Raw genomic sequence first — 57,671 nt, forward strand, 5'->3', positions numbered from 1 at the left:
AATGAGCCGTAAAACTGAATATGTTCATAATCCCTGCTTTTTGAGCGCTAATATACTAAAAATATTAGGTGTGTTTGCGGAGAATCAGAATATCTTTCTCAGCAGATTGATCATCCAACATTTTTTTGTCAAGTTTAACAATTTTAAATCTAATATTAGAAATTCATATTTTTATATCATTCGTCCTATAAAATTGAAACATCTAGCCTATTTTTGTACCCTATAAAACAGAACCTTATAAAGATATAAAGCATGCAGCAACCTTTAGTCAGTATCAGCATCCCGGTATACAAATGTGAAGATTTTATTGTGCGATGTATGGAGTCGGTGAAAGCGCAGACCTACCCGAATATCGAAACCATTTTTGTAAACGACGCGACACCCGACAATAGCGTTGCCTTGATTGAAGAATTCATTCAAAAAAACCCTCAACTTTCGATGCGCGTGGTTCATCTTGAAAAAAACCAAGGGCTTTCGGTTGTTCGAAATCGAGGAATTGACGAGTCTTCTGGGAAATATATTTATATGTTGGATAGTGATGATTACATCACCCCTGATTGCATCGAGAAACTGGTGATCAACTCAGAAAAATACAATGTAGAAATATCGGTAGCCGAAACGGTTTGCGAATACGAAGATACTGGTGAACGCGCTTATCTTTTTCGTATCAACAGTATCAATTCTATCGTGATGGAAAACGAAAGAATCTTCAAACGATTTGTTTATGGTGATTGGCCAATCATTGCACCGAATAAATTATATCTAAAAAGCTTTATTACGAAGAACAATTTACGATTTGTCCCGAATCTCTATTCTCAAGATGAGCTTTGGGCTTTTCATTGTGCAGAAAAATTGAATTCGATCAGTTTTATACGTGACACCACTTACATTTACTATTTGCATAGCAAATCTACAATTGCCAATAAAAAGAAAGTAAATTTCGAAAATCATCAAACGATTTTAGAATGGTTTACCAAATCTTATCACGAGAGCAAAAATGCTGAACGCAAAAAGTGGATTCGCAAGAAAATTGTGAATTTCAAAGATTTGACGATGCGCATGCAATATAAATTTATGCGAGATGATGTCGACTATTGGAAACAGAATTACCGCAGAACGCAAAAAGCACCTGGGCTGAAATTATCGGATTATCTGACAAAAGATTTCACCAAAAAAGAAAAGAAAGTCAATATTTTTTATAACCTCCCGGCCGAATTAGGTTTCCGACTTTTCAAGAAAAGGTATGAAGGCTAATTGACCACTGAGTTTTTTAGGTATAATACTTTCTAATTAAATTTTCTAAATAATCGGTTTTGTTGTCGAAATCAAAACGGTAAGCCAACTCGCTGACATCGATGCTGTAATGTTCGCCTTTGGGCACAAGTTGTACATCGGCTTTTGCCTCGAAAACCTTTTCGAAACCTTTGATAATTTCTGGGATACAAAAATTAGCGGTATAGGCAACATTCACAATTTGGTTTTTCTTGTTCTGCTTTATATAAGACAGGGCTATATTTTTCACATCTTCTACGTCTATCAAATTTCGCGTCGCAAACTGATGAATGGTGAGGGGTTCTTGATTGCTGAATTGCCGATAGAGATAATTCATCAGAAGATTCGGATTTCCACCTTTTCCTACGGCATTGCTCACGCGCAAAATCAGGTAGTGGCTGGCTTTTTCTTTGATGATTTCTTCCATATGCAATTTATGCAACACATAAGGACTATTGTATTTAGAGGAATCGTAAATAGAACACGTGCTGAAATACACGAAAAGAAGTTTTGGAAACTTTTTTAAAGTTTCTTCTATCAAATTTTGCTCTCTCAAGAATTGTTTTGGATCGGCTTCGGAAGAATTCGAAACACCAGACGCAAAAAACAATATATCATCTGAATCGACCTCAATAAATTGACTTGCAATTAAACCTTTTCCTATGATCATTGTATATTGTCTAAAATGATTTTAGATGAATTCCCTTCTCCAAAAGGATTTATAAAAATGTTATGATCGTTTTTCATTTCTTTATAGAATTCTTCTCTTATTTTCTGTTTATTAGCCCCTACTAAGACGCCACATCCGCACTCTAAAACTTCTGGACGTTCTGTTTCATCTCTCAAAATAATAACTTTTTTATGTAAAGTAGGAGCTTCTTCTTGTATTCCGCCAGAATCGGAAATAATCAACAACGATCGAGCCATCAACTTTACAGCCTCTATATAATTCAAGGGTTCTATAAATTGTAAGTTGTCTGGAGAGGATTTAAAATTTTTGAAAATAAATTCTCTTGTCTTAGTTCTGGCTTTATTACAAGTATATAATCAAATGTCTCCGTATTACATTTTTTAAATTCTTTTAATTTTTTAAAATAAAATTTATTATAAAAGTCATTTTCCAGTTTATGAATGTATTGTTTGTTGTGGTTAACAACTCTATTATAGATATTTAAAATCTTGTCGGTAAGATTTTTTCCATAGCTGTATCTAGGTCTTTTAGTAAAATCAATATAAGAAACATGATAACCTAAATTATTCAGCCCATTAACTAAATATTCTAATAAACTACCTTCAATTTTTTTGGTATGTGGATAAAGTACAACTAAAATATTATTTTTATTCAATTTCTCCAGAATTTATAAATTTGCAAATCTACACTTCCTGCAATTCTACCATTTTTTTAAATCGTTCAGATTTCTCGGTTAGTTCCCTAAAACTACCAAAGTTGATAATCTCACCATGATCCATCAGGTAAACAGTGTCTACATTCTTTATGGTGGATAGCCTATGGGCGATAATGACCATCGTCACCTGACCGTGTAGCATATCGATGTTGTCTTTAATGTGCTGCTCCGTTTCAGAATCCAATGCAGATGTTGCCTCATCCATAATGAGGAGCTCCGCATCTTTATATAGTTCTCTCGCTATAGAGATTCTCTGCTTTTGCCCCCCAGATACCAAAATACCATTGTTTCCTAATTTAGCATCTTCGCCCTCTTCCAAAGATGCGAGAAACTTTTTCATAGATACCATTTCCATCGTTTTGTGGAATTTTTCTAAATTCTCTGGCGTTTTTTCCGCCCAGAAGGTCACATTGTTATAGATAGTATCGTCAAAAATTACAGGCTCTTGAGTAATATAACCAACACGCAAGCGAAAAACATCGAGATTGCTATTATATAAATCGGTGCCATCTACCTTCACCATCCCTTGATGGGGAGGTAAGAGTCCACAGATGATATTTGCAAGTGTGGTTTTACCAGCGCCACTTTCTCCGACTAAAGCGATAGATTTTTTTTCTGGAATATAAAGGTTGATATCTTTAAGAACTTGAGTATTGCCAAAGGTAACGCCTACATGATCAAGGTCTATATTGTGGATTTGAGGAATTATATCAGCACCCTGGAATTCTTTATAAGTCTTTAATTCACTTAGTAAGCCTTCTATAGATTCTAAACCAGCAGATGAACCTAAGAAGCTGTTCCAAGAATTTTGCATGGTAGCGAGATGAGCTAATGCTCTATAAAATAATAGTAAACTGACAAGGATAGAACCAAATTCACCCCCCATAATATTTACCTGAATCAAAATAACAATAGCAATAATGATAATAATTAAGGGTTCTCTCAAACTTTCTGAAATAGCACCAACCTTACCTATTTTAAAAGTGTATTCTTCATCTTTCTCAATATTTTTGCGGAGCTTATATTCAAAAGTGCGGAAATAATTAGTAGCTTTTAAGTATTTAAAATGAGAAATAGCCTGAATTAAGTTGCCATTAAAATCGTTCCCTATCAAGGTTTGTTTTCGAGAATACTCTTTGGTGATTTTATTAACATATTTATATATGAAATTGGTAATAGCGCCACCAATACCTACCATTATAGCAAATTGCCAGTTAGACATAAAAGCCAAAACTATATAAGTCAAGACCATTACAACATGTTGCATGGTATTAAAATAGGCTACCATCGAGCCAATCAATCTACTTGTTTCTCCAATCATATTGTTCTGGATTTTACCAACATCTAAGGCGGTAAACCCTGTATATGATAAGTTTCTCAGGCCGTCTACCAATTTTAGACGGATGGTTCGAATGGCTTTTAATCTTATTTTTGTAAAATAAAGAATCCGGATATAATAGAAAATACCTTTTAGTATAAAAAGGCTAATCATCATTATTAAAGCTGTAGTTAAATTTAGCTGTAAACCAATATTTTCAATAAAATCTACTACAAATTTTAATTTCCCCAGAGAGTTATCGCCCGAATCGCTACCAGTGGCTAAACTTAGTAGAGGGATAAACATCGCCAGTCCCAAGCCATCCATTAAACCAACTAAAAAGTTAAGAATAAGGTAACCGTAGATATGAAAGCCAATAATTTTTTTGAAATAATTAAAATAACCTTTTTTAAAAAAATTAAACTTATTCAACATTTATTAGTTGTTTATTATCTTTTTCAAATACGCTCCATAACCGCTTTTTCCATATTTTTCGGCAGCGGCTAAGAGTTGTTCTTTGTTAATATATCCTTTTCTATATGCGATTTCTTCTATGCACGAGACGCTTACGCCTTGGCGTTTTTCGATCACTCGTACAAACTCTGAGGCTTCGTGCAGCGACTCAAAAGTCCCGGTGTCCAACCAAGCAGTGCCTCGATCCATGATTCCAACTTCCAATTCGCCTTTTTCCAAATACACTTTATTGATATCGGTAATCTCGAGCTCGCCGCGAGCAGAAGGTTTTAAACTTTTAGCAATTTCTACGACTTGGTTATCGTAAAAATATAAGCCTGGCACTGCATAATTTGACTTCGGCTTGCTTGGTTTTTCTTCTATCGACAATGCTTTTTGATGTTCATCAAAATCAACAACACCATATCGCTCTGGGTCTGCTACTTGATAGGCAAATACACAACCGCCTTCGACCTGAGTTTTGCTCTCCAGCAACTTCGGTAATCCTGACCCATAAAAAATATTATCACCCAAAACAAGAGCAACTTTTTCATCGCCAATAAATTCTTCTCCAATGATAAATGCTTGCGCCAAGCCATCCGGGGTCGGTTGTACGGCATATTGTATCGTGCATCCAATCTGTGATCCATCTCCTAATAATCGCTGAAATGGCTCTGAATCTTGTGGTGTTGTGATGATTAATATTTCTCGAATACCCGCCAACAACAAGGTCGACAAAGGGTAATAAATCATGGGTTTGTCGTACACCGGCATCAGTTGTTTACTTACAGAAATCGTTAACGGATAAAGCCTTGTACCAGAACCTCCTGCGAGAATAATTCCTTTCATAGTCTATGTTAGTTGTAATCGTTTAGTTTAATGTTGATATTGTTTATCGTAATAGTTTTGATAATCACCCGAGGTCACATTTGCCAACCATTGTTCATTTGCCAAAAACCAATCAATCGTTTTCGACAAGCCTTCTTCAAAGGTTACCGAAGGCTTCCAACCCAAGGTTTTGTTTATTTTTGTCGCGTCTATCGCATAGCGCAAATCGTGTCCCGGACGGTCTTTTACAAAAGTGATGAGTTGTTCACTTTCTCCTTTTGCTCTCCCCAACTTTTCGTCCATTTGTCTGCACAATTCTTTCACCAAATCGATATTCGTCCACTCGTTGAAACCGCCTACATTGTAGGCTTCGCCTGTTTTTCCTTCGTGAAAAACCAAATCGATCGCCTTGGCATGATCGATCACATACAGCCAATCGCGCGTATATTTTCCGTCGCCGTAAATAGGCAAAGGTTTTTTGTGGATGATATTGTGAATGCAAAGCGGAATCAATTTTTCTGGAAAATGATTTGGTCCGTAATTATTCGAACAATTGGTGAGTACAATTGGCAAACCATAGGTGTCGTGATACGCTCGCACAAAATGATCTGAAGACGCTTTGGAAGCCGAATAAGGCGAATGCGGATCGTAAGCGGTTTCTTCGGTAAAAAAACCATCTTCACCTAAGGTTCCATACACCTCATCGGTGGAAACGTGATGAAAACGCTTTCCTTCAAAATCTCCATTCCAAATATGTTTGGCAGCATTGAGCAGATTTACGGTTCCGATAACATTGGTCATCACAAAATCCAACGGATTGCTGATCGAGCGGTCTACATGCGACTCTGCCGCCAAATGAATAACGCCATCGGGGCGATGTTGCTCGAAAATCGCGAATATGTGCGCAGCGTCGGTAATATCGGCTTTGATGAACTGATAGTTCGGCTCATTTTCTATATCGCGCAAGTTTTCTAGATTTCCGGCATAGGTAAGCGCATCTAAATTGATGATTTTATAGTCTTTGTATTTTTTTACAAACTCACGAACGACATGAGAACCTATAAAACCCGCTCCACCTGTTATGATAAGTGTTTTCATAGTTTTCTTTTGGTACAAGAATTCTTATAATTCTAATTTTTTTTGAACTGTTCTTATAACAAATACTAAACAATGGTCAAAAAAATAATTATCCGGATGCTGAACAAAAAGCTGTTCTTTTCAACATTCAAATCAATCTACAAATTTAAAAAAGTTTTATGATTAATAATTATATCAAGTAAATTAGCAAAAAATTAATAAAATGTCCATTTCAAAAGAAATAAAACGAGTTACAACCGAAACCTTACGCTCGATGAAAGAAAATGGTGAAAAAATCGCCATGCTCACTGCCTACGACTTTACCATAGCGACATTGGTGGATGCTGCAGGCGTCGAAGTCATTCTTGTGGGTGATTCGGCTTCCAATGTAATGGCGGGTCACGAGACCACTTTACCTATCACGCTCGATCAGATGATTTACCATGCGCAATGTGTGGTAAGAGCAGCCAAAAGAGCTTTGGTCGTAGTCGATTTGCCTTTCGGAACGTATCAATCGGATCCTCAAAAAGCCTTAGAATCTGCCGTGAGAGTCATGAAAGAATCGGGTGCCCACGCGATCAAAATAGAAGGTGGTAAAGAAATCGAAGAATCGATCAGAAGAATAGTCAACGCTGGTATTCCTGTGATGGGACACTTGGGTCTAACGCCGCAATCGATCTATCAATTTGGTTCGTACAAAGTGCGAGCGAAAGAAGAAGCCGAGGCTCAAAAATTGATGAACGATGCGAAGCTTTTAGAAGAATTAGGTTGTTTTTCTTTGGTGATGGAAAAAATTCCGACTGAATTGGCAACTCGAGTAACCCAATCTATTCAAATTCCGACCATAGGCATTGGCGCAGGTCATGGTACCGACGGACAAGTCTTGGTGGTACACGACATGTTGGGTCTGAACAACGAATTCAACCCAAAATTTGTTCGTAAATATTTGAATCTTGAAGATCAAATCAAAACGGCAATTTCACACTATGTTTCGGATGTAAAATCAGTCGATTTTCCGAATCAGAACGAACAATATTAATCGCAAGAAAAGATAATGACTCCTGAAATTTTATACGAAGACAACCATCTTCTCATCGTCAACAAAAAACCAGGAGAACTGGCGCAAGGCGACGACACGGGAGACGTGCCGCTTATCGACAGCCTGAAACAATACATCAAAATACGCGATCAAAAACCCGGAAACGTTTTTTTGGGCTTGGTTCATCGACTCGACCGCCCAACTTCTGGTATTTTGCTTTTTGCCAAAACTTCGAAAGCTTTGACACGCATGAATGATGCTTTCCAAAAACGTAACATAGACAAAGTTTACCGAGCTATTGTACAAGGCACTCCGCCAAAAGAATCGGAGCGATTGACGCATTATCTAAGAAAAAATTCTAAAAACAACAAAACCACCGTCTATCCCAAACCTACAGATGGCGCCAAAGAGGCCATACTCGATTATCGTTGGTTGGGAAGTCTCGACAATTTCAATGTGTTGGAAATCGAATTGTTTACGGGTCGTTCGCATCAGATTCGTGCTCAATTGAGCGCGATTGGTTGCCCAATAAAAGGTGATTTGAAATACGGTGCAAAACGCTCCAATCCAGATGGTAGCATTGCGTTGCATGCACACAAACTGAGTTTTACGCATCCTGTAACCAAAGAAAACATCACGGTTATCGCTCCTCCACCAAACGATGCGGTTTGGAATGCAAGCTTGGTGTTTGATTAAATTGTAAATTTGTATCGAATTTCATTTTCATGAATCAACTTCTTTTTTTTATCGTCAAATCGTGTTCACGTCTACCATTAAGCGTGCTCTATGGCTTTGCAGATCTTATCTACTTTGCGCTGCATTACCTCGTTGGTTACCGTAGAAAAGTGATTTTCGACAATCTGAAAAATTCGTTTCCAGATAAAACAAAGAAAAAACTGAAACAGATACAAAAAGAATTTTACAGAAACTTTGCCGATTATCTGGTAGAAACGCTGAAAGCATTTACCATCAGTCCAGAAGAACTCGCCAAACGGCATACGCATTCTGGCTTAGAAATCATGGAGCAAATACGTTCAGAAAACAAAAATGTATTGCTGATGGCTGGGCACGTTTTCAATTGGGAATGGTTTATCGGTACGGCTCTCATCCTACCAACACCACAAAACATCGCCGTTTATCACCGATTGCGAAATGCTTTTTGGGATAAAAAAATGTGTGAATTGCGCGCGCGTTACAGAACAACGACAGTAGAAATGCGCAGCGTCATCAGACATATGTTGAAGACACCAAACGACGGCAATACCACCTATCTTTTGATAGCAGACCAAAGTCCGAAAAAACACGAAATTCATTATGCTTTGCATTTTTTGCATCAACAAACTCCAGTTTTTTCTGGTTTCGATAAGCTGTTGACCAAGAAAGATTTTGCGGTTGTGTATGCCAAAACAACCAAGATAAAACGCGGTTATTACCACACAGAATTCATCAGAATCCCACCCAAAGCCGAACGTTTTATAGAACGAGAAGCGGTAGATAAATTCTACCAATTATTAGAACAAACCATACAAGAAAACCCCAGCAATTGGCTTTGGAGTCACAAACGTTGGAAACACGCATAAAAAACAAATCCCCATGGACAAGCTCGCAATTTGCATCCTCAATTGGAATGGTCGAAATCTTTTGGAAGAATTCCTCCCGTCGGTGGTGAAACACACTGCAGATCACCCTATTTATATCATAGACAATTTATCAACCGACGATTATTTGCGTTTTTTACAAGAAAAATATCCTCAAATTCGCATCATTCAGAACCAAGAAAATTATGGTTTTGCAAAAGGCTATAATGTCGGACTGCAATCGGTCGAAGCCGAATATTATTGTTTATTAAATTCGGATGTAGAAGTCACCGAAAATTGGGTCGAACCCATCCTTCAATTATTAGAACAAGATGCCGACATCGCTGCAGTACAACCCAAAATTTTATCGTACCGAACCAAAGACGAGTTCGAATACGCTGGCGCTGGCGGAGGGTTTATCGACAATCTGGGATTTCCGTTTTGTAGAGGTCGCGTCTTTTTTTCGTTAGAAAAAGATGAACATCAGTTCGATGATACCATCGAAGTTTCTTGGGCTTCTGGCGCTTGTTTGTTTGTAAGAGCAGCAGATTTTTGGGCAGAAAATGGTTTCGATGAAGATTTCGAGGCGCATATGGAAGAAATCGATTGGTGTTGGCGCCTGAAAAACAAGGGCAGAAAAATCATGTATTGCGGTTCTGCTACCGTTTATCATTTGGGCGCTGCCACGCTGAAAAAAGATTCGTACAAAAAACTCTACCTCAACTACCGAAACAGCTTGTGGATGAACGTGAAAAATCTACCCAAAAACCGTTTGTTCACGCATATTTTCGCTCGCCTATCCCTAGACGGACTAGCGGCTATTGCTTTTCTTCCTACCAAAGGTTTTCCGCATCTCAAGGCTGTTTTTTGGGCGCATATGCATTTCTACCGAGACCTAAAAAAAATGTATAACAAACGAGCTGTTCATCAAGCATCTTCCTATTATCACAAGAAACATGTGGCGTTTAAATATTTTGTTTTGGGTAGAAAAAAATACAAGGATTTGTAATTTTTAAACTAAGAGCTCCTCACACAACCGAAAATTGCATATCTTTATTAAAATAATCGTTAATATAGTTTATTATGAGAGCCCTGATAATTGTCGATATGCAGAACGATTTTGTCCCTGGAGGACGTTTGGCTGTTGCAGGAGGAGATCAAATCATCGAGCGCATCAACCAATTGCAACTTCGATTCGATCTTGTGGTTGCTACCCAAGATTGGCATCCTGCCGACCACAAAAGTTTTGCTTCGCAGCATCCAGCACACGCCCCATTCGACGTCATTACACTCGATGGTATATCGCAAACGCTTTGGCCAGACCACTGTGTACAAGGAACGGAAGGCGCTGCTTTTCATCCGGCATTGCACACCGATAACATTCAGGCAATATTCCGAAAAGGTATGAATCCCGAAATCGATTCGTACAGTGGTTTTTTCGATAATGCTCATCTGATTGCAACGGGACTTCACGGCTATTTGCAAGAAAAGAAGGTAAAAGAAATTTTTGTTTGCGGTTTGGCGGCAGATTTCTGTGTCTATTTTACGGCCATGGACGCTCTGAAATTAGGCTACAAAACGCACATTCTAGAGCGTGCAACCAAAGCCATTGATGAAGAAAGCTTCGATGAAAAAGTAAAGGAATTTATCGTGCGTGGCGGTTTTTTATCTTCGTATATCGATTAATTTGTAACATTTCCTTACCCCAGAATATTAACTAAAAAAACAAGTCATGAAAAATTTCATTTTCAGCTTAATGCTAAGCATTGGGAGCCTTACGGCAACGCATGCACAACAGCAAAACATAGAAGCCAGCTATGTGATGACCATCAATTTGAATGTTGAAGAGACCCTGAAAAACGTTCCGAAATCGTTTCAGGCAGAAGCCAGAAAAAATTTAGAGGCTATCAACAAAGAGGGGATTTATGTAGATTACACCCTGACGTCTGACGGAAAGCAATCGGTTTATAAATTGATAGAAAAAATCAGCAACGACAATTCTATTTCGGCACAGGTTGTACAAATGATGACGATGATGGATAAAGAGCCCATGTACAAATTCTTAGACAAAAACGAGTACACCAAACTCTACGATATTTTTGGTAAGCGCTACCAAATAAAGGACGAATTAACCAATTTTGATTGGAAAATAAGCCGAGAAAAATCGAAAATCAATGGCTACGATGTGACCAAAGCTACGGGCATCATCAACGACAGTATTCCTGTAACTGCCTGGTACGCAACACAAATAAATATCAAAGATGGACCAGAACGCTTTTGGGGTTTGCCAGGACTTATCGTAAAAGTTGAGTCTAAAAACGATAAAGCCGATTTTAGCATCCAACTGAAAGAGTTGAATATCACCGATAAGCCTGTAAAAATAAACCCTCCGACCGAAAAGAAAACTTATACCATGAAAGAATACGAGGATGAAATGCGCATTTGGGAGAAAAATTTTAGGGAACAAATGAATCAAGGAGTAGACAAAGATTGATATTCAACCAAAAACTATACATGAAAACTCAACTGATCTTTATTTTAGGGCTATTTGCCCAAATCACCATCTTCGCACAAGAGTGCACGCTGAAAGGTGCTTTGCAAAACGACTCGGGAATTCCCGTAACCGATGCCACAGTCTCCTTGTTCAACGCGCAAAACGAGGGCGTAGGCTTTACCTATTCTGACAAGGAAGGGCTGTTTCAGCTTTCGGCTCCATGTGCGGCAGATTACGAAATAGAGATCGAACACGCGAGTCACGAATTGCACATCGAAAAAGTTGATTTGCGCAGCAACCAAAACCTCAAAATCAGACTCAAACAAGGCGAATCAATCAACCTGAAAGAAGCCATTGTAAATGCAAAACAAGCTATAAAAATCAAAGGCGACACCATCGAATACGATGCAGACTCATTCAAGGTTGGAAACGAAGAGGTCTTGGAAGATATTTTGAAAAAACTTCCTGGCATTGTGGTCGAAAACGGTAAAGTTTACCACAACGGTAAAGAAATTACCACGATTACCGTGGGCGGACGAGAAGTTTTGGGCGGAAACACCAAACTCCTCAACAAAAATCTACCGTCTGATGCCGTAGACAAAATCCAGCTCAACAAGAAATTCAAAGCCAATCCGTTTGCATCTTCGCTTCAAGAAGACGAACAATTTTCGTTGAATATCGAGCTGAAAGAAGACAAGAAAAATCTGGCTTTCGGGAACTTCACCATTGGTGGCAACGCCGATGAACACGCCGATGCACAATCGAAAACCTTTTATTTTAGTAAAAAAACAGATGCCACCCTGATCGGAGATTTCAATACCTATGGCAAACAGGTATTCGACCAAGAAGATTATTTTAGCTTTTTTGGCGGTTTCTCCGAATTCAATTCGGAAGGTAGCATCTACTCATTACGATCGGCCAACAGCACATTCTTTTTTTTAGGTTCCCAAGAAAAAGCTCGTGAAATGAACACCTTCACAGCTGCTACTCATGCTGGCTTCGAAGTGAACCCACGACTGACCGTTACAGGATTTGGGATGCTTACCGGGAACAACATTCGGTACAAACAGCTCACCGAACGTTTTTATAATTTGAATAAAGAACAGTACGAACGCGACAACGAGACCAACACCCAAAATGTAACTTCGGTGATGGGGAGAGTTCGACTCGATTATTCGCCAACCCAAAAAGGACAATTGAAATATCGATTGAACTATAATCATACCGATAGCGATTTGGAACAAAGTTTAGAATCGTACAGAAACCATGATTTCTATTCGAATATAAAGGTGAAGAATTTGCGCAAGAATAGTTCGATTTCTCAGAATCTAAGCTATATTCAAAAAGTTGGAAGCGATCATAATATCGGATTTTATTTGCGTCATCAATACCAAGAAGAACAACCCGATTTGTGGATCAACGCAAGCAATCCTATTCTATCTACGGTCTATAACACCAATTTTACCGACCTGAAAAACATTAGAAAAACCCGCGTAAACACGTTGCAATTCTATACCGTTTACAACCATCTCTTGACCAATACTGCCAATCTGAAACTGAAAGGTGGAACTAATTTCAGTAAGCAAGGCATGGACATCACAACTTTTGGTAACGGAAACGTGGTCGAGGGCGATTACATCACTGGGAATACCGACTTCGATTATCAACAGTATTATTTAGACGCTACATTGACCAAAAAAATCGACAAACTGCAACTCGATTTGGGTGCTGGGCTGCATCATATTCGATATGCGATTGATTATCTGACCAATGAAAAACGCAACGACACCAAAATGTTAGTACATGCGCAAGCCACGTACAACATCTCGAATGCTCAAAACATAACTTTGGTGTACAATCAAGATTATAATTATCCCTCGATTATCGATCTGAATCCGATGTACCGATTGAATAATTATTATGCTATTTTTTACGGAAACACGGCACTCATGCCAAGCAAAACGCATCAATCTAATTTGAGTTATCAATACTTCAACTCGTTTTCGTTTTTCAGTTTGTATGCAAACCTGGGCTACACCGTGCGCGAAAACTCGATACAAACAGCTTCGGTGTTCGAAAATGGATTTTTGGATCAACAGACCACCTTGATCAATAGTCCAGAAAATGAGAAAACTTGGAATGCTAACTTATTTATTTCGAAACGTTTTTCTAAAACTTACAATCTGCGAGTCAACAGCAATATATCGCATGCAGATTATTTTACATTGATTCGATTGAGAGACAACCAAACGTTGCTTGATCAATTGACCAATACCACTATTTTTTCGCAATTCTATAATCTGAGAAATATTTTCACCATTCAAAAGAAAGTAGAAATTACAGCCGGATTGAAGCTGATGCTCAACGATTATGAATCGACCTCCAAACAAAGTTTCAAAACTTGGCAACCCCATTTAGAATTCGCTTGGAGTCTCTTGGACAAATGGTTGATTCTGTCTGATTTTAATTACCTTTTTCAGTACCGAAACGGCGATCTCATCAACGAGGCGAAACAATTAAATGCATCTGTGCGCTATAATATTGCCAAGAAAACGACCCTTACGCTCATCGGCGGAAACTTGTTGGGTAACGATATTTTGTACACCAACTCGTTCAATGATAATTATACCCAAACCACTCAAAAAGAAGTTATCGGGCGTTATTTGTTGCTCAATTTGAGGTATAAGTTTTAATCATAAAGTTGTTTTGGAGACTGTGAGGACTCGAAGCCCACGAAACCCATTTCCTAAAAGGTCACTTCGAGAGGCTTTGCATGATAAGTATGAATGTTTATCTTATTACTTTTTTGTTGATACAAAAGTAACCAAATACTTCGACAGGCTCAGCACAAGCAATCAAGGCTGTAAATCGTTTTGGCTAAAAATCCTTTTCACTTCGGGAATGAATTAAATCGCTTCCTTCGGTCGGTAATTCATTCTATTGCTCCATGAAAATGATTATCTTAACGCCAACGATTTAGATACCAGTTTTTCTTTCGAGAACCTCAGTGACCGATTTCGGGAATCATAGCCTGATAAAAAAGGTTAAACAACATCAACTTGCAAAAAATGCCAAGGCTGCCTCCATTGCTTGGACGAATACGGCTGGCATTTCATCAGATTCCCAAGGGTGCTGTGAACCGAAAGCATGATTACAATTGGGCAAAATTTTCAGAATGACATCGTCGTTCCATTGTTTTATCGCTTTGGCTTCGCTCACATTTACCGATTCATCTTCGTCACCGTGCAGGTTGAGATAGGGTTTGTCGAGACGTGCCAAATTCTTTTCGATACTCAAGCGGTCTTCATTTTCGATAAAATTCTCGTAAAACTGATAATGTAAAGGCATCATTTGTTTGGTTCTTAGATTCTCGAAACGATACACTCCACTTTCTTTCCAAGCTTCGAGAGCTTCTTTGGGATAGGTTCGGAAACGGTTGAGGTCCGAAATTGCACCCAAGGTAACGAATTTCTTTACTCGAGGATCTTCTATACCTTTGAGTATGGTAATTCCGCCGCCACGCGAATGCCCCATAAGAAAGAGCTGATTCGGGTCAATTTCATCCGACGGAATCAATTCGCCTGCCATCGCTTTACTGATGATGATGTCCAAATCGTCTAATTCTGTGGTGTAATTGTTCTCACCAAAGGTATCTAAATCTCCAAAATTCATCGGGTCGTCTAAGGTTGTACCGTTGTAAGAGAAATTGAATTTGATGAAAGCAAAATCATGCTCGCCCCAAAACTTCGCCATCAGATCGAAACATCCATGATCTTTGAATCCCTTGAAACCGTGACAGAAAATCAGAATTGGTTTCTTGATTCCATTTGCTTTGTAGCACACATCGTACAATGCTTGTCTTGCTCTACTTCCTTGGTAAATATTATTTTTCTTAAAAATCATTTTTTCGAAAATTCTTCTGGTTATATAATCTTTTTCTATCGACCAACCTCGCGCTGGCGAATATTCTCTTCCGTACATGATGATTTGGATGTGCAACTTGTTCCAATGCGATTTCGGAAAGATTGACTTTGCATCGCGTTCAGTTTCTGCTACATTTTTGCCTTTGGTCAATTTCCACAACTTCATCAAACGGTGAATATGGGTATCGACCGGAAAGGCTGGCTCACCAAACCATTGCGCCATCACCACCGAGGCCGTTTTGTGCCCAACTCCAGGTAATTGCTCGAGTTCTTCGAATGTAGAGGGCACTTCGCCATCGTATTTTTCTACCAAAATTTCGGACAATTGCTTGATGTGTTTTGCCTTGTTGTTCGACAAACCAATCTGCCTGATGTAGTGTTTGATTTCTTCTACCTCTAATTTTGCCATCGCCTTGGCATTTGCTGCTCGAGCAAAGAGTTCGGGAGTCACTTCGTTTACCTTTTTGTCGGTTGTCTGAGCCGAAAGCAAAACCGCAATAAGCAAGGTAAAAGCATCTTGATGATCCAACGGAATGGGAGGATTGGGGTATAACCTTTCCAACTCGTTGATGATGAATTGTATGCGTTGTTTTTTGAGCATCATAGTGTAAACTATTCTCTGCCAAATGTAAGAAAGACAATCGGCAAAAACGAAGAAATGCGTAGGTTTTAAAAATTTTTTAAGTTTCGTTTGTAACGAAAATCAATACTTTAGACTAACTAATTAGAACGAAAGTCATTCGCTTGAAAAAGCAAGAAGCTATATTTTTATAGCGAATCAACCAGCACATATGATAAGGGTATGAAGGTTTATTTTATTACTTTTTTCTTGATAAAAAAGTAACCAAAAAATTAAGGCTGTAAATCGTTTTGGCTAAAAATCCTTTTCACTTCGGGAATGAATTAAATCACTCCCCTACGGTCGGTAATTCATTCTATTACTCCATGAAAATGATTTTCTTAACGCCAGCGATTTAGATGCCGGAGTCTCTTTGCGAAGTTCGAGGGATGAGGCGGCTGAGGTTTTCGAAGTCCCGAAGCCTAGAAGTCTATAAGTCATTTCCTAAAAGGTCACTTCGAGAGCCTCAGGGAACGATTTGAGGGATCAGTGACCAGGATTTGATGCTTCATTCAGCTACCTCAATTCGGACGTTGAGTAAAACCGAAACATCATTTTTGCATTCAACAGGCTAGCAGATTAAGTTTATTTCAGGTAAATGGCTTACGCACGACGGGGAGTATTTCGCCTTTTTCTAAACAATAGCGTATGACTTCTTCGGCTTTTATTTGCTTGGTGTAGTCTACTTTATCGACTACGAATCCGGCATTTTCTAACCGCTGATAATAATCTAATCCGTAGACTCTTACATGGTCGTATTGCCCAAATTTTTCTTTTCGTTCTTCTTTGGATGTGATGGTCGGATCTTCGTAGGTTTCGGGTAGTTGATAACTAATCGGCACCTGAAAAATGCCCCAACCGCTTGGTTTCATCACCCGAAACAACTCGCGCATGGCTTGATGATCGTCTGGAATATGCTCTAATACATGGTTGCAAAAAATAACATCGAAAGTATCGTCACCAAAAGGCAAATCGCAAATATCGGCTTTTACATCGGCTAAGGGTGATTCTAAATCCGAAGTAATGTATTCGAGATTTCGCATTCTTCGAAACATTTTATAAAATGCCTGTTCGGGTGCGATATGCAAGACCTTGAGTTTGGCAGTTTGAAAATTGGTTTCGTTGATCAAATACAACCACATCAACCGATGGCGTTCTAAAGAAAAAGTTGCTGGCGCCAATACATTATCTCTTTGTTTTCCGTAGCCATAGGGTAACATCTTGTAATAGCCCTGCCCGTCTATGGGGTCGTAATAGCGGTTACCTTTAAGAAACCAAACCAATATTGGACGCACAACATAACTCAGTCGGATAAGTATCGGACGAGGAATGCTGTTGATCAATTGTTTGAAAAGTTTTTTCATTCCTATGCTTAGGATTTAAATAGATAGGGTTTTTCTTCGTCGCTCTCGATTCCCAATGCGTCGTAGATGTATTGAAAAGTTGACAACAATTTTGGTTGTCCGTTTACGATGCACACATCGTGCTCGAAATGCGCCGAATATTGGTTGTCTCGCGTAGTGACAGTCCAACCGTCTTTATGAAATTTTACCTTTTCGGTTCCCATGTTCACCATGGGCTCTATAGCAAGCGCAATTCCGTCTTCTAATCGTTTTCCTGTTCCTCTTCTTCCGTAGTTGGGCACTTGCGGATCTTCGTGCATGGTTCTACCCAAACCATGTCCGACCAATTCTCTCACAATTCCGTAACCATATTGCTCGCAGTGTTGTTGTATTGCGTGACTTATATCGCCTATGCGGTTGCCTTTACGCATTTGTTCTATGCCTTTGTACAACGATTCTTTGGTTACGCGTAGCAATTGTTCTGTCTTTTGGTCGATGTTGCCCACCGCAAAGGTATAGGCGTGGTCGCCATAAAACTCGTTCATGTACACGCCACAATCTACCGATACGATATCGCCGTCTTCTAATGGCACATCGTTTGGTATGCCATGCACCACCTGCTCGTTGGGTGAGATGCAAAGGTTTTTGGGAAAGTCATACATCCCGAGAAAGGCTGGATAGCCGCCATGGTCGCGGATAAACTCTCCGCCCAATTTATCGAGGTGATTGGTTGTAACGCCTGGTTTTATTTCTTTTGCCAACATGCCCAAGGTTTTAGAAACCAATTGAGCACTGAGGTACATGAGTTCTAATTCTTCTTGAGTTTTTAAAATGATCATAATCTAAAAAATCCTCTTTTTTTCTTTTTGGGTTTTTCTACCCCATTATGCAGATTGAATTCTATTTTTTTGGTAATAATCTGATAGACTTCGCCCCAACCAGGAAAACCGCCCAAATTTCGATCGTCTATGAAAAGGTCTGCGTTGATTTTTCTGCTTTGCGTTTCCAAATCGAACACCTCGCCTTCGAAGCTAGAATTTATGGCGTAAAATTCGATACCGTTTTCTTTACAGAATTGTACCGCTTCGTCCAATCTTTCTCCCCAACGATAGGTCCAAAGAACCAATCGATGCCCATCGTTTTGTAATTTTTTCAAAGTTTCGAACGCAAACAATTTTGGCTTTCCTATGCCAGGATATTTATCGTCTACAATGGTTCCGTCGAAATCTACTGCGATTATTTTTGAATTCATACTGTGTTTTGTGTTGTTTATGGTTTAGTTTTGGTTTTTAATTTTTCAAGTTACAATAATATTTCCAGTCATCTCGCTCGGAATTGAAATATTCATCACATGTAAAATAGAAGGTGCGATATCTCCCAATTTGCCATGCGATACGTGCCAATGTTTGTGACGATCGACCACTATTAAAGGCACCTGATTGGTAGAATGTTGCGTGTTGGGTGAACCGTCTGGGTTTTTCATGTAGTCTGAATTGCCATGATCGGCCAAAATGAATAAGGTATAATCGTGCTCCAACGCCGTTTGTACAATTCGCCCAACGCATTCATCCACAACTTCTGCAGCCTTTACAGCAGCTTCGAACACGCCGGTATGCCCGACCATATCGGTATTTGCAAAATTCATACAAATAAAATCTGCCGATTCTTGTTCTATTTCGGGGATGATTTCATTGGTGAGGTCATAAGCCGACATTTCGGGTTTCAGATCATAGGTTGCAACGTCACGAGGCGAAGGCTTTAATATTCTTTTTTCGCCTTGGAATTCTACTTCTCTTCCTCCAGAAAAGAAAAAGGTAACGTGCGGATATTTTTCGGTCTCGGCAATTCGTATTTGTTTTTTACCATTCGACTCGAGCACTTCGCCCAAGGTATTGGAAATCATCCCATCGTCGAAAATGATTTTCACTCCTTCGAATGTCTTGTCGTATTCGGTCATGGTAATATAATTCAAATTCAATTTAAACATCTGAAATTCAGGAAAATCACGCTGCGTCAACACTTCTGTAATCTCCCGACCACGATCTGTTCTGAAATTGAAACAAATCACCACATCGTCGTTTTCGATAATAGCAATCGGATTGCCCCCTTCATCGGTATGGATTATAGGTTTCAAAAACTCATCGGTTATTTGGGCATCATAAGCATTTTGTATTGCCGCCGTAACGTTCTGAGTTCGTTCGCCCAAACCGTGAACCATGGCATCGTACGCCAATTTTACCCGCTCCCAACGCTGGTCACGATCCATCGCATAATAGCGTCCTGTAACACTTGCCAACTCGCCAATTGTTTGTTGCATATGCTCTTGCAGCGCCGTAATAAAGCCGATTCCTGAGGTAGGATCACAATCACGACCATCTGTGAAAGCATGCACAAAAACATTTTGTTGCAAACCAAATTCATGAGCAGCACTGAGCAAACCTTTGAGATGATTGATATGCGAATGCACTCCGCCATCGGAAACTAATCCGATAAAATGTACTTTTTTTGAATGATCTAGAGCATATTGAAAGGCTTGTTTTAGAACGGGTTCTTGTAGAAGGGTATGCTGTTCTACCGCCATATTGATGCGTACCAAATTTTGAAAAACGACACGCCCTGCGCCCAAATTCATGTGTCCTACTTCTGAATTTCCCATCTGCCCTTCTGGCAAGCCAACGGCTAATCCGAAGGTGTCGAGCGTATTGTTGGGGTATTGGCTTATCAAACGGTCAATATTGGGTGTTTTAGCCTTTTCGATGGCCGAAACTTCTGGGTCTGGATAGATCCCCCAACCGTCTAAAATCAATAATATAGCTTTGTTTGTCATTCGATTTGAAAGAATATTGTTTAAAAAGAAAATCCAAAGTTAAGAAACTTTGGATTTATTTTGGTTTTTCTGTTGTCTAATTTGCAACTTCACTGATGAATTTGATTCGCATCAATCGCAATTCTTCTTCCTCATAATCCTCACCAAATTCTTTGAGTAAAACCGCCATTGAATCGCTGTCGGACTCCATCAAGAAGTCGTAAATCTCTTCTTGCTGATCTTCATCCAACACCTCATCTATATAGTAATTGATATTCAACTTTGTACCTTGATACACAATGCTTTCCATTTCAGAAAGCAAATCCTCCATACTCAAATTCTTGGCAACAGCCACATCGTTCAGGTCCATTTTGCGGTCGGTAGATTGGATGATGTAGACTTTGTGACTGGCTTTGTCGGCAACTTGCTTGATGACCATGTCATCTGGACGAGTAATGTTGTTTTCTTCGACATATCGGGCGATGAGTTCAACAAAATCTTTCCCGAATTTTTTAGCTTTTCCTTCGCCAACGCCAAATACATTTTGCAATTCTGCCAAGGTGGTTGGGTATTGCATCGTCATATCGTTGAGGCTGGCTTCTTGGAATACTGCAAACGGTGGTAATTGGTGTTTTTTGGCAATTTTCTTGCGTAAATCATCCAACAATTTAAAGAGTTTATCGTCGAAAACTGCTGGTGCTGCCACCGGATCTTCGTTCTTTTTGCCTTCGTCTAACAATTTTTTATAATCTACATCTTCTGCAATTTCGAATTTTACTGGATTTTGTAAAAACCGTTCGCCTTTTTCGGTCAGTTTAATGACTCCATAAGTTTCGATGTCTTTGCTTAGATAATCGTTCACGATCAATTGACGAAGGATGGATTTCCAGTAATAATCTTTCTGACTTTTACCGATGCCGAAGAATGGTTTGTTTTGCAGATCGAACGACTTGGTGATTGAACTTTCTTTACCTTCTAAAACGTTGATCAAATCATTTATTTTCAACTTTTGGTTGGTCAGTTTTACAATTTCTATGGCTTGCTTTGCATCATTTGTCACGTCGATCATCTCTTTTGGATTGCGTCGATTGTCGTCCATATCTGCTCCTGCACCATGATTTTCATCGAACTCTTCTCCAAAATAATGCAACAAAAATTTACGTCTCGACATCGAGGTTTCGGCATAGGCGGCAACTTCGTTAAGTAATTGCAAACCTACTTCTCGCTCTGCGACAGGTTTGCTTGCCAAAAATTTTTCTAGCTTTTCGATGTCTTTGTAATCGTAAAAAGCTATGCATTCGCCCTCGCCTCCATCGCGACCTGCACGTCCAGTTTCTTGGTAATAGCTTTCTAAAGATTTCGGGATGTCGTAATGGATTACAAAACGCACATCGGGCTTGTCGATTCCCATTCCGAAAGCGATGGTCGCCACCACTACATCTACCTCTTCCATGAGAAACATGTCTTGATGTTTGCTTCGGGTTTTGGCATCTAAGCCTGCGTGGTAAGGAATTGCTTTTATACCATTTACTTGTAACAATTGCGTCAATTCTTCTACCTTTTTACGACTCAAACAGTAGATTACACCCGATTTACCAGCATGCTGACGAATGTATTTTACAATTTGTTTGTCTTGATTGACTTTTGGTCGTACTTCGTAATACAAATTTGGTCGATTGAACGAGTCTTTGAAAACCTTTGCGTTTTGCATGCCCAAAGTTTTCTGTATATCTTCTTGTACTTTTGGCGTTGCTGTTGCCGTAAGTGCAATAATGGGTGCGCTGCCTATTTTTTGAATGATATTTTTCAGGTTTCTATATTCTGGACGGAAGTCATGCCCCCATTCCGAAATACAGTGTGCTTCGTCTATCGCAAAGAAAGAGATGGAAACCGATTTGAAAAAATCGATGTATTCTTCTTTGGTCAAAGATTCTGGCGCTACATACAGCATTTTGGTTGTCCCTGCTTTTATATCGTCCATCACCTTTTTGGTTTCAGACTTGTTGAGAGAAGAATTCAGCACATGCGCAACTTCGTTATTCGACAATCCTCTAATCGCATCTACTTGATTTTTCATCAGGGCGATAAGCGGCGATACAATGATGGCTACACCCTCAGACATCAGTGCCGGCAATTGATAACACAGCGATTTACCACCACCTGTTGGCATCAGTACAAAAACATCTTCACCATTCATTAAGGTTTGAATGATTTCATCTTGTTGACCTTTGAATTGGTCATAACCAAAAAATTTTTTGAGACTGGAAGTTAAATCCCTCATTTGAGTTTCCATTATAATAAGTTAATGCAAATTTCGTTTCCTTATCTTTTTAAAAATAAAAAATAAATTTTAAACCGTATATTTGGGCGATGAATATTTATTCATTCTACCCATTAAACCGAAACAAGAAAGGAGTATAAAGATACACATAATTAAGCTATTTACCATAAACTTTAGTTTTGAAAAATAAAAATTTAACATTAGTTGCTCAACAGGTTTTCCGAGAAGAAATTGAGGAACTAAATAGGATTGCAGACCGAATAAGTGATTCTTTTGAGAAAGCGGTTGAAACGATTTTTAACACTAAAGGAAAATTGGTCATCTGTGGGATAGGGAAAAGTGCACACATCGCACAGAAAATTGTAGCAACGCTGAATTCCACTGGCACTCCTACCCAATTTTTGCACGCGTCGGAGGCGATACATGGAGATTTAGGACTTTTACAATCTGAAGATGTTGCGCTATGCATCTCGAATAGTGGCAACACCCCCGAAATAAAATACATTGCACCCCTACTGAAGAATCGAGCCTCACAGCTGATTGCCATAACCGGGAACACCCAATCTGCACTCGCCAAAACCGCCGATATTGTGTTGGAAGTAGCCGTGGAGAAAGAGTCGGGGCGATTTAACCTTGCCCCCACCTCGAGCACCACAGCCCAATTGGTAATGGGCGATGCTTTGGCGGTAGCCTTGATGGAAATCCGAGATTTTCAACGCACTGAATACGCTACTTTTCATCCAGGAGGTGCGTTGGGAAAGCGTTTGCTTTGGAGGGTAGAAAACATTGTAGATCCTACCAAAAAGCCTAGCGTAAAAATAGATTCTAGCATAAAGGACGTCATCAATTCGATGACATCGGGCAAATTAGGCGTCACAGTAATAGAAGATGAAAATCAGCGCGTTTTGGGCGTGATTACCGATGGCGACTTGCGCCGTATGTTGATGAAAGAACAAAACCTGGATATGCTTATCGCAAAAGATATTGCAAGTTTGCATCCTAAAATCATCAACAAAAACGAATTGGCGACCAACGCACTCGAACTCATTAGAAAATACAGCATAGGCCAATTGATTGTGATTGACGACCAAGCAAAATATTATGGTATACTTGATGTACACTCGATTTTAGCGGAAGGAATTGAATGATGAAGACGAAAGATAAAAACAACACAGCCGACATGTCGTTTTTGGCACATGTAGGCGAACTCAGAGGACATTTGGTACGATCTGCAATTGCCATCCTCATCGCAGCCATTTTAGTGGCATTTTTTTGGCGATTTTTGGTAGATCACGTCATCATGGCGCCCTTAAAATCGGATTTTGCTACCTTTAAATTTTTCAACTTCTTGGGTAATTTATCGGGAATCGGCGATTTGTACACCGAAGAATTTGACATCTCAAAAGATCTGACCAACTTAGACCCATCGGGGCAAATCACCTCGCAGATCATGGCAATTTTGGTGAGCGGACTCATCATTGCAATACCTTATATTATCTACGAAATTTGGAAATTCGTTAAACCTGGACTCAACGAAAACGAACGCAAAAATGCTTCGGGAACTGTGCTAGCCATCACTTTTTTCTTTTTAGCCGGCGTTTTATTTAGCTATTATATGTTATTGCCATTATCTACCCAATTTCTATTCACCTACGACCCTTTTGGCGTTGGAAACACTTGGACTTTACCCAAATACATCAACCTTTTTGTGCAAACATTACTGTCGATGGGCGTTATTTTTCTGATGCCAGTTTTTGTTTATTTTTTCACTTCGATTGGTTTGCTCACACCACTTTTTTTACGCACCTACCGCAAACACGCATTTGTGGTCATTTTGGTTGCTGCAGCAGCACTTACACCCAACGATATCCTGAGCATGTTTGTCGCCACCATTCCGCTCACACTCTTGTACGAATTGAGCGTAATCGTATCGAATAGAGTATATAACAGACAATTATCTGCCGAGGAAAAAGGCTTAACAAAGAAATAAATTTATTATGCTTGCATAATAAAATCTTTTTTGTATTTTAGCGAAAGAAATAATATAAAACATATTAAAAATCATTAGAATGAAGATATTAGTTTGTATAAGTAGTGTACCAGATACTACAGCAAAAATCAACTTTACTTCGGACGGAAAAGAATTCGATAAAAACGGAGTACAATTTGTGATCAACCCACACGATGAATTCAGTTTGACACGCGCTGTTGAATTACAAGAAACACAAGGCGCTACGGTTACAATTCTCACCGTAGGAGATGCAAGCGTAGAACCTGTAATGCGCAAAGCGTTGGCTATTGGTGCCAACGACGGTATTCGTGTAGACGCCGATGCACGTGACGATTTCTTTGTTGCTACACAAATTGCAAAAGCAGCCAAAGAAGGAGGATACGATTTTATCTTAACCGGTAAAGAATCAATCGATTACAACGGTGGTGCAGTACCAGGATTGGTGGCAGGACTTTTGGATTATGCCTTTGTAAACGGTGCTATCGGAATCGATTTGGAGGGAAATACAGCAAAAGTAACCCGTGAAATCGATGGTGGAAAAGAAAAATCTACCGTTGCTCTACCTGCGGTAATCGCTGGGCAAAAAGGTTTGGTAGACGAAGCAAGCCTTAGAATTCCAAACATGCGCGGAATCATGCAAGCGCGTACAAAGCAAATCAACGTAGTTGCAGCAGAAGAAACGACTTCTAAAATTACGGTTGTAGGTTATCAAAAACCTGCATCGCGTGGTAATGTAACCTTGGTCGATAAAGACAACGTTGCAGAATTGGTAAGATTGTTACACGAAGAAGCGAAAGCAATCTAATTATTCACCCTAAAAAAATTAGAACAATGGCAATATTTGTATTTGCAGAAACCCATAACGGACACTATAAAAAAGCAGCTTTAGAAGCTGTTTCATACGGAAAAGCTATCGCTGATTTGGCTGGCGATACCGTAACGGCAATCGCTTTCAACCCAACAGAAAATTCAGAAAACTTATACCAACATGGTGCATCGAAAGTAGTTAAAGTAGACAACGCAGCACTGAAAAACTTTGACGCTTCTCTATATGCTAAAGCAATTGCAGAAGTTGTAAATGGTGCAGAAACCGTTGTTTTACCATCGACCAACGATTCATCATCAATAGCCCCTCTTTTGTCTTTGAAATTGAATGCTGCTTTGGTAACCAATGTAGAAAAAGCACCATCGTCGTTAGCGCCATTCACGGTAGACCGCAAAGCCTTTTCTGGTAAAGGTATCGAGACTGTATCCATAGAAGGAGCAAAAGTAATCACCGTATTACAAAATGCATTTGGTGTAAAAGAAAATGCAGTAAGCGGTACCGAAGAAAGCGTTTCGGTAGCTGTATCAGAGGCAGACGCAAAAGTAAAAGTAGAAGCCATAGAAGAAGCATCTACTGGTAAACTCGACTTGAAAGAAGCAGAAATCGTAGTCTCTGCAGGTCGCGGTTTGAAAGGTCCAGAAAACTGGGGTATGATAGAAGAGTTGGCCGATGTTTTAGGTGCAGCAACAGCCTCATCGAAACCTGTAGCCGATATCGGATGGAGACCTCACGCAGAACACGTAGGACAAACAGGAAAAGCCATCGCGCCAAACTTGTACATCGCAGTTGGAATCTCGGGTGCCATTCAGCATTTAGCGGGTGTAAATGGTTCCAAAACAATTGTTGTAATCAACAATGATCCAGAAGCGCCTTTCTTCAAAGCAGCAGACTATGGTATTGTTGGTGACGCTTTCGAAGTGGTTCCGAAACTAACCGAAGAAATCAAAAAACTGAAAGGTTTAGCATAATAATTTAATTTTAAAAGTGTTACAATCCGAATTACCTCGATGATTCGGATTTTTTTATTTTTTTTAAATTTCATAAGATTTTGATAATTTTACCATCTAATGAATCATGTAATAAAATTAATCATCAAAGGCATTTCTTACAGCCAGACACAGACTGGTGCCTACGCCTTGATTTTGGAAGAAGAAGTTGGTGGCCGCAAATTACCCATTATTATCGGGAGTTTCGAAGCTCAATCTATTGCTTTGGCTTTAGAGAAAGATATCACGCCGCCACGTCCGCTCACCCACGATTTATTTCTTTCGCTCGGAAAAGAATTTCAGTTCAATGTAAAAGCGGTATACATCTACAAACTAGAAGATGGCGTTTTCTATTCTAACATTGTTTTTGTAGACGACAAAGGACAGGTTGCCGAGATAGATTCTAGAACCTCGGATGCTATCGCTTTGGCAATTCGATTCTCTGCACCAATCTATGCGTATACAGAAGTGGTAGAAAAAGCTGGCATTCACTTAGAAGAAATACGAGAAGAGGAAGAAAGCATCAACCAAGCCATACAGCAAATAGAAGACGAAATCAGTACGATTACAGCAGATATAGACTATTCGGAATGGACCGATAGCGAATTGGAAGAGGCTATGAAAAAAGCTGTAATGGAAGAAGATTACGAGATGGCGGCACGCTATCGAGACGAATTAGACAAAAGGACAAATTAAATCTTACTCAGCACTATGTCTATAAAATTACGACTTACCGTCATGAACTTTTTAGAGTTCGCTGTTTGGGGAGCTTACCTTACCTCGATGGGAAATTATTTGGGTTCTATAGGGTTGGGCCCAAAAATTGGGCTATTCTATGCCATGCAAGGGATTGTTTCGATTTTTATGCCTGCAATTATGGGTATTGTTGCCGATCGATGGATTCCGGTCCAGCGCTTGTTGGGACTCAATCATCTGATTGCTGCCATCTTTATCATCGCAACCGGATATTATGGCTATACGGCGGGCGCAAATGTTGATTTTGCAAGCATGTTTACACTCTATTCTTTAAGCGTCGCATTTTTCATGCCGACCATTGCCTTGTCCAATTCTACGGCTTACAACATCTTGAAACAGAACAACCTCAATCCGATCAAAGCATTTCCTCCTATCCGAACCTTTGGTACGGTAGGTTTTATCTGTGCGATGTTGTTTGTAAATTTCTCTGGATTGGAAAATGGATCTTTTGGTTTTAATTTTTCTCATAATTCTGGTTTCGAAAGTTTCCAATCGAGTTACTATCAATTTTATGTGTCGGGCATTTTAGGAATAATTTTATTCTTGTATAGTTTTACCCTTCCGAATTGTCCGATCAGTAAAACTTCGGAGAAACAGAGCATTTCTGAAGCTTTTGGTCTGAAAGCTTTTTCACTTTTCAAAGATCGAAAAATGGCTATCTTTTTTATCTTTTCGATGTTGCTTGGGGTATCATTACAAATAACCAATGGCTATGCCAATCCTTTTATCACCTCCTTCAAGAACATACCAGAATACGCCAATACGTGGGGAGCAAATAACGCCAATGCCTTGATCTCGTTGTCACAAGTTTCTGAAACCTTGTGTATTTTATTGATTCCTTTCTTTTTAAGAAAATTCGGAATCAAAATTGTGATGCTCATGGCCATGATTGGTTGGGTATTGCGATTCGGGTTGTTTGGTATGGGTGACCCAGGGTCTGGCGTTTGGATGTTTGTATTGTCGATGATAGTGTATGGTATTGCCTTCGACTTCTTCAATGTTTCGGGTTCTTTATTTGTCGACAGTGAAACCGATCAGAAAATTCGATCTTCTGCTCAAGGCGTTTTCATGATGATGACCAACGGTTTCGGGGCTACAATCGGGATGTTGGTTGCCCAAGGCATTGTAAATCATTATGTATTTGCGCACGAAGATTTGGGCATGCAACTAGAAGGCTGGCGTACATCTTGGTACATTTTTGCTGCTTATGCGTTGGTAGTTACCGTTTTGTTTGCTATCATCTTCAAACATAAGCACAAGCCAGAAGAATTAGAAAGTATTTCGCATTAAAAGACAAAAAAGGCTCCAGATTTTGGAACCTTTTTTTAGCTTCTTTGGTAGGTTATAATATCGAAACTGTATTGATGCTTTTCATCCTTATCATGATGGGCTCTGCTTATTTCTTCCCAATTATTTTCATCCAACTCTGGAAAAAAAGTGTCGCCGTCGAACTCATGATGTATCTCGGTCAAATAAATTTTATCTGCCATATCGATTACCTGCCGATACAATTCGCCTCCACCAATTACAAACACCTCATCGTCTAACGCAAGGGCTTTTTCTAAGGCAGCCTTCAACGAAAACGCTACCACTATTCCATCTGCACAAAACTGCTGATCACGTGTAACGACTATATTGATACGATTTGGCAGAGGTCTTCCAATCGATTCATAGGTCTTTCTACCCATGATAATGGGATGCCCCGTGGTGATATTTTTGAAATGCTTGAAATCGTCTGGCAAATGCCACAACAATTGGTTGTTTTTACCAATTACATGATTACTGGAGACCGCTACTACAATGCTTATCATTACAACTCAATTATTTTTTGATCAGGATATAATTTACCTTTCCGTCTGATTTTTTCGGTTGGAATTTTTCATCAAGTTCTATCAACTGATTTCCCTCTATACGAAAAGTATTGGGACCCACCGCCACATTGTCCAACATCAACGTCCTGCCATCGTCTTGTATGGTATAAATACCTGTTGTAAACAATTCTTCTTTGGTCTTGTCGTCTATGGTTTTGTATACATAAGTATTATCCGGATTGAGGGTAATGCTATACGTCAACGGATCTTGATGATCGAACTTCCCATGAAAATCTTCTTGTTGTTCTACCACCACTGCTTCTGTTGTGGCAGAATCTATTTGGATGGAATCTGCTGGCGTAGGCAGGTCTACCTCTTGTATGCTGGACTCTTGCTTGCCACAAGACCAAAAGTTAATACCAAGTAAAACGATAAGTGCTAATGTGTTTTTTTTCATGATTCAGATTACTGCTTTTTATGCTACTTTGGCATAAAGATAATGAAAAGCCATAAAAAAATCCCTTTTTTCGACAAAAGGGATCAAAGTATTTTGTGTCTAATGAGCCGAAAGGCATGCATTAGAAAATTTCTCTTGCTGCAAAATGGAAAGCGGCTTCGATAGCTGCATTCTCATCACTATCCGACCCGTGTACTGCATTGGCATCAATCGATTCGGCATATTTATTACGGATTGTTCCTTCTGCTGCTTCTTTCGGATTGGTAGCACCGATCAGGGTACGGAAATCTTCAACCGCATTGTCTTTTTCTAAAACCGCTGCTACAATTGGTCCCGAAGTCATAAATGCAACCAACTCACCAAAGAAAGGTCGCTCTTTGTGAATCGCATAAAAAGCTTCTGCATCTTGCTTTGCCAATTGTGTCATCTTTGCTGCTTTTATTTTGAATCCAGCATCTGTAATGTCTTTCAAGATATCACCAATATGACCTTTTGCTACAGCATCGGGTTTGATCATTGTAAATGTAATGTTATTTGCCATGATAATTATTTTCTTGTTGTTTTTGGGAATGCAAAATTAGAGATAAAAGATTAGAATACAACAAAAAATATCGCTCAAATTGAGCGATATTAACATTATTAAAGATATATTAATAAAAGGAGAAATTATTGTAAGCTGATTCCACCACCTGATTGGGTCTGATTTTGTTGAACTTCTCTACGGGTTCTCACCTTTCCTCCAAAATTGTATTGGAAGCCTAAGTAGTATGTTCTCGATTCCCATTGGAAAAATCCAGTTGCATCGTACGGTCTTACCATATCGAAGCTCGCTTTCATGGTTTTGAATAAGTCGTTCATGCGAGCATTCACGCTAGCTTTTCCATCCATAAATGTATACCGAACTCCCAAATCCATACGCCACATTTCTTTCATTTTACCTTGAAAATTCTCGAACGGCCCTTGATAGAACGCAAAATTCTGAATACTGAAATTTGGTGAAACGGTGAACGTATTGCTCATGCGTCCTGTGAAACGATTGGTTCGCATTTCTTCGTTTTGCAGGGTTTGCATATTGGTATTGAAGAAGTTCATCGAGGTCCAATCGCCGGCCAAAAACATCGAGAACCATTTTGCCCAACGGTAATTGAAGCTCACCTCCAAGCCATATTCATCGGTCTTATCGTAGTTTTCCGAAGTCTGGATTATCTGTCCAGGTACGTCTGGGTTTTCTTGCGAACTGAACATGATATTGTCTGTGGTATGACGGTAAAAAGCGTTGAAGTTGAGACCGCCTTTTGCCAATTGTTGTTGTAGTCCAAATTCGTAAGCGTCTGTGTATTCTGGTAATAAATTCGGATTTCCTTGATTCGACATCATTGGCGAAGACCATTTCGGCACAGGCGTCAATTGATAAATTCCCGGCCTTGTGATACGACGACTATAATTCAACATCAATTGGGTTTTGGGCGTCATGTCGTAAGTAACATAAGCCGAAGGGAAGAAATCTAAATAATCTCGTTTGTAGGTACCAGCATCATCTGGCGTTATGGTATAATTTACGTCATCTTCGGTTTGCTCGGCACGCACCCCAACTTGAAAACCAAATTTATCGAATTTTTGCTTATAATTCACATATGCCGAATAGAAGTTGCGGGTAAAATCGAAGCTCGCACCTTGGTAAATCGGATTTCCGTTGGTGTCGACCATTACATTTCCATTCGCATCGTAGATGATTTTGTTCGAATCGAATACATTGTCTTTTTGTTCTTGTCTAAATTGAATTCCAGCCTCAATTTTTCCTCCATCGATGATTTGATTTACATAATCCAAATTCACTCGCGTATTGGAGGTTTCATCGAAACGATTTTCAAAATAACTATTCAAAACCGGATACTCGTCGGTCATCAATCGTTTGTCGGGTGTATCGGCTTTAGAATAGAAAGCATCGAGTGTCAGGCTGTGATCGTCTTTGTTGAAGTCACGCTTGAAATTCAAACTATAATCTTGCGCATCGAAATCAGAATTGATTTTCGAGGTGTTGATATATTTATTTCCCGCTCTCAGAATGTCGTAATCAAAACTACCGCTCCAATTGTTGTTGTATTGATTGGTATAAATGGTGAGCGCCGTTTTGTCGTTAATAAACCAGTCGAAACCTAATTTATAGCTGATGGTTTTCGCCTTGTTTTTGATTTCGAAATCCTGAACTTCGTTTCTAGTATAATTCACCATTTCACCATGATGAATAGTTGGTCGATGATTGTAATTGTAATTTCCAAATAAGTTGAAATCGCCAACATTGATATTGGCATTCACCGAATTGGTATAACGCAATTTTCGCCCATACTCTACGCCAGTATTCAATCCTACATTATAGCCTTTGTTGCGCTGTTTGATCAAGATAATATTGATGATACCCGATTTTCCATCTGCCTCATATTTTGCCGAAGGATTGGTAATAATCTCTACTCGTTGAATTTGGTTGGATGGAATTTGTTTCAATAATTGATCTGCCGACAACGAAGACGGTTTGCCATCTACATAAACCCGAACATTCTCGTTACCACGCAAAGACACTGCGCCCGTTTGTTGATCTACATTCACCGAAGGAATATTATTCAAAATTGCAGCAGCATCTGTCCCAGCACTTACCAAATCGTTTCCGACTTCTACCACGCGCTTGTCTAGATCTGTGCGATAGGTTGAAACTTGCGCACGTATGAAGGCTCCCTTCAATTCGATGGCCGGTGAATTCTCCGTTTTTAGGCGAATTTCACCCATGTTCAGCTGTCCGTCTTTCACCTCTACCAACTGCTCATAAGGTTGATACCCAAACTCGATGATTTGGATTTTGTAGGTTCCGTCTGCCACATCTTCTACCACAAAATACCCTTGTTCGTCAGAATTTACTTCTGCAACAAATTCATTGGTCGTCGGATGAAACAATACAACATTTACAAGTGCAAGATTTTCGTTTTGTTCATTCAAAACTCTACCAGAAATCTTAGCTGTTTCTTGGGCAAAGGTTGAATACGATAATAAACTAAACAAAACAACTAGCGATAACTTTCTGATTTTCATGTGTCTAAAATATATAATACCTTGTTATACAATATATAAACCCAAAGGATTTCATTGCGTTTTATCTATTAGACGCCAATTTTTATCATTTGTTACACGAATCGATTAAAAAATTTTCATAGTATTTTCTTTACAATAAAAGTCGAACAAGTTTCTTATTTTTGCTTAATCTTAAAATCTATGTATTTTGAAATCAATTGTAATTCTTGGTGCAGGCAATGTTGCTTTTCATTTGACCAGAGCGCTTATCGAAAATACTTTCAACGTAAGGCAAATATTCAACCGAACATTAGAAAACGCAAAGGAAATTGGTGAAGCTCATCGTATCCCCTATACCGATAAGATTTCTGAATTAGAAAAGGCCGATTTATACATCATTGCGGCAGCCGATTCTGGAATCGAAGAGTTTTCACATTACATCCCATTCGATGACACTTTGGTGGTGCATACTTCTGGTTCTAGCCCCATGGCTGTGCTGAAAGGTGATTATCGAAAAGGAGTATTGTATCCGCTGCAAACATTTTCAAAAAATCGTCGGTTACGTTACGATGAGATTCCTTTTTTCATTGAAGCAGAATGTAAAGAAGACGAACTTTCTTTGGTAAAATTGGCGGATAAAATCTCGAATGAAGTGCATGTCTTGCCCTACGAAAAACGAATGCAAATTCAGATGTGCGGCGTTTGGGCAAACAATTTTGTCAATCATCTTTACTACATCGCAGGCGATATATGCAAACAAAACAATATTCCGTTCGATGTTTTGAAACCGCTAATCGAAGAAACCGCCGACAAAATTGAAGACTTAGAACCATTCGAAGCTCAAACTGGACCTGCCAGAAGAAACGACCACATCATCATCAATCGTCACCTAGAAGTATTGCAAAACGATTCGCGATTATTAGAAATATACCAAGTATTAACAAAATCGATCAAACGCACTTACGGACATGATTAGCTATAAAGAAAAACTGAACCACATCAAAACCGTAATTTTAGATGTAGATGGCGTACTGACAGACAATTCGCTCTTATTATTGCCGACAGGCGAAATGGTTCGCAGCATGAATTGCCGTGATGGTTACGCCATAAAACTAGCACAAAAACAAGGTTTGAAAATTGCCGTAATCACAGGTGGAAACGACAAAGCCGTGGTCGATCGTTTGAAGTACTTGGGCATTAACGACATCTACACAAACGCCCAAGATAAATTGGATGCGTTCGAAGATTTGGTGTTCAGCTACGGATTGGATCCAGATGAAATTGCCTACATGGGAGACGACTATCCAGACATTGCTGTGATGCAGAAAGTCGGACTATCGGCTTGCCCCAACGATGCATGCATGGATGTAAGAAAAATGACAGAATACATCTCACCCGAAAATGGTGGAAAAGGTTGCGTAAGAGATTTGCTCGAGCAAATTCTCAAAGTTCAAAACAAATGGTACACCAACAATGAGCACATTTCCTCTACCTAATCTTGCCAATTACGAAATTATTTTAGCATCACAATCGCCTCGTCGCCGAGAATTGTTGTGGTTACTGGATATTCCCTTCCGAACCATTTCACTTGACATCAACGAAAGTTTCGATCGCCAACAATACAAAGCCGGCGAAATCACGGCTTTTTTGGCTACTAAAAAAGCTAATAGTTATCCCGATTTGAAGGAAAACCAAATCCTTATCACCGCCGACACTACTGTTTGGCTGGATGACGAATCGCTTGAAAAACCGTCGAACGAAGACCAAGCACGCAACATGCTGAAAAAACTTTCGGGCAAAGCTCATTCAGTCTTCACCTCGGTTACGCTAAAAAGCACAGAAAAAGAAATTAGCTTTACCGAAGAAACCAAAGTGTTTTTCAGAACGTTAAGCGAAGAAGAAATTGATTTTTACATCCAGCAATATCAACCTTTCGACAAAGCAGGCGCATACGGCATACAAGAATGGATCGGACTCATCGGTATCGAAAAAATAGAAGGTGACTATTTCACCGTGATGGGTTTACCCACCCAAGCAATGTATTTGCATTTAAAAGATTTTGTAAAATAAAAATGGAATCGAACGTACTCTTGGCTTTCTCGCTCACCCTCATAGCAGGACTTTGCACCGGAATCGGGAGCTTATTGAGTGTCGTGTACAAACGATTCAACCCAAAATTCCTCTGCGCAGCATTAGCATTTTCTGCAGGGGTGATGATCTACGTCTCGTTTGTCGAAATTTTGGCGACAGCTCGTCTGTCATTAGAAAATATCTACGATCAAAAAACTGCTTCCATTTATACCGTAACCGGATTTTTTGTCGGAATCTTCTTCATCGCTTTTCTCGATCGTTTCTTACCCGAAAATCAGATTCATACAGAAGACGAAAACGCTCCAAGTAATCAAAAATTGATGCGAATGGGGCTCTTAGCTGCATTGGCCTTGGGGTTACATAATTTTCCGGAAGGGCTGGCTACCTTTATGGGCGCCATGGCAGATCCTGCATACGGTGTTGGCATCACCATCGCTATTGCCATACACAATATCCCCGAAGGAATTGCGGTTGCCGTCCCAATATATTTCGCAACCAAAAGCAGAAAAAAGGCATTTATATATTCGTTTCTTTCTGGTTTGGCAGAGCCAATCGGGGCACTGGTAGGATATTTTATTTTTAAAAATTTAATGGACGAACACTTTTTCGGACTCATCTTCTCGAGTGTTGCAGGAATTATGGTTTACATTTCATTCAGCGAGCTCATCCCAACCGCCAACGAATACGGCAGCCAACGCCTCACGCTTTGGGGCATCATTGCTGGCATGGTACTCATGGCGATCAGTCTACTTTTGTTTTTGTAAGCACCCTAAAATTTTCCTCATCAAAAAGATTTTCTATCCTAAAAAAATTTCTTTTTGAATAAAAAATAGACATCAACAAAAAGAATAGATTAAAATATCTTCCTATTCTGTACCTTTGTCGTAGCTACAACAAAACAGTAGATTTCATCAACATACAAAACACAAATCAGCAATAACGATGACAAAAATCGGAATTTTAGGCGGTGGTCAATTAGGCTACATGTTCCTACAAAATGCCTTACAATACCCCGTAGAAATTAGCATTTTAGACCCTTCACCTCATGCGCCTTGTGCGCTACATGCTCATCACTTTGTGCAAGGTGATTTTGCAGATTATGATACCGTAATCGAGTTTGGAAAAAACTTAGACGCTATCGGAATCGAAATCGAGCATGTGAATACAGATGCGCTTCGCGAACTGAAAAAAATGGGAAAACACATTGTGCCAGATCCAGAAGCCTTAGCCATTATACAAGACAAAGGTGTGCAAAAGGAATTTTACGATCAGTATCAAATCCCGACGGCACCCTATTTTATTTTAGACCAATGGGAAGACTTAAAAAATAAAACCGTTGACTTCCCCCTATTTCAGAAAACTAGAAAGGGTGGATACGATGGGAAAGGTGTTCTATTTCTGAAAGATAACAACAATTTGGATCACATGCTTCAGGCAACTTCGGTATTCGAACAGCCTGCAAATGTGCAAAAAGAAATTGCCGTGATTGTGGTTGCCGATCATATGCACAACATTGTGACCTACCCTTGTGTTGAATTGGTTTTTAACGAAGAGTATAACTTATTAGACTATCTTTTGATGCCTTCTTCTTTACCAACTGAGGTCGCACAGAAAGCAGAAAACATTGCCAAAGACGTGGTGCGAAATCTAAAATCGGCTGGAGTTTTTGCGGTGGAAATGTTTTGGACCAAAGAAAATGAAATTTGGGTAAACGAAACTGCATGCCGCGTGCACAACTCGGGACACTCGACCATAGAGGCAGCAAAATCATCACAATTTGATCAGATGCTCAGAACTTTGTTGAAGCTGCCGTTGGGCTCTACCGAGCTTTTGACCACTTCTGCAATGGTCAATCTAATTGGAGCAGAAGGTGAATCGGGCGAAGCGCAGATCGAAAACATAGAAGAAGTTCTGAAATTATCCGGAACTTTTTTGCATTGGTATGCGAAATCCGAAACAAGACCTGGTCGAAAAATGGGACACATCACCTTACTACACGAAGATATCGATCAACTAAAGGAGAATATTGCATTGGTCAACAAAACAATTAAAATAATTGCTAAAAAATAATTTTATGGTAGGAATCATTATGGGCAGCGACAGCGATTTGCCAATCATGCAAGAGGCTGCAACAGTACTGGATGAACTTGGCGTAAATTATGAACTGACGGTGGTTTCGGCTCACCGAACTCCGATTCGAATGGTAGAATATGCACAAACCGCAAAAGAACGTGGGCTGAGCGTGATCATTGCTGGGGCGGGCGGCGCAGCTCATCTGCCAGGGATGGTAGCTTCTCTTACCACATTGCCAGTTGTAGGAGTTCCTATAAAATCGTCTAACTCTATTGATGGCTGGGATTCTATTTTGTCTATCTTACAAATGCCAAACGGAATTCCTGTTGCTACAGTGGCTTTGAATGCAGCAAAGAACGCCGGGATTTTAGCTGCACGCATTATTGGCTCACATGACGAAAAAGTTTCGGAGAGTTTAAAAAACTATCAAACCGAAATGGAAGAACAGGTCAATGAAAAGATCAATAAAATCAAATTTCAATTTCCGAATAGTTTCGACCACAAAACAGAGCAATAAAAAAAGCAGTTCGTAACGAACTGCTTTTTTGTACTCCCTAGGGGAATCGAACCCCTCTTTTCAGAATGAAAATCTGATGTCCTAACCGATAGACGAAGGGAGCATCTTTGTTTCAATTGCAGGGCAAAAATAATAGCTTTTTTTTAACATCCAAATTTTTTTTGAATGATTTATTGCGTTTTTTTATAAATTTTTCCGAACCTATTCATTATCAAACCTCAAAAGCATGAAGAAACGAAATGACTTGGGCTGAAAAAACTTAAAAAATGAAGCTTGGTCTAACGAAATTTCAACCAATAAAAAAATGCAGCTCCAAACGAACTGCATTTAAGTACTCCCTAGGGGAATCGAACCCCTCTTTTCAGAATGAAAATCTGATGTCCTAACCGATAGACGAAGGGAGCGCAAATATCTAATCCTTCTTTTCTATAATCGTCTTCCGAAGAAAGGCCGAAGTATAATTCTATAAAAGAACTATACAGCGACATTTCATTTCTCTTAGAACGACACCAAGGTCATTCTACAAACAAAACACAAAAAACAATCTTAATCAATTTCCTACTTTTATGAGGAAAAAAAATCGCAACGAACATTTGCTATCTGTTGCGAAACTTTGTACTCCCTAGGGGAATCGAACCCCTCTTTTCAGAATGAAAATCTGATGTCCTAACCGATAGACGAAGGGAGCACTATATAGTGTCTTCTTAGGTTCTTAACCCAAAGAATTTACGTGCTTACTCAACTTGCTTTTCAAGTTAGCCGCTTTGTTTTTATGAATGATATTGCGTTTAGCCAACTTATCAATCATAGAAGAAACTTTTGGCAAGTTTTCTTGTGCTACCGTTTTATCTTCCTCGTTTCTCAAATTTTTGATTGCTGTACGAGTAGATTTGTGGTAGTATTTATTTCTTTCGCGTCTAACTGCGATCTGTCTAATTCTCTTTAAAGCTGACTTATGATTTGCCATAGCGAATAATATTAATTATCTTCTTTTTTTGGTTCGGCAAAGATAAATATATTTTATTTATCTAAGCAAATTAATTTTTAAAAATATTGACTTCTTCAACCGCTTTCGTTCAGATGAGTTAAAAACCCAACCTCAAAAGCGGATGCAAAGTTAAACATTATTTACAAATACGCAACTATTTTTAAAAATAAATTTGAAAGACCTTGTATGTTAATAAATGTTAAAGTAGTTAAAATATTGTCAAATGCAGTATACGAGCAAGTCTATTAGAAACAACTTTTCTATTTTTGGCATGCTAAAACATCAGAGTAAGACTCAAAATAGTGAATATGAAATCGAAATTAATAGGAGCTATAGCAGGGATTTTTACCCTAATATTAACATCGTGTGGAACCACTGCCAATATTACCGATCATAACTCTTCTCACCTAGCTAACAGAAGTTTCGCACCTCAAGCTAAATTTTTCAATGCTCAAAACAAATTAATCAATAAGCGTGCCATAGAAGTTTCTCCAATAAAAATTAAACAAGAATTTCAGACGCTTGCCGTGTTGAATACCATTGTCGAGGAAACCAACACCATCTTTACCGATTTGCTTTTGAAAGAAGCAGAAACTTATTTGGGAACGCCGTACCGCTATGGAGGTACGACACGAAGAGGAATCGATTGCTCTGCATTTGTACGAAATGTATTCTCGATGTTCAACAAAGAATTACCAAGGGTTTCGGCAGACCAAGCAAAGGAAGGTTTTCGAGTTTCGACAGACGAATTGAAAGAAGGCGACTTGGTGTTTTTTGCAACCAAAGGTAGAGGTCGCGTAACGCACGTGGGCATTGTTCATGGTAAAAATGAAGACGGCGTGGTGCAATTCATTCACTCATCAACTTCGAAAGGCGTGGTGATCACCCCTATTACCGACTCTTATTGGGGTAAACGTTTTTTGTACGCAAAACGAATCCTTTAAATCAAACACTGATTTTAACATAAAAAGCATCATCTTTCAGCTTTGGGAGGTGATTTTTTTTGTGATCTAAAAAAGCTTTGCAAACTTTAAAAAAAATGATTAACCAAACTCAGTTTTATACAACAAAAGCAGACTTTCGCCCGCTTCATCTTTTATAAATTTTAGGATTTTTAATAATATGATTCTTAAAATTGAACCTCGAGATGAACACCACTTACGCTGGTCGCAGCTGATAAACAAAATGTTGCTCGAAATTAGACGAAAAGGAATTCTGCAAAAATACTTTTCATAGAACAAGCTGTAGGCGCTTAACTCAAAATCAATCTTTTTCTTTTTCATAGCATAACGGTACATAACAGTGCCAAATGTTGTATTCGGATTAAGGCGTTTGTCTTGGTTTTTGTAGGCATCCAAATTGAATTTGACGTCATGTTGATCTCCAGCATAAAAATGCAAAACAACCTGATGCAACTGATTGGTAATTCTTCTCGAAGTTGACATCGCAGAAAGTTTGTTTTTATAATTCGTCAGATTGTATTTGTACTCCACTCCTATCCATTTTAACAAGCGGAAATTGGTGTCGAAATTGCTCGTAAAATGGTGTTATCGACCTCGTTCAAATTATCGTTTAGCAATTGATCATAGATTGCAAACTGATACGATGAAACCAAATTGAAAGTCGTTTTAAGCTTCGAAACGTACTGACTGATTTTTCCGTTTAGCGAATGATTTTTTGATGATTTTTTTGTTCAAAGCTTTGCAAAACTATACTCTCATCGGCAAGGTATCGATAATTATACAACCTATTGTTTTCTAGCTAATTGTAAGAATACCCTATATTAACCAACAGCGATTTTATTGGATTTTTGTATTCTAAACGCAGCGAAGAATTCCATCTTTTAAGCTCATTAAAATCGCCATTATTTTTTTGTAGAGTATGAAATTCTGGTGCAAGGCAAAGGCATAATTCATGGCACGCACTTTTATTACATGAGACAACAAAAATTTAAAGCGTTTAAAGAAGATTTATTATACGGATGAAATCCCAAATAATTCGAAAGAAGCATGATTCAAAAACAGGTAGCGCCCATATTTTATGCTTTATTTTTATTAAATAGCATCATCAGCATCAAGGCAACAATGGGTAAGCACATCAAAATGATATAAAACCGATTGATTTGTAAAAGTTCTGGAAAATAGAGAATAGTGCCTAAAAGTCCAAAGATAGAACCGCCCAAATGTGCTGCATGTCCCAAATTTCCGAGATTATTTCGCATGCCGTAAACCGAAAATCCTAAATAGACAATGGCAAAAATCCATGCGGGCATCGGAATCACAAAAAAGATTCCCAACATCAAAGTCGGATACACAGCAATCGCAGAAAATAACACGCCCGAAACGCCACCCGATGCACCGACCGCCGAATAATTGGGCTGATTTCTATGCTCGAACAAAGCCAAAACATTCCCTGCAACAATGGATAAAAGGTATAATACTAAAAATAAAATACTGCCAAGATTCTGATTCATAAAGGAAGTATCGCCAAAAACAACCAGTGGATTCCCAAAAAAAGACACTACAATACCAGAGAAGAAGTACAGGGTCAACATATTGAAAATGAGATGCGTATAATTCACATGCAGAAAACCAGACGTGAGGAGTCGGTGATATTCTTTTTGGTTTTGGATGCGTGCAACATTGAATTTATACTTTTCGAAAAAAGCCAAATCAGAGAAACCTCTCATACTTACAACCGCATTTACAGCGATGATGACTAAGACGATCAGGGGAAAATTGTTCATATTTTATTCTTTAAATAAGGTTTGTTGCGACCCCTCGAGATCTGTTTTTTCTTGATCTTCTGGCGCTTCTTCTATAGTTTCTTCAAACGCAATTGGCTCTAACACTTTGATTTGTCGCAGCTTGTGTACGGTCAACTGATTGCCTTGCGCCTTAATTCCTTTCACGGCGATAAATTCTTCTAATTCTATTTTTTCTGGTTCTCGTTCTTGTCCTCTTTCTTTAGAAAAAACCAATTCGATTACGGGTTTATAAGCTGTAGAGACCAATTCTACAAAAGATTTTTCGTCTTCAGACGGAAAGAAGTTTTGCACATTCAGCGTGTCTTCTAATAAAAATCTTTTCACGAAATATCGGTTTTTTTCTGCATCGAAATAGACACAGGTCAGCGGTTTGTGAGGACGCCATTTTTCTATTACTTGAAATTCGTCGCTGAAATGATTTGTCAAATCGAAACTCATCAGTCGAGCTTCGCCTTGTTTGGCGTTGAGCGTAAGGATTTTGTCCTCGCCTTTGAAATGGCCCAAAAATCGTCCTCGCTCATCTGCATTCAAACGTTTCACGGCATCATCGAACCATATTTTTCTTGGTGCCAATGTAGAGACGCCTTCTTGTTTGAGTTCTACTTTTTTTATCGGATATTTGGTCACCAGATTTCCTTTAGAAGCTCTGCCTTTCACCGCCAAATCTGCAAAATCGATATCGAATTTTAATTTTTTGATGCGTTGATGCGTTTTTAGAATAATCGACACCACTTCTGCCTCTCCGTTCGGATTTGCCGAGAAATACAAAATTTCCGAGCCGATGTTTCCGTTGGTCAAATCGTATTCTTTGTCGCGCGTAATAGCCGTTACGGCAAAACGTTTTTGGTAAGCCGGACCGTTTTTCCCGTCGCGATAAATCATGTTGTAAATGGTTCGCTTATCGTTTCTACGCCAAACGCCAACATGCACAATTCCTTTTCCTACAAAGGTTTTCGAGTCGACTTTGGTCACAATCATGGAGCCGTCGTTACGAAAAACAATGATGTCATCGATATCGGAACATTCGAACAAAAATTCGTCTTTTCTGAGCGAAGTTCCAATAAAACCTTCGGCTCTATCGACATAGAAACGGGTATTGGCAATCGCCACTTTTGTAGCATCTATGGTATCAAACGCCCTGATTTCGGTCTTTCTTTCTTTTCCTTTTCCATATTTCTCTTTCAGCGATTTGAAATAGTCTACCGCATAATCCACCAAGTTTTCTAGGTTGTATTTGACTTGTGCTATTTTCTCTTCTAACGATTCTATGTACTCTTTGGCTTTGTCTAAATCGAATTTTGAGATACGTTTGATGCGTATTTCGGTAAGTTTTACAATATCTTCTTCTGTTACCGCACGTAGCAAATGTTGGGTAAATGGTTTCAAACCTTCATCTATGGTTTGGATCACGCCTTCCCAGGTTTCTTCTTCTTCTATTCTTCGGTAGATGCGATTCTCGATAAAAATTCGTTCCAAAGAAGAGAAATGCCATTGCTCTTGCAACTCGTCGAACTCAATTTCGAGTTCGCGTCTGAGCAACGCCAAGGTGTTATCGGTATTTCGACGCAGGATGTCTGAAACGGTCAGAAACTCTGGTCGATTCTCATCGATTACACAGGCATTGGGCGAGACCGAAATTTCGCAATCTGTGAATGCATAGAGCGCGTCTATGGTCTTGTCTGGACTGGTTCCGGCCTGCAAATGAATGAGGATTTCTACCGTTGCCGCCGTGTTGTCTTCTATTTTCTTAACTTTGATTTTGCCTTTATCATTGGCTTTCAGAATAGAATCGATCAGCGATCCGGTTGTTGTACTGAATGGTATTTCGCTGATACGAAGCGTCGATTTATCGACTTGAGCAATTTTTGCTCGAATACGAACTTTCCCACCCCGCAATCCATCATTATAATCTGCGACATCGATCAAACCTCCAGTCTGAAAATCTGGAAAAAGCTGAAATTTCCTTCCCCTTAGATGAGCGATAGACGCATCGATGAGTTCGATAAAATTATGTGGTAATATTTTGGTCGACAGACCAACGGCAATCCCTTCTACGCCTTGTGCCAACAGCAATGGAAATTTTACAGGCAAATCGATTGGTTCTCGATTTCGACCATCGTAAGACGGTTGCCAGTGTGTAGTTTTGGGGTTGTAAACGACTTCTAATGCAAACTTTGTGAGCCTAGCTTCTATATAACGAGCTGCTGCTGCACGATCGCCTGTCAAGATATTTCCCCAATTCCCTTGGGTATCGATCAACAGTTCTTTTTGCCCAATTTGCACCATGGCATCGGTGATGGACGCATCGCCATGTGGGTGATACTTCATCGTATTGCCGACCACATTGGCTACTTTATTGTAACGTCCATCTTCTAATTCTCGCATCGAATGGAGAATTCTGCGTTGTACGGGTTTCAACCCATCGAATATCGAAGGAATGGCACGTTCTAAAATAACATACGAAGCATAGTCTAAAAACCAGTCTTCGTACATTCCAGATATTTTTTTTATACTTTCGCCTTCTTGATTACTCATTTTACTAATAAACTACTTGACTGTTGAACCTATTCGACAAATTGAGACGTTGCGATTTGTTGTTTTGGGTGATAATATTTTCTAAATCTTCTTTTACTTGTTGTAATTCTTTTTTGGGCATATAGCTTAGGCTAAACTTGACTTTGGTAATGCCAGTTTTGCTTTTTTTGGTTCTTATGAACAACTGCAATTCTGTTTTCAGTGGCTTTTGTATTACCCGATAATCTGCAATTTTAGATTTAGGAATATCGATCTTCTTCTCATTATTCATCAATAATCTTGATATTTCATGATTTTTTGTTCGCAAATTGAAAACTTCACCAGCTGTATCGTATTCATAATACTGATTGCCTCGGTACAAAAGAATGGCAATCACGGCAATATAAGCTCCTAAACTCAGTGGTAACGGAATATGGTTGGCAATCACTCGTACGGGCAACGCATACACTAGGACGATCATAACAAGCACGATCAAAAGTGTCAGGTTCAGCCATTTCATGCGAGAAATAATATGAGGGTTCTTAATTTTCATTGATAAATAGATTTCACAGGTTTTTGAGGGTAAATGGTTTAATTCTGAATAATATCTAACGTTAGATTATTGATGATAAATTCTTGTCGTGTTGGGGTGTTTTTACCCATATAAAATTCGAGCAATTGCTCTATGGTAGTATCTTTCCCGATCATCACAGGCTCGAGGCGAATATCTTTCCCAATGAAATGTTTGAATTCGTCTGGCGAGATTTCTCCTAAACCTTTGAATCGCGTAATTTCTGGGTTTTTACCCAATTCGTTTATCGCCGCCAAGCGTTCTTCTTCGGTATAGCAATAGCGCGTTTCTTTTTTATTTCGCACTCTAAATAGCGGTGTTTGAAGAATATACAGATGTCCGTCTCTTATAAGTTCTGGAAAAAACTGAAGAAAAAATGTAATTATCAGCAAGCGAATGTGCATCCCATCTACGTCGGCATCTGTAGCGATCACCACATTGTTGTACCGCAAATCTTCTAAGCTGTCTTCGATATTGAGGGCGGCTTGTAAGAGGTTGAACTCTTCGTTTTCGTAAACAATTTTCTTGGTCAAACCATAAGTATTGAGCGGCTTACCTCTAAGGCTAAAAACAGCTTGTGTCTCTACATTTCTACTTTTTGTGATAGAACCACTCGCCGAATCGCCTTCGGTAATGAACAGAGTAGAATCTAAGCGCAATTCGTCTTTTGGGTTGTTGTAATGTTGGCGACAATCTCTCAGCTTTTTGTTGTGCAAGCTTACTTTTTTGGCGCGATCTCTTGCCAATTTTCGAATTCCAGACAGTTCTTTTCGTTCGGTTTCCGATTGTCTAATTTTTCGCTCTAAAGCTTGTGCAACTTCTGGATTTTTGTGCAAAAAGTTGTCCAGATTCGTTTTTATAAAATCGTTAATATACGTTCGCACAGTTGGCAAACCTGGTCCCATATCGGTTGAACCTAATTTGGTTTTGGTTTGCGATTCGAAAACAGGTTCGATCACTTTAATCGATACCGCTCCAATAATGGATTTTCGAATATCGGTAGGATCGTAATTTTTATTATAAAACTCGCGCAAAGTCTTGACTACAGCCTCTTTAAAAGCTGCAAGATGCGTCCCTCCTTGCGTGGTATTTTGTCCGTTTACAAACGAATAATAGGTTTCGGAATAGGATTTGGAACTGTGGGTCATCGCAATTTCGATGTCCTCTCCTTTCAGGTGGATGATATCGTAAATGGTTTCTTCTTCGATATTGTCTCGCAACAAATCTTTGAGTCCATCTTTAGAGAAAAACTCCTCTCCGTTGAAAATTATTTTGAGTCCTGGATTGAGGTAAACGTAATTACGTAACATCTTTTCGATGTACTCTTTTCGAAACTTGAAATGCGTGAAAATAGTACCGTCTGGAACAAAAGTAATTTTGGTTCCATGTCGCAACGAGCTATCTTTTTCTTCTTCTTGTTGCACGAGTTCGCCTTTAGAAAATTCTGCGATTCGCGTTCTTCCTTCGCGCACCGATTGGACCCTGAAATAACTCGAAAGGGCATTCACCGCCTTGGTTCCCACCCCATTGAGTCCGACAGATTTTTTAAATGCCTGAGAATCATATTTACCACCAGTATTCATTTTCGACACAGCGTCGACCATTTTACCAAGCGGAATTCCGCGGCCATAATCGCGAACGGTAACCTCATCATCACGCAAATTGATTTCTACCGTTTTACCTGCACCCATCACAAATTCGTCGATACAGTTGTCCACGATTTCTTTCAACAGAATATAAATTCCGTCGTCTTGCGAAGAGCCATCACCCAACTTACCGATATACATCCCCGGACGCATGCGGATATGCTCTCGCCAATCGAGCGTCTTGATGTTGTCTTCGGTATACTTTATGGATGAATTTTGTAATGCTGAGTCTGTTACATTATCTGCCATAGCACAAAAATATAAAAAAAATTTTTGATTTTAAAAGCAAATAAAATGCTTTCCGTCAAGAGGTAGCTTGAGGTTTGAAACAGAAAGAAAATGCTTTTGCTTATTTCTCGAAATTGAATGGAGCAAACGGAAGGATTTTAATGTGCGGCAATCATCCCGAAAAAACAATTTCAATTCCTCTTTCGGTTTTTGCCACGATTTTGGAATATGAAGTTTAGATTTTATTTCGATCGAAAACGAAAATCTTTAGCAATCGAACGATTGAAATGAAAAGAAGCTGTATCAAAAGAAGGCTATTACAAGCGCTCTACTCCATTGAAACAGCTTCTTTAGGGTTTATTTTACCATAGTTTTTCTAGAAACGACTACTTTATCGTTATAGAAATTCACAATGAAATCCCTTTTGACAATGCAGAAACGTCTACTGCTTGGTCTTTTACTTGTTTTACTTTTTTACCAGTTAAGTCAAAAACTCTGACCTCGTTTACATTCTCAAAACCTTTGATTTTAACTACCTCTTGATCTGGATTCACTACAACTTGATCTTTCGCAACGTCCAAAACTCCTAAGCTTGGTGAAGATTCTACTTTCACGTCGTCGAGCGCAATGAAAAATATATTGGTACTATCGTAATATCTGAATACGATTTGAACATTTTGCCCTGCAAATTCAGAAATATCCACGTTCACCGTTTTGGCTACAGTTGTGTAACCTGCGTCTAAAGTTTCTACGAAAACTAGCGTTCCGCTTCCGGTAAATGCAGCGCCTTCCGGAATGACATAAGCAGCATAATGCTCTTCTAAACCTGGGATATCAGTCAGTGCAGTCAATTTGAAAGATAAATTCAAAACACCATCTTCTGGTAAAGAAATCGACGGACTGGTTAAGGTGTTGTCTGGCGTTAGCGGGAAAAAAACAAGACCAAGACCAAGCAAAACCACCTTCGAAAGCTGGAACATCTTCATCAGGAGCCTCAGCATCATCTACAATTTCCCAAACATCGTTCACACCATCGCGATCGGCGATTGTCCACAAATCGGTTGTTACCGCACTACTAAAATTCTCGTATAATACGGTAGTTGTCTGAGCAAACATTGAGGTTGAAGAAAGGACAGATCCTAAAAGTAATAAATTTTAAATCACATTCGTTATTTTTAATATTGTAAGTAAATACAATAAAAAAAACCCAACATCTAAAGTTGGGCTTTGTATTGGATCGTGTTTTGATGCTGTTATACATTGAATAAGAAGTGCATAATATCGCCATCTTGTACGATATACGACTTGCCTTCTAAGTTCAATTTTCCAGCTTCGCGGCATTTGGCTTCTGAACCATACGTCAAGAAATCTTGGAATTTGATGACTTCGGCACGAATGAATCCTTTCTCGAAATCGGTGTGAATGACACCAGCGGCTTGCGGAGCTGTCGAACCTTTGTTTATCGTCCAGGCGCGAACTTCTTTTACACCTGCCGTGAAATATGTTTCTAAATCCAACAAACTATAAGCCGAACGGATAAGGCGATTGACACCTGGCTCTTCTAAACCTAATTCTTCTAAAAATATTTGACGCTCTTCGAAGGTTTCCAACTCGTTGATATCAGCTTCTATTTGCGCAGCAAGAATCAACACTTCTGCCTTTTCGTTTTTCACGGCTTCTTTTACGCGTTCGACCAACTCATTGCCGTCCTTAGCAGAAGATTCGTCTACATTGCACAGATACAATACAGGTTTTGCGGTAATCAATTGTAACGCCTCTACAATCTCTTTTCCTTTTTCGTCTAAGTCCATTTCTCGAACATTCTTCATCTCTTCGAGATGGGCAATTACAGCGGTAAGCACTTCTACTATTTTTTGCTCTTCTTTGTTACCTGCTTTGGCTGCTTTTCTAGATTTTTCGATGCGTTTGGTCACCGTTTCCAAATCTTTCAATTGCAACTCCAAATCGATTGTTTCTTTGTCTCTTATCGGATCTACAGTACCATCGACATGCGTAATGTTTTCATTTTCGAAACAACGCAATACGTGAATGATGGCGTGGCATTCTCTGATATTTCCTAAAAACTGATTTCCAAGCCCTTCGCCTTTGCTTGCGCCTTTTACCAAACCTGCGATATCTACTATCTCTACCACGGCAGGCACTACTCGTTCTGGTTTTACAATAGCTTCGAGCTCATTGAGCCGAGTATCGGGTACAGAAACTGTTCCTACATTGGGTTCTATAGTACAGAAAGGATAGTTTGCCGATTGTGCTTTGGCATTTGACAAACAATTGAATAAGGTTGATTTACCAACGTTTGGCAATCCAACAATTCCACATTTCATATGTTGTGATTCTTTTTATTAATACTGATTGATCAGAAAATCGTTCTGAAATTTTTGCAAAGATAATGATTTCCATCTAAGCGCAATATCCCTTCACTTCTAATCCAACTTACTTTTACGCATTCGACTCATCCGACCAAAACATAGAAAAAAATAATCGAACTAATAATTTTTTTTAGATTAATCTTAATGAGTTTTAAAAACCGTTATTATTGCGTTAAAATACGGTAGATTTAAAAGAATTTTTAACTCCATTTTTCTATTTTTCCTACATTTATCCCATTCAATTAGAAAAAAATTATGAACATCAAAACAATATTAGCTGGTCTATTTCTCGTTGTAGCGTCTTTTTTACAAGCACAAACCGCCGGCGAAATCATGAATAAAGCTTATAACCAAGCCAAAATTGAAAACAAAAATGTTATGCTGATTTTTCATGCCTCTTGGTGCAGATGGTGTAAAAAAATGGAGAAAAACATGGAAGACCCTTTGGTGAAGGATTATTTTGATGATAATTATATAAAAGTTTTTATCACCGTTGAGGAACGTGGCGAAAAAGCAAAATTGAACACGCCCGATGGAGACAAATTGGTAGAAAAACTAGGCGGTAAAAATCAAGGTTTGCCGTATTGGGTGATTTTGGACGAAAACGCCCAGGTATTGAAAGACTCGAAATTCGAGGGTGAAAACATTGGCAGCCCGGCTTCGGCAGAAGAGGTTGATTTGCTAATTTCGATTCTAGAATCTACCGCAAAAAACACCAAAATAAATGCCGAAAAAATAAAGCAAGTCTTTCTCTTGAAAAAGAGTAATTAACGCTTCGGCTCTGCGCAATTTGGCTCGTTACTTATTGGTCATCACCTGAAAAACCTCTTCCAGACTTTGGTATTGCCCTTTGAACTCTTCTATCGATTGGTCGGCAATAATTTCGCCTTTGTTCAACAGTATTACTCGAGAACACAGCGCTTCAACCTCTTGCATGATATGCGTCGATAGGATCACCGTTTTTTCACGACCAATTTCGCGAATCAATTCTCTGATTTCTATAATTTGATTAGGGTCCAGACCATTCGTGGGCTCGTCTAGTATGAGAATTTCTGGGCTAGACAATATCGCTTGAGCCAGACCAACTCTCTGTTTGTAGCCTTTCGATAATTGTTGTATTTTTTTATTTTTCTCTGGGGTCAATCCTACACGGTCGATAAGCGTATCGATGTTTTCTTTTTTCACGCCTCTCATATTTGCCACAAACTGCAAATATTCTTTTACATACATCTCCGTATACAAAGGATTGTTTTCTTGCAGGAAACCGATGAGTTTTTTGGTGTGCAAAGGATTGTTTTTTATCGAAAAATCATCAACCAAAACTTCGCCCGCATCTGGTTCTATAGCATTGGTAATACACTTCATAAGCGTCGATTTTCCTGCGCCATTCGGACCGAGAAGTCCAACAACCTCACCTTTTTTTATAGAAAAAGAAACATTTCGTAGCGCTTGTTGTTGACCGTAAGATTTAGATAAATCTTTAATGATGATTCCCATTGCATAATATTTGCGATAAAATTAAAAAACCTTTAGACCATTTAAAAATTATATTAATAATTGCTTGCAACTCTTGTAGAACATCTCGCATTCTACTAAAGAAAAACTGCCCAAAAAACCACCAAAAATTAGGCAAACGATTTTTTGATCAATGCCGTCGAAATAACAAGTTTTTTAAATGGTTTAATGCGCTATAACTCTTAAATTTGTCGGTATGATGAAAAACAACAACTGGATAAGCCAATTCGAAAAACCCCTCATCATTGCAGGTCCTTGCAGTGCAGAAAGCGAGCAACAAATGATGACCACAGCCGAGGAAATCGACAAAGATTATGTACAAGTTTTTCGGGCAGGAATTTGGAAGCCACGCACAAAACCAAACAGTTTCGAAGGTGTTGGCGCAATTGGATTGAACTGGTTGAAAAAGGTAAAAGACGAATTTGGGATGATGATCGCAACAGAAATTGCCAATGCCAATCATGCCAAATTAGCCTTAGAATACGACGTAGACGTACTGTGGATTGGCGCTCGCTCGAGTGTAAATCCGTTTACTGTACAAGAAATTGCCGAAGCTTTGCGCGATACCGATAAAATTGTTTTGGTAAAAAATCCGGTAAATCCAGATTTGGACTTGTGGATTGGCGCGCTCGAACGCCTCGAAGGTCAAGGAATCCGAAATTTGGGTGCTATACATCGAGGTTTTTCATCCTACAAAAAAACAAAATACCGCAACGATCCACAGTGGCAAATTGCATTGGATTTCAAAAACAAATTGCCAAACATCCCAATCATTTGCGACCCCTCGCACATTTGCGGTAATCGCGAAGGATTGTTCGACGTATCGCAACAAGCCTTCAACTTCGAATACAATGGCCTGATGATCGAAACGCACTGCAACCCAGACGAAGCTTGGTCCGATGCGGCACAACAGATTACACCAGCGAGATTAAAAGAAATTTTAGTAAATTTAGAGTTGCGACAGTCAGATGATCCAGATTCGATTTACAAAACTTGTTTACAGAGTTTACGTCATCAGATCGATGAATTGGACAGCGTAATTTTGGATGCAATTGCGCAACGAATGAAGATTGCAAATGCGATTGGCGAATTGAAAAAGGAGCATAATGTAGCGGTTTTTCAGCCAGAACGATGGAAACAAATCAAAGAAAGTTCGATAAAAACAGGAGCTTCTCTCGGTCTTTCAGAAGATTTTATAGACAAGTTATTACAAGCGCTACACCAAGAATCTGTGGCACAACAAAACAAAGTGATGACAAAAAAAGAAGAAAAAAATTAATTCGGTTTGAAGGGAATTGTAACAAAATCTACTGGTAGTTGGTATCACCTTCGCACAGAAGATGGCGCCGCTTACCAAGCCCGAATAAGAGGTAAATTCAGAATGGCAAACATCAAACACACCAATCCAGTTGCGGTTGGAGACGAGGTCGATTTCGAGATCGACAAAGATGGAATTGCCGTGATTACCAATATTCACGATCGTAAGAATTACATCATCCGCAAATCGGTGAATTTGTCCAAAAAAACTCATATCATCGCGTCTAATATCGATGTTGCTTTCTTGGTTGTTACCCTGGCAAACCCCAAAACATCTTTTGGTTTTATCGATCGTTTTCTGATTACTGCCGAAGCCTACCATATTCCCGTGGTTATTTTATTCAACAAAATAGACGCTTATACGCCAGAAGATTTAGACGATTTGGCTTTATACAAACACATTTACAATTCGATAGGTTACGAAAGTTTGGATATTTCGGCCGAAACCGGTCTGAATCTGGATTTGGTAAAAGATTTAATGAAAGACAAAACCAGTCTAGTTTCTGGACATTCCGGAGTTGGAAAATCGACCTTGATCAATGCTTTGCATCCAGGTTTGAACCTGAAAACGCATCAGGTATCAGATTTTAATAGTAAAGGACAACACACCACTACTTTTGCCCAAATGTTCAAATGGCCTTTTGGCGGCTTTATCATCGATACGCCAGGCATCAAAGAGTTTGGTTTGGTACATTTCGACAAAGCAGAGCTTCAACATTATTTCCCAGAAATATTCGAACGCAGAAGCGAATGTAAATTCGACAATTGTCTACACCTCAACGAACCCAAATGTGCTGTACGCGATGCGGTAGAAGCCATGGAAATTGCACCGTCGCGCTATGAAAATTATTTAACCTTTTTGGAAGAAGAAATATATAACGAAAAATAAAGATGCGAGCGATAATACAACGGGTAAGTCACGCTTCGGTAAAGGTAGACGGAAAAATCACTGGTGAAATACAAAACGGATTGTTGGTTTTGGTCGGATTTGAACCAGAAGACACACAGGTCGACTACGATTGGATAGCCAAAAAAATTCTGCAATTACGAATCTTCAATGATGAAGACGGTGTTATGAACCTCAACTTGGATCAGGTCGATGGTAATTTACTGGTCGTGAGCCAATTTACGCTTCATGCTTCTACGAAAAAAGGCAATCGCCCTTCGTATATTTTAGCATCAAAACCCGATTTGGCAAAGGCGCAATACGAGGATTTTTTAGACCGTATTCAAAGCGATTTTCATAAACCTATTCAAACCGGAATTTTTGGAGCAGATATGAAGGTCGAGCTGTTGAACGACGGACCGGTAACCATTCTGTTAGATTCGAAACTGAAATTCTAATCTGTTTTCGACCAATTTCTTTGCGAAGCATTCTACCATTACAACACTTCGTTTAGATGATACAATATTCTCGTAAAGTGGGGTTTTGATCCAGTTTTTTATTTTTAACTTTAAACCAAAAAAATTGACATGAGTTTGAAACAAGCCCAACAAGATGTAGACAATTGGATAAAAGAACATGGCGTTCGTTATTTCAACGAGTTGACCAACATGGCGCAATTGACCGAGGAAGTAGGCGAAGTTGCTCGTATTATTGCCCGTCGTTACGGTGAACAATCTGAAAAAGAATCTGACAAAAATAAAGACCTTGGCGAAGAGTTGGCAGACGTCATTTTCGTTGCCCTTTGCCTGGCAAATCAGACAGGCGTAGACCTTGAGTCGGCGTTTTATAAAAAATTGGAAATAAAAACCAAACGAGATCACGATCGCCATCAAAACAACGACAAGTTGAAATCATGATACAGCTTAGCAGCAGCGGATTGCCCGTACGAGGCTCGATACAAATCACAGGATCCAAAAGCGAGTCGAATCGCTTATTGTTACTCAATCAATTGTATCAAAACACCCTGAATATCGAGAATCTATCGAACGCTGAAGACACGCAATTGATGCAAAAAGCTTTAGTAACAAGCGACAGTCTTATCGATATTCATCATGCGGGGACTGCCATGCGATTTCTCACGGCATATTTTGCTATACAAGAAAACAAAACGGTTACCCTTACAGGCTCTGATCGCATGAAACAACGCCCAATACAAGTTTTGGTCGAAGCATTACGAGCCTTAGGAGCTGATATTTCGTATTTAGAAAAAGAAGGATTTCCGCCTTTGAGAATTTCGGGTAAAAAACTTCAGCAATTCTCCATTGTAATTCCGGCCGATGTGAGTTCGCAATATATTACGGCGCTCATGCTCATCGGCACGCAACTAGAGCAAGGTTTAACCATCGAATTGCAAGGCAAAATCATCTCGAAACCTTACCTCTTGATGAGCATAAAACTGATGAACAAACTTGGAATTGATGCGAATATACAAAACAACACCATCAGCATTAAACCTAAAAAAAATATCGAAAGCCGAACCATACAAGTCGAGTCAGATTGGAGTTCGGCATCATATTATTATAGCATCGTGGCGTTGAGTTTGAAAAGCGAAATTCAAATTTCGACCTATTATGCAGCTTCGCTTCAGGGCGATTCGGCTTTGCAAGCGTTGTATCGAAAACATTTTGGCGTAGATTCAACATTCGATAACGGCATATTACATTTAAAAAACAATCCAAATTTCGAATTATCAGAATACGTAGAATTGGATATGAATCACACGCCTGATATTGCCCAAACAATTGCTGTGACTTGCGTGGGAAAACAGTTGAAATGCCATCTCACTGGTTTGGAAACGTTAAAAATAAAAGAAACAGATCGTTTACAGGCTCTAAAAAACGAATTGGAAAAACTTGGAGCGATTGTACACATTACGGCAGATTCGCTCCGAATTACAGGATATCGAGAGAAGTTTGATGAAATTCCAACATTCGAAACTTACAACGATCATCGTATGGCAATGTGTGTAGCACCTTTGGCTGTCTTACATCCTATCGCCATCGAGCATCCGGAAGTGGTCGAAAAATCTTATCCCGATTTTTGGCGAGATTTGATGACTTTAGGGTTTCAACTGCATTAAAAAAATATCAAACCAATGCGCCTCTTTCCTAGAAACAACTTGGGGTATTAGGCAAAATTTTGCATGTTTACCAAATTCGAATAGACTCCTTTTTTTTCTAATAAACTCTGGTGCGTGCCTTGTTCAATGATCTTACCATCGTCCATCACCACAATTTTATCGGCGTTTTGTATAGTCGATAATCGATGAGCAATGACCAACGAAGTTCTGTTTTGCATCATGTTGTTGAGTGCGTTTTGCACCAATTTTTCTGACTTGGTATCCAACGCCGAAGTTGCCTCGTCTAACACCATGATCGGCGGATTTTTATAGACCGCTCTGGCAATAGACAAGCGTTGCTTTTGCCCTCCTGAAAGTTTATTGCCTCCTTCGCCAACCGATTCGTTGTACTGTTGAGGCAAATTGACGATAAATTCTTCGGCATTTGCAATACGAGCAGCATTTTTTATTTGTTCAAAATCGGGCGTATCGTCTCCCAACGCAATATTATTCGCAACGCTATCATTGAACAAAATCGAATCTTGTGTGACGAGTCCGAACAACGCTCGATAAGAATGCAAAGTGATGTCTTTGATGTTGATGCCATCGATCAGAATTTCACCAGAACTCACATCCCAAAAACGGGTGATGAGATTTGCTAAAGTAGATTTACCAGAACCCGATTGTCCGACCAAAGCAACCGTTTCACCCTTATTGATTGTCAGATTAAAATCCTTCACAACCAACTGATCTTGATAACCAAAATTTACATTTCTGAATTCTATTTGATGGTCAAAAGACTCCAAAACCTTGGCATTTGGTTGGTCTTTGATGGTAACATCAGAATCTAAAATATCGAAGATACGTTGAGCTGAAACTTCGCCTTTTTGTACATCGGATAAGGCTTTAGAAAATTTCTTTATCGGATCTAGTAAAGTATAAAAGGTTGCGATATAAAAAATAAATTCCGAACCAGATAAGCCCTTGCCTTCCAAACTCAGTTTCCCTCCAAAAAAGACAATTAGACCAATGGTGATTGCGCCCAAAAATTCGCTCATAGGCGAAGCCAATGCTCGCTTTCGCATCACTTTCTGAAGGTAATTTCGATAGTTGTTGATCGAAAAAGAAAACCGATTTTTGATCTGATATTCGGCGTTGAATATTTTGATAATCTTGAGCGAACTCAAAGTTTCGTCTACAAAAGTAATGATATTCGACAGCTCTTCTTGGGCATTTCGAGCGGCGCGTTTCAAACTTTTCCCAACCAGCGAAATCAATGCGCCCATAATCGGGAAAACCAAAATCGCAAACCAAGTGAGCTCTGCACTTGTATAAAACAACACCCCAATAAAAATGATGATCATAACAGGTGAACGCACAATTTCTACAATGGCATTGAGGATATTGGCTTCGATTTCATTCACATCATTCGATATTCTGGTAACCATATCTCCTTTTCGTTTTTCGGTAAAAAAAGAAACCGGCAATTCGATAATCTTGTTGTGCAAGTGCTCTCGCAAATCTCGGGTAACCCCTGAACGGAAGTCGATCAAACAGTATTCTGACAAGTAACTGAAAAGATTTCGAAAAAGAAAACTTACAATGAAAACGACGCATGAAACTGCCAACACATACAATTGTCCTTTGGTTTGGGTAAGTTCTTGCATCCAATATTTACTGTAATTCGTAAGGTAATCTACGATGCCCAACAATTCGCCCGAAAACTCGGGTTTGGTCACGATGGTTTGTTCGTCTTCGTTGAACAAAACCCGGAGTATTGGCATCATGAATGCCAAGGCAATCACATTGAAAATCGCATAGAGCAGGTTGAAAACGATGGCGGTAACAAACGATGAACGGTATGGTTTGGCGTATGATAAAGCCCTTTTGTACAAACTCATTGATTGGATATAATGGGGCAAATTTAGCTAAAAAAATGACCCAAAGCACGAAGACTTCAGGTCACGATTTGTTTTTTGATACAGAAGCGGTTACTTCACTCTTTCCCAAGTTTGGGTACGCCCTACAAGCGAGATTCCGATGTAACCTCTTACATCTAGCTTGTTTTTATCTTTGCTATTGAGCGACATTTTTGCTTTGTATTCTTTTCCACTGTTCGGATCCAATATCGTTCCGCCAGACCACTCGTTACCGTCTTTTTTCAGGTTGTTGAGGATTTGCATTCCCACGATTGGTTTGTTTTTCAAATCTCCTTTACAATCGGTGCATTTTGCGTTTTCTTTTCCAACTGTCAGAATTTTGATAACTTTACCGTACAATTTTCCGTTTTTCTCGAATATCTCAACATGTGATTTGGCTTTTCCTGTTTCGTCATCTATCGTTTTCCAAACACCTACGGGAGATTGCGCGTAAATCGCACCGGAAATCATTAGAAACAAACTGATGAATAAAGTCTTAACCATAATTTTAAATTTAAATAAAAACTAATTTACAATAAATTTTTTGTTTATAAAACAGTCTGTGTAACATTTTTCAATACTTGTGCCAATTTCTATAACAATTGACAACGAAATGATTTTTTTGGATGAAAAATGTTTTAAAAATAAATAAACAATTTAGGTTCTCGATTATCGCTTTTTCATCGCAACTTTAGGGGCGTAAAATGAATTTTTAGGAACAATTAAATAAAGCCGAACCTCAATCCATGACATTTTGACTTGACTCAAACCCTTAGTATTAAAGATATTATAAAACTAAAAAAAAAATAAAAATTAGACCGTGACATTTTGTCGTGATTCAATATTTGGAATTGGTTTTGCTTTTAATCCATCAAACAAAAAAAACAAATCAACATGGATTTCAATCAATTTACTATAAAATCGCGAGAAGCCATACAGCAAGCCCAACAACTTGCTGCTAGGCATCACAACCAAGCCATAGAACCTGCTCACCTATTGAGCGGAATTTTGGAAGTTGATGAAAATGTAATTTCGTACATCATCGAAAAACAAAACGGAAATATGGCTTACATCAAAGAGCAACTCGAAAACGAGATCAAAAAATTTCCGAGAGTAGAAGGTGTACAAGGTAATCATTTATCCAATCAGGCAAATCAGATCCTGATCAACGCTCAAAAAATGGCAAAAGAAATGCAAGATGACTTCATCAGCATCGAACATATTTTCTTCGCTATTTTGGAAGATACATCAACAACAAGCCAAATTTTAAAAAACCAAGGATTAACATTAACTAACAGTAAAAAAATCGCATTAGAATTGAGAAAAGGAGAACGCATCACATCAGAAAACGCAGAGAGTACTTACAATTCGCTCAGCAAATACGCAAAAAATTTAACCGAATTGGCGAGAGAAGGGAAACTGGACCCTGTCATTGGTCGAGACGAAGAGATACGCCGAGTGTTGCAAATCTTGTCGCGTAGAACCAAAAACAACCCCATCCTCATTGGTGAGCCAGGTGTTGGTAAAACGGCAATTGCAGAAGGTATTGCCCACCGAATCATCAGTGGCGATGTGCCAGAAAACCTGCTAGACAAATTGATTTTTTCGCTCGACATGGGAGCCTTGGTTGCTGGAGCCAAATACAAAGGCGAATTTGAAGAACGCTTGAAAGCCGTAGTGAAAGAAGTTACCTCATCTGACGGCGAAATCATTTTGTTCATCGACGAGATTCACACCCTTGTTGGCGCTGGCGGAGGTGAAGGCGCTATGGACGCCGCAAACATCTT

55 protein-coding genes, 3 tRNA genes and 1 pseudogene (2 of these 59 only partly in view) are annotated in these 57,671 nt (G+C 39.2%); 28 read left to right on the forward strand and 31 right to left on the reverse strand.

Going from position 1 to position 57,671, the window contains the following annotated elements; all coding sequences use genetic code 11:
• Positions 1-28, reverse strand: partial view of an IS1595-like element ISBbi1 family transposase gene (locus BN8061_RS02300; protein WP_005807145.1) — the start only. Its footprint begins 881 nt before the window's first position; 28 of the gene's 909 nt are visible here — the first part of the coding sequence; its start codon is at positions 26-28; its stop codon lies off the left edge, out of view.
• A gap of 224 nt (positions 29-252) precedes the next feature.
• Between BN8061_RS02300 and BN8061_RS02305 the strand changes: the two genes are divergently transcribed.
• Positions 253-1,254: a glycosyltransferase family 2 protein gene (locus BN8061_RS02305; RefSeq protein WP_068596131.1), complete on the forward strand. Its 1,002-nt coding sequence runs from the start codon at positions 253-255 to the stop codon at positions 1,252-1,254.
• A gap of 16 nt (positions 1,255-1,270) precedes the next feature.
• Here BN8061_RS02305 and BN8061_RS02310 read toward each other — a convergent pair whose 3' ends face one another.
• Genes BN8061_RS02310 through rfbB form a run of 6 tightly spaced genes read right to left on the reverse strand, consistent with a single transcriptional unit; the run spans position 1,271 to position 6,375 of the window.
• Positions 1,271-1,942 carry an NAD-dependent epimerase/dehydratase family protein gene (locus tag BN8061_RS02310; protein WP_068596132.1) on the reverse strand — a complete coding sequence of 224 codons (672 nt, stop codon included), beginning with the start codon at positions 1,940-1,942 and terminating at the stop codon, positions 1,271-1,273.
• Positions 1,939-2,277 (reverse strand): UDP-N-acetylglucosamine 2-epimerase, encoded by a 339-nt coding sequence (locus BN8061_RS02315; protein ID WP_094745827.1) that lies wholly within the window; start codon positions 2,275-2,277, stop codon positions 1,939-1,941. Before BN8061_RS02315 ends, BN8061_RS02310 begins: the two co-directional genes overlap by 4 nt.
• Positions 2,232-2,618, reverse strand: a complete 387-nt coding sequence (locus BN8061_RS02320) for a hypothetical protein (protein ID WP_068596136.1) — start codon at positions 2,616-2,618, stop codon at positions 2,232-2,234. Before BN8061_RS02320 ends, BN8061_RS02315 begins: the two co-directional genes overlap by 46 nt.
• Positions 2,619-2,646: 28 nt before the next feature.
• Positions 2,647-4,431, reverse strand: coding sequence for an ABC transporter ATP-binding protein (locus tag BN8061_RS02325; protein ID WP_068596138.1), 1,785 nt, complete (start codon positions 4,429-4,431; stop codon positions 2,647-2,649).
• A 3-nt stretch (positions 4,432-4,434) separates the two neighbouring features.
• Complete coding sequence (gene rfbA / locus BN8061_RS02330) at positions 4,435-5,298, reverse strand: glucose-1-phosphate thymidylyltransferase RfbA (RefSeq protein WP_068596140.1); 864 nt, start codon at positions 5,296-5,298, stop codon at positions 4,435-4,437.
• Between the two features lie 27 nt (positions 5,299-5,325).
• Positions 5,326-6,375, reverse strand: coding sequence for a dTDP-glucose 4,6-dehydratase (rfbB, locus tag BN8061_RS02335; RefSeq protein ID WP_068596141.1), 1,050 nt, complete (start codon positions 6,373-6,375; stop codon positions 5,326-5,328).
• 202 nt (positions 6,376-6,577) lie between these two features.
• Here rfbB and panB point away from each other — a divergent pair, with 202 nt between their 5' ends.
• The 7 genes from panB (at position 6,578) to BN8061_RS02370 (ending at position 14,157) form a co-directional block, all read left to right on the forward strand.
• The gene (gene panB, locus BN8061_RS02340) at positions 6,578-7,393 is read left to right on the forward strand and encodes a 3-methyl-2-oxobutanoate hydroxymethyltransferase (protein WP_068596142.1); all 816 of its coding nucleotides are present in this window, start codon (positions 6,578-6,580) and stop codon (positions 7,391-7,393) included.
• A 15-nt stretch (positions 7,394-7,408) separates the two neighbouring features.
• Positions 7,409-8,089: an RluA family pseudouridine synthase gene (locus tag BN8061_RS02345; RefSeq protein WP_204207188.1), complete on the forward strand. Its 681-nt coding sequence runs from the start codon at positions 7,409-7,411 to the stop codon at positions 8,087-8,089.
• A gap of 29 nt (positions 8,090-8,118) precedes the next feature.
• A complete protein-coding gene (locus BN8061_RS02350; protein ID WP_068596145.1) occupies positions 8,119-8,973 on the forward strand; it encodes a lysophospholipid acyltransferase family protein in 855 nt (284 codons plus the stop codon).
• Positions 8,974-8,986: 13 nt separating this feature from the next.
• Complete coding sequence (locus BN8061_RS02355; RefSeq protein WP_068596146.1) at positions 8,987-9,979, forward strand: glycosyltransferase family 2 protein; 993 nt, start codon at positions 8,987-8,989, stop codon at positions 9,977-9,979.
• Positions 9,980-10,053: 74 nt separating this feature from the next.
• Complete coding sequence (gene pncA / locus BN8061_RS02360) at positions 10,054-10,656, forward strand: bifunctional nicotinamidase/pyrazinamidase (protein WP_068596148.1); 603 nt, start codon at positions 10,054-10,056, stop codon at positions 10,654-10,656.
• Positions 10,657-10,702: 46 nt separating this feature from the next.
• Positions 10,703-11,464: a GLPGLI family protein gene (locus tag BN8061_RS02365; protein WP_094745828.1), complete on the forward strand. Its 762-nt coding sequence runs from the start codon at positions 10,703-10,705 to the stop codon at positions 11,462-11,464.
• Between the two features lie 20 nt (positions 11,465-11,484).
• Positions 11,485-14,157, forward strand: a complete 2,673-nt coding sequence (locus BN8061_RS02370) for a TonB-dependent receptor (RefSeq protein ID WP_068597865.1) — start codon at positions 11,485-11,487, stop codon at positions 14,155-14,157.
• A 1,210-nt stretch (positions 14,158-15,367) separates the two neighbouring features.
• Here BN8061_RS02370 and nth read toward each other — a convergent pair.
• The 6 genes and pseudogenes from nth to recQ form a co-directional block, all read right to left on the reverse strand.
• Positions 15,368-15,988, reverse strand: a pseudogene (nth, locus tag BN8061_RS02375) (endonuclease III); the annotation flags it as partial.
• A gap of 608 nt (positions 15,989-16,596) precedes the next feature.
• Positions 16,597-17,370: a class I SAM-dependent methyltransferase gene (locus BN8061_RS02380; RefSeq protein ID WP_068596152.1), complete on the reverse strand. Its 774-nt coding sequence runs from the start codon at positions 17,368-17,370 to the stop codon at positions 16,597-16,599.
• Between the two features lie 8 nt (positions 17,371-17,378).
• Positions 17,379-18,188: a type I methionyl aminopeptidase gene (gene map, locus BN8061_RS02385; protein ID WP_068596153.1), complete on the reverse strand. Its 810-nt coding sequence runs from the start codon at positions 18,186-18,188 to the stop codon at positions 17,379-17,381.
• Positions 18,185-18,601 carry a BT0820 family HAD-type phosphatase gene (locus BN8061_RS02390; RefSeq protein WP_068596155.1) on the reverse strand — a complete coding sequence of 139 codons (417 nt, stop codon included), beginning with the start codon at positions 18,599-18,601 and terminating at the stop codon, positions 18,185-18,187. The genes map and BN8061_RS02390 overlap by 4 nt, the downstream gene beginning before the upstream one ends.
• Before the next feature lie 45 nt (positions 18,602-18,646).
• Positions 18,647-20,176 carry a 2,3-bisphosphoglycerate-independent phosphoglycerate mutase gene (gene gpmI, locus BN8061_RS02395; protein ID WP_068596157.1) on the reverse strand — a complete coding sequence of 510 codons (1,530 nt, stop codon included), beginning with the start codon at positions 20,174-20,176 and terminating at the stop codon, positions 18,647-18,649.
• A 76-nt stretch (positions 20,177-20,252) separates the two neighbouring features.
• A complete protein-coding gene (recQ, locus tag BN8061_RS02400; RefSeq protein WP_068596159.1) occupies positions 20,253-22,448 on the reverse strand; it encodes a DNA helicase RecQ in 2,196 nt (731 codons plus the stop codon).
• A gap of 167 nt (positions 22,449-22,615) precedes the next feature.
• Here recQ and BN8061_RS02405 point away from each other — a divergent pair, with 167 nt between their 5' ends.
• The 6 genes from BN8061_RS02405 (at position 22,616) to BN8061_RS02430 (ending at position 28,305) form a co-directional block, all read left to right on the forward strand.
• On the forward strand, positions 22,616-23,584 hold the full coding sequence (locus BN8061_RS02405; RefSeq protein ID WP_068596161.1) for a KpsF/GutQ family sugar-phosphate isomerase: 969 nt from the start codon (positions 22,616-22,618) through the stop codon (positions 23,582-23,584).
• Positions 23,581-24,426: a twin-arginine translocase subunit TatC gene (gene tatC / locus BN8061_RS02410; protein ID WP_235802668.1), complete on the forward strand. Its 846-nt coding sequence runs from the start codon at positions 23,581-23,583 to the stop codon at positions 24,424-24,426. Before BN8061_RS02405 ends, tatC begins: the two co-directional genes overlap by 4 nt.
• A 79-nt stretch (positions 24,427-24,505) precedes the next feature.
• A complete protein-coding gene (locus tag BN8061_RS02415; RefSeq protein ID WP_068596164.1) occupies positions 24,506-25,252 on the forward strand; it encodes an electron transfer flavoprotein subunit beta/FixA family protein in 747 nt (248 codons plus the stop codon).
• A gap of 26 nt (positions 25,253-25,278) precedes the next feature.
• Entirely contained in the window at positions 25,279-26,241 is a 963-nt protein-coding gene (locus BN8061_RS02420; protein ID WP_068596167.1) for an electron transfer flavoprotein subunit alpha/FixB family protein, read from the forward strand.
• A gap of 99 nt (positions 26,242-26,340) precedes the next feature.
• On the forward strand, positions 26,341-26,955 hold the full coding sequence (locus tag BN8061_RS02425; RefSeq protein ID WP_068596169.1) for a bifunctional nuclease family protein: 615 nt from the start codon (positions 26,341-26,343) through the stop codon (positions 26,953-26,955).
• Positions 26,956-26,970: 15 nt separating this feature from the next.
• Positions 26,971-28,305, forward strand: a complete 1,335-nt coding sequence (locus BN8061_RS02430; RefSeq protein WP_068596170.1) for an MFS transporter — start codon at positions 26,971-26,973, stop codon at positions 28,303-28,305.
• A gap of 35 nt (positions 28,306-28,340) precedes the next feature.
• Here BN8061_RS02430 and BN8061_RS02435 read toward each other — a convergent pair whose 3' ends face one another.
• The 4 genes from BN8061_RS02435 to BN8061_RS02450 form a co-directional block, all read right to left on the reverse strand.
• On the reverse strand, positions 28,341-28,826 hold the full coding sequence (locus tag BN8061_RS02435) for a dihydrofolate reductase (protein WP_068596172.1): 486 nt from the start codon (positions 28,824-28,826) through the stop codon (positions 28,341-28,343).
• 10 nt (positions 28,827-28,836) lie between these two features.
• Positions 28,837-29,283 carry a copper resistance protein NlpE N-terminal domain-containing protein gene (locus BN8061_RS02440; protein WP_068596174.1) on the reverse strand — a complete coding sequence of 149 codons (447 nt, stop codon included), beginning with the start codon at positions 29,281-29,283 and terminating at the stop codon, positions 28,837-28,839.
• A 121-nt stretch (positions 29,284-29,404) separates the two neighbouring features.
• The gene (locus BN8061_RS02445; protein WP_068596176.1) at positions 29,405-29,824 is read right to left on the reverse strand and encodes a nucleoside-diphosphate kinase; all 420 of its coding nucleotides are present in this window, start codon (positions 29,822-29,824) and stop codon (positions 29,405-29,407) included.
• A gap of 125 nt (positions 29,825-29,949) precedes the next feature.
• Positions 29,950-32,364, reverse strand: coding sequence for a TonB-dependent receptor (locus tag BN8061_RS02450; protein ID WP_068596178.1), 2,415 nt, complete (start codon positions 32,362-32,364; stop codon positions 29,950-29,952).
• Between the two features lie 187 nt (positions 32,365-32,551).
• Here BN8061_RS02450 and BN8061_RS02455 point away from each other — a divergent pair, with 187 nt between their 5' ends.
• From BN8061_RS02455 to purE, 6 genes are all read left to right on the forward strand, one after another.
• Positions 32,552-33,319 carry a Rossmann-like and DUF2520 domain-containing protein gene (locus BN8061_RS02455; protein ID WP_068596181.1) on the forward strand — a complete coding sequence of 256 codons (768 nt, stop codon included), beginning with the start codon at positions 32,552-32,554 and terminating at the stop codon, positions 33,317-33,319.
• Positions 33,312-33,839 carry a KdsC family phosphatase gene (locus BN8061_RS02460; protein ID WP_068596183.1) on the forward strand — a complete coding sequence of 176 codons (528 nt, stop codon included), beginning with the start codon at positions 33,312-33,314 and terminating at the stop codon, positions 33,837-33,839. Before BN8061_RS02455 ends, BN8061_RS02460 begins: the two co-directional genes overlap by 8 nt.
• Complete coding sequence (locus BN8061_RS02465) at positions 33,817-34,413, forward strand: Maf family nucleotide pyrophosphatase (protein WP_068596184.1); 597 nt, start codon at positions 33,817-33,819, stop codon at positions 34,411-34,413. Before BN8061_RS02460 ends, BN8061_RS02465 begins: the two co-directional genes overlap by 23 nt.
• A 2-nt stretch (positions 34,414-34,415) precedes the next feature.
• Positions 34,416-35,198, forward strand: a complete 783-nt coding sequence (gene zupT, locus BN8061_RS02470) for a zinc transporter ZupT (protein WP_068596186.1) — start codon at positions 34,416-34,418, stop codon at positions 35,196-35,198.
• Positions 35,199-35,376: 178 nt separating this feature from the next.
• Complete coding sequence (locus BN8061_RS02475; protein ID WP_068596188.1) at positions 35,377-36,504, forward strand: 5-(carboxyamino)imidazole ribonucleotide synthase; 1,128 nt, start codon at positions 35,377-35,379, stop codon at positions 36,502-36,504.
• Between the two features lie 4 nt (positions 36,505-36,508).
• A complete protein-coding gene (gene purE, locus BN8061_RS02480) occupies positions 36,509-37,024 on the forward strand; it encodes a 5-(carboxyamino)imidazole ribonucleotide mutase (protein ID WP_068597867.1) in 516 nt (171 codons plus the stop codon).
• A gap of 31 nt (positions 37,025-37,055) precedes the next feature.
• On the opposite strand, the gene BN8061_RS02485 is transcribed toward purE, so the two are convergent.
• The 4 genes from BN8061_RS02485 to rpsT form a co-directional block, all read right to left on the reverse strand.
• Positions 37,056-37,127 (reverse strand) — tRNA-Glu (locus BN8061_RS02485).
• A gap of 229 nt (positions 37,128-37,356) precedes the next feature.
• Positions 37,357-37,428, reverse strand: a tRNA-Glu gene (locus BN8061_RS02490).
• Between the two features lie 212 nt (positions 37,429-37,640).
• Positions 37,641-37,712, reverse strand: a tRNA-Glu gene (locus BN8061_RS02495).
• A 24-nt stretch (positions 37,713-37,736) separates the two neighbouring features.
• The gene (gene rpsT / locus BN8061_RS02500; protein WP_068596190.1) at positions 37,737-37,991 is read right to left on the reverse strand and encodes a 30S ribosomal protein S20; all 255 of its coding nucleotides are present in this window, start codon (positions 37,989-37,991) and stop codon (positions 37,737-37,739) included.
• A 329-nt stretch (positions 37,992-38,320) separates the two neighbouring features.
• Between rpsT and BN8061_RS02505 the strand changes: the two genes are divergently transcribed.
• Positions 38,321-38,956, forward strand: a complete 636-nt coding sequence (locus BN8061_RS02505) for a C40 family peptidase (RefSeq protein WP_068597869.1) — start codon at positions 38,321-38,323, stop codon at positions 38,954-38,956.
• Positions 38,957-39,055: 99 nt separating this feature from the next.
• Here the strand turns inward: BN8061_RS02505 and BN8061_RS02510 are convergent, their stop codons facing one another.
• The 7 genes from BN8061_RS02510 to ychF all read right to left on the reverse strand — a co-directional run bounded on the left by BN8061_RS02510 (position 39,056) and on the right by ychF (position 48,083).
• Entirely contained in the window at positions 39,056-39,523 is a 468-nt protein-coding gene (locus BN8061_RS02510; RefSeq protein WP_068596192.1) for a hypothetical protein, read from the reverse strand.
• Positions 39,524-40,050: 527 nt separating this feature from the next.
• Positions 40,051-40,758 carry a rhomboid family intramembrane serine protease gene (locus tag BN8061_RS02515; RefSeq protein WP_068596194.1) on the reverse strand — a complete coding sequence of 236 codons (708 nt, stop codon included), beginning with the start codon at positions 40,756-40,758 and terminating at the stop codon, positions 40,051-40,053.
• Between the two features lie 3 nt (positions 40,759-40,761).
• A complete protein-coding gene (locus tag BN8061_RS02520; RefSeq protein WP_068596197.1) occupies positions 40,762-43,314 on the reverse strand; it encodes a DNA gyrase/topoisomerase IV subunit A in 2,553 nt (850 codons plus the stop codon).
• 4 nt (positions 43,315-43,318) lie between these two features.
• On the reverse strand, positions 43,319-43,846 hold the full coding sequence (locus BN8061_RS02525) for a hypothetical protein (protein WP_068596199.1): 528 nt from the start codon (positions 43,844-43,846) through the stop codon (positions 43,319-43,321).
• Positions 43,847-43,884: 38 nt separating this feature from the next.
• Entirely contained in the window at positions 43,885-45,759 is a 1,875-nt protein-coding gene (locus BN8061_RS02530; protein WP_068596200.1) for a DNA topoisomerase IV subunit B, read from the reverse strand.
• A 386-nt stretch (positions 45,760-46,145) separates the two neighbouring features.
• Complete coding sequence (locus BN8061_RS02535) at positions 46,146-46,724, reverse strand: choice-of-anchor J domain-containing protein (RefSeq protein ID WP_162270400.1); 579 nt, start codon at positions 46,722-46,724, stop codon at positions 46,146-46,148.
• 267 nt (positions 46,725-46,991) lie between these two features.
• Complete coding sequence (gene ychF / locus BN8061_RS02540) at positions 46,992-48,083, reverse strand: redox-regulated ATPase YchF (RefSeq protein ID WP_068596204.1); 1,092 nt, start codon at positions 48,081-48,083, stop codon at positions 46,992-46,994.
• 300 nt (positions 48,084-48,383) lie between these two features.
• Between ychF and BN8061_RS02545 the strand changes: the two genes are divergently transcribed.
• Positions 48,384-48,899 (forward strand): thioredoxin family protein, encoded by a 516-nt coding sequence (locus BN8061_RS02545; protein ID WP_068596206.1) that lies wholly within the window; start codon positions 48,384-48,386, stop codon positions 48,897-48,899.
• A 27-nt stretch (positions 48,900-48,926) separates the two neighbouring features.
• Here BN8061_RS02545 and BN8061_RS02550 read toward each other — a convergent pair whose 3' ends face one another.
• On the reverse strand, positions 48,927-49,625 hold the full coding sequence (locus BN8061_RS02550) for an ABC transporter ATP-binding protein (RefSeq protein WP_068596208.1): 699 nt from the start codon (positions 49,623-49,625) through the stop codon (positions 48,927-48,929).
• A 217-nt stretch (positions 49,626-49,842) separates the two neighbouring features.
• Here BN8061_RS02550 and BN8061_RS02555 point away from each other — a divergent pair, with 217 nt between their 5' ends.
• From BN8061_RS02555 to BN8061_RS02575, 5 genes are all read left to right on the forward strand, one after another.
• A complete protein-coding gene (locus BN8061_RS02555) occupies positions 49,843-50,922 on the forward strand; it encodes a bifunctional 3-deoxy-7-phosphoheptulonate synthase/chorismate mutase type II (RefSeq protein WP_094745891.1) in 1,080 nt (359 codons plus the stop codon).
• A gap of 6 nt (positions 50,923-50,928) precedes the next feature.
• On the forward strand, positions 50,929-51,849 hold the full coding sequence (rsgA, locus tag BN8061_RS02560; RefSeq protein WP_068596211.1) for a ribosome small subunit-dependent GTPase A: 921 nt from the start codon (positions 50,929-50,931) through the stop codon (positions 51,847-51,849).
• A 2-nt stretch (positions 51,850-51,851) separates the two neighbouring features.
• The gene (gene dtd / locus BN8061_RS02565) at positions 51,852-52,304 is read left to right on the forward strand and encodes a D-aminoacyl-tRNA deacylase (RefSeq protein ID WP_068596214.1); all 453 of its coding nucleotides are present in this window, start codon (positions 51,852-51,854) and stop codon (positions 52,302-52,304) included.
• A 129-nt stretch (positions 52,305-52,433) separates the two neighbouring features.
• Complete coding sequence (locus BN8061_RS02570) at positions 52,434-52,763, forward strand: nucleotide pyrophosphohydrolase (protein ID WP_068596216.1); 330 nt, start codon at positions 52,434-52,436, stop codon at positions 52,761-52,763.
• The gene (locus BN8061_RS02575) at positions 52,760-53,986 is read left to right on the forward strand and encodes a 3-phosphoshikimate 1-carboxyvinyltransferase (protein ID WP_068596218.1); all 1,227 of its coding nucleotides are present in this window, start codon (positions 52,760-52,762) and stop codon (positions 53,984-53,986) included. Before BN8061_RS02570 ends, BN8061_RS02575 begins: the two co-directional genes overlap by 4 nt.
• Positions 53,987-54,033: 47 nt before the next feature.
• Here BN8061_RS02575 and BN8061_RS02580 read toward each other — a convergent pair whose 3' ends face one another.
• Positions 54,034-55,866: an ABC transporter ATP-binding protein gene (locus tag BN8061_RS02580; RefSeq protein ID WP_068596220.1), complete on the reverse strand. Its 1,833-nt coding sequence runs from the start codon at positions 55,864-55,866 to the stop codon at positions 54,034-54,036.
• Between the two features lie 90 nt (positions 55,867-55,956).
• Positions 55,957-56,388: a DUF2147 domain-containing protein gene (locus BN8061_RS02585; protein ID WP_068596223.1), complete on the reverse strand. Its 432-nt coding sequence runs from the start codon at positions 56,386-56,388 to the stop codon at positions 55,957-55,959.
• A 390-nt stretch (positions 56,389-56,778) separates the two neighbouring features.
• Between BN8061_RS02585 and clpB the strand changes: the two genes are divergently transcribed.
• Positions 56,779-57,671, forward strand: partial view of an ATP-dependent chaperone ClpB gene (clpB, locus tag BN8061_RS02590; protein ID WP_068596225.1) — the 5' portion only. The gene runs 1,714 nt beyond the window's last position; the window shows 893 of its 2,607 coding nt (coding positions 1-893); the start codon lies at positions 56,779-56,781; its stop codon lies off the right edge, out of view.

Origin of the sequence: Vaginella massiliensis (assembly GCF_900089075.1) — a bacterium.
Taxonomy (GTDB): domain Bacteria; phylum Bacteroidota; class Bacteroidia; order Flavobacteriales; family Weeksellaceae; genus Weeksella; species Weeksella massiliensis_A.

Bases quoted from the DNA above. Each gene is read 5' to 3' on its own strand.
- BN8061_RS02345 (WP_204207188.1), top strand. From the start codon at position 7,409: ATGACTCCTGAAATTTTATACGAAGACAACCATCTTCTCATCGTCAAC.
- BN8061_RS02445 (WP_068596176.1), bottom strand. From the start codon at position 29,824: ATGGCAAATAACATTACATTTACAATGATCAAACCCGATGCTGTAGCA.
- recQ (WP_068596159.1), bottom strand. From the start codon at position 22,448: ATGGAAACTCAAATGAGGGATTTAACTTCCAGTCTCAAAAAATTTTTT.
- BN8061_RS02530 (WP_068596200.1), bottom strand. From the start codon at position 45,759: ATGGCAGATAATGTAACAGACTCAGCATTACAAAATTCATCCATAAAG.
- BN8061_RS02475 (WP_068596188.1), top strand. From the start codon at position 35,377: ATGACAAAAATCGGAATTTTAGGCGGTGGTCAATTAGGCTACATGTTC.
- BN8061_RS02585 (WP_068596223.1), bottom strand. From the start codon at position 56,388: ATGGTTAAGACTTTATTCATCAGTTTGTTTCTAATGATTTCCGGTGCG.
- rfbB (WP_068596141.1), bottom strand. From the start codon at position 6,375: ATGAAAACACTTATCATAACAGGTGGAGCGGGTTTTATAGGTTCTCAT.
- BN8061_RS02535 (WP_162270400.1), bottom strand. From the start codon at position 46,724: ATGAAGATGTTCCAGCTTTCGAAGGTGGTTTTGCTTGGTCTTGGTCTT.
- BN8061_RS02440 (WP_068596174.1), bottom strand. From the start codon at position 29,283: ATGAAAAAAAACACATTAGCACTTATCGTTTTACTTGGTATTAACTTT.
- BN8061_RS02325 (WP_068596138.1), bottom strand. From the start codon at position 4,431: ATGTTGAATAAGTTTAATTTTTTTAAAAAAGGTTATTTTAATTATTTC.
- map (WP_068596153.1), bottom strand. From the start codon at position 18,188: ATGATCATTTTAAAAACTCAAGAAGAATTAGAACTCATGTACCTCAGT.
- rpsT (WP_068596190.1), bottom strand. From the start codon at position 37,991: ATGGCAAATCATAAGTCAGCTTTAAAGAGAATTAGACAGATCGCAGTT.
- BN8061_RS02350 (WP_068596145.1), top strand. From the start codon at position 8,119: ATGAATCAACTTCTTTTTTTTATCGTCAAATCGTGTTCACGTCTACCA.
- BN8061_RS02365 (WP_094745828.1), top strand. From the start codon at position 10,703: ATGAAAAATTTCATTTTCAGCTTAATGCTAAGCATTGGGAGCCTTACG.
- BN8061_RS02415 (WP_068596164.1), top strand. From the start codon at position 24,506: ATGAAGATATTAGTTTGTATAAGTAGTGTACCAGATACTACAGCAAAA.
- BN8061_RS02310 (WP_068596132.1), bottom strand. From the start codon at position 1,942: ATGATCATAGGAAAAGGTTTAATTGCAAGTCAATTTATTGAGGTCGAT.
- dtd (WP_068596214.1), top strand. From the start codon at position 51,852: ATGCGAGCGATAATACAACGGGTAAGTCACGCTTCGGTAAAGGTAGAC.
- BN8061_RS02550 (WP_068596208.1), bottom strand. From the start codon at position 49,625: ATGGGAATCATCATTAAAGATTTATCTAAATCTTACGGTCAACAACAA.
- BN8061_RS02465 (WP_068596184.1), top strand. From the start codon at position 33,817: ATGAGCACATTTCCTCTACCTAATCTTGCCAATTACGAAATTATTTTA.
- rfbA (WP_068596140.1), bottom strand. From the start codon at position 5,298: ATGAAAGGAATTATTCTCGCAGGAGGTTCTGGTACAAGGCTTTATCCG.
- BN8061_RS02430 (WP_068596170.1), top strand. From the start codon at position 26,971: ATGTCTATAAAATTACGACTTACCGTCATGAACTTTTTAGAGTTCGCT.
- BN8061_RS02305 (WP_068596131.1), top strand. From the start codon at position 253: ATGCAGCAACCTTTAGTCAGTATCAGCATCCCGGTATACAAATGTGAA.
- BN8061_RS02370 (WP_068597865.1), top strand. From the start codon at position 11,485: ATGAAAACTCAACTGATCTTTATTTTAGGGCTATTTGCCCAAATCACC.
- BN8061_RS02515 (WP_068596194.1), bottom strand. From the start codon at position 40,758: ATGAACAATTTTCCCCTGATCGTCTTAGTCATCATCGCTGTAAATGCG.
- purE (WP_068597867.1), top strand. From the start codon at position 36,509: ATGGTAGGAATCATTATGGGCAGCGACAGCGATTTGCCAATCATGCAA.
- BN8061_RS02555 (WP_094745891.1), top strand. From the start codon at position 49,843: ATGAAAAACAACAACTGGATAAGCCAATTCGAAAAACCCCTCATCATT.
- BN8061_RS02570 (WP_068596216.1), top strand. From the start codon at position 52,434: ATGAGTTTGAAACAAGCCCAACAAGATGTAGACAATTGGATAAAAGAA.
- BN8061_RS02380 (WP_068596152.1), bottom strand. From the start codon at position 17,370: ATGAAAAAACTTTTCAAACAATTGATCAACAGCATTCCTCGTCCGATA.
- BN8061_RS02425 (WP_068596169.1), top strand. From the start codon at position 26,341: ATGAATCATGTAATAAAATTAATCATCAAAGGCATTTCTTACAGCCAG.
- ychF (WP_068596204.1), bottom strand. From the start codon at position 48,083: ATGAAATGTGGAATTGTTGGATTGCCAAACGTTGGTAAATCAACCTTA.
- panB (WP_068596142.1), top strand. From the start codon at position 6,578: ATGTCCATTTCAAAAGAAATAAAACGAGTTACAACCGAAACCTTACGC.
- BN8061_RS02575 (WP_068596218.1), top strand. From the start codon at position 52,760: ATGATACAGCTTAGCAGCAGCGGATTGCCCGTACGAGGCTCGATACAA.
- zupT (WP_068596186.1), top strand. From the start codon at position 34,416: ATGGAATCGAACGTACTCTTGGCTTTCTCGCTCACCCTCATAGCAGGA.
- BN8061_RS02460 (WP_068596183.1), top strand. From the start codon at position 33,312: ATGATTAGCTATAAAGAAAAACTGAACCACATCAAAACCGTAATTTTA.
- BN8061_RS02420 (WP_068596167.1), top strand. From the start codon at position 25,279: ATGGCAATATTTGTATTTGCAGAAACCCATAACGGACACTATAAAAAA.
- BN8061_RS02525 (WP_068596199.1), bottom strand. From the start codon at position 43,846: ATGAAAATTAAGAACCCTCATATTATTTCTCGCATGAAATGGCTGAAC.
- BN8061_RS02545 (WP_068596206.1), top strand. From the start codon at position 48,384: ATGAACATCAAAACAATATTAGCTGGTCTATTTCTCGTTGTAGCGTCT.
- BN8061_RS02450 (WP_068596178.1), bottom strand. From the start codon at position 32,364: ATGAAAATCAGAAAGTTATCGCTAGTTGTTTTGTTTAGTTTATTATCG.
- BN8061_RS02505 (WP_068597869.1), top strand. From the start codon at position 38,321: ATGAAATCGAAATTAATAGGAGCTATAGCAGGGATTTTTACCCTAATA.
- gpmI (WP_068596157.1), bottom strand. From the start codon at position 20,176: ATGACAAACAAAGCTATATTATTGATTTTAGACGGTTGGGGGATCTAT.
- BN8061_RS02435 (WP_068596172.1), bottom strand. From the start codon at position 28,826: ATGATAAGCATTGTAGTAGCGGTCTCCAGTAATCATGTAATTGGTAAA.
- pncA (WP_068596148.1), top strand. From the start codon at position 10,054: ATGAGAGCCCTGATAATTGTCGATATGCAGAACGATTTTGTCCCTGGA.
- BN8061_RS02580 (WP_068596220.1), bottom strand. From the start codon at position 55,866: ATGAGTTTGTACAAAAGGGCTTTATCATACGCCAAACCATACCGTTCA.
- BN8061_RS02390 (WP_068596155.1), bottom strand. From the start codon at position 18,601: ATGAATTCAAAAATAATCGCAGTAGATTTCGACGGAACCATTGTAGAC.
- BN8061_RS02355 (WP_068596146.1), top strand. From the start codon at position 8,987: ATGGACAAGCTCGCAATTTGCATCCTCAATTGGAATGGTCGAAATCTT.
- BN8061_RS02520 (WP_068596197.1), bottom strand. From the start codon at position 43,314: ATGAGTAATCAAGAAGGCGAAAGTATAAAAAAAATATCTGGAATGTAC.
- tatC (WP_235802668.1), top strand. From the start codon at position 23,581: ATGATGAAGACGAAAGATAAAAACAACACAGCCGACATGTCGTTTTTG.